This is a genomic window from Undibacterium sp. Ji50W (genome assembly GCF_049340445.1).
Classification (GTDB): domain Bacteria; phylum Pseudomonadota; class Gammaproteobacteria; order Burkholderiales; family Burkholderiaceae_D; genus Undibacterium.
This window is the reverse complement of sequence record NZ_JBMPOX010000001.1, coordinates 519,045-576,715: the sequence shown is the minus strand read 5'-3', so window position 1 is coordinate 576,715 and position 57,671 is coordinate 519,045. Positions and strand designations below refer to the sequence as shown.

Sequence of the window (57,671 nt, the reverse complement as noted above, 5' to 3'; positions counted from 1 at the left end):
TGGAAATGATGGGACGAACGACGATTTTTGACTGTTCGCCATTCTTGTTATAGCCCCCACGCAGCATCAATACCTGATCGCCGATGTCCCACGCCACTTTTTGGGCGGCATAATGGGTCGCAGCGTCATTCTGACTAATCCAGTCGTATGGTATTCCTGCTATGTCTAAAACCAGTATTTGTTGCATACATCACCTGTTTCTTTGGGATGTTTTCAATTCGGGAAGACGAGGCTTGGCTATTACATTGTAGCGACTAATTGCCATCGCCGTATAAAGCTTTTCAGGCCGACATGAACTTCATCGGCCAAAGGATAGATCCAGGCTGCATCCGGGCTCATGCGAATAAACTTCGCCCCCCATAACTGCTTGCAGCGAATGCCCTGCCCTCGCTATCTATCCGTGACAACTGAGCGCAGGGCCAAGTCTTGCAAAAATCTCACTTCACCGGCTCATCAGCGAGTTAGTGGACTACAAAATGGCGCAGCGCTCACCAGCCAAGGTGACAACAAACAAAAATCGTGAGGTATTTTCATTTGCCTTACGCTGCATAAAGGCTTGCCGACGACAGCGTCGAGCTTGTTTTAAATCGCTTCCATCACAGGAATACATGTTGATAAAGAGCCTGGTGCCGGATTCGAACCGGCGAACAACAGTTTTGCAGACTGCGCCTTTTGACCACTCAGGCAACCAGGCAAACACCGATACGCATGCAATGCGTTTGATAACACGGCATCCGTGATAGACAGCATCACTGCCTGCGTTTTTTCCACGCATAGCTGGAATCTGTTTCGGCCACGCCGGCAAGGCCGATAGAATCCGGGTTTTCAGATGACATGGTGATATGGCATATCGCCAGACCATTGCGCTGCTTTGCGCGCAAGGCTTCTGCAAAATGCAGTGCCTTGGTCATTTCATCATGGCCAAATTCTTTGCTGCAGGCCATGCGTTGCCCATCAAAAACGATGGTCCAATAAATCGTAAACATAATTTTTCTTCTTTTATTTTTATTCTATTTTTTTAAATTTAGTAATTCTTCCGGTTCTTTTAGAGCACGCACAAGAAATACTGATGGTGGATCGCCCAGGAATCGAACCTGGCCAGCCGAAGCAACTGTTTTACAGACAGTCCCGCGTCCATAGCGGAATATCAATCCATTTTCTTGCTGGATGACATAGCGTCATTCCTGCATTACGCGGCATGGCGAAATGTCATGCGCGTTGAGATGTCATCTCTGTTCACGATCCAGTTGTACGGATCATGAACAGAGCTCATCATTACATCTTCCCAAATTGTTAAAGAATCCCGTGTTATCCGGTGTTTTCCGGCACGACCGCCTTACAGCGGGTTCTACTGCTGGGTCTGCGATAGCGCAAGCTGATCTGCAGACCGTTAAGACTAAAAACAAAAAAGCCCGGTGCTTTTCAGGCATCCGGGCTTTTCAGCTTTCGTATCATGAAGCAGGCTTTCGCTCGCCTCCATAATGTCAGGGGTTACTCCCCCGGATGTCAATCATGCGTGTCCAGTAATAGCTAAAGTCTTGATAGCCAGGCTCGCAAGTATCTGCACAACATGTGAGTGCGCGGCCAGCACCTTGCGTGGCTGGCACAGTAAATGCATCAGATGCCGCAGGAATCAGCGACGCCGTCTTTACTACATTCACCGCATTCACCGAAATCAAGCCGGCCAGCCAATTCAGCAACAGCCCGGCCCGCGCTGTGAAGCGCAAGTTTGTTAAAGGTGCTGGTTGAGAAGTGGTTTTCACGATCATTTCCGTTCGGTTTAAAAAGTGCTTTTTGTTTCAGTAATTAAATCTTGCCACAAGTCTTTTCAGCAAGCAAGCCTTTTAATGAATATTTTCTTCTTTAAATGACGATTTATATTTCATGAAGGTGAATTTATTGCCTTAGCCTTGCATTTGTACCTACGTACGCCTCATGGCTTTGCCCCTAGATTTTTACCAATTGTTTTGCCAATCGTTTGACCAAGGCCTTCATCTCCACGCGCAACTGCTGTGGTTTATGGATCACAAATTCAAATGGCAGGGCCGCCAATTGTCGCGCCAACCAGTCCAGATCATCCGACTGGTTGTGCAGTAATACGCCTTCACTGCATTGTTCCAATACACCTATCGCATCGGATAAATGAGCGCTGGCTGTGTGCATATCTGTTTTCAGCAATACCTCGGCACTGAATGCACGCGGTATCGTCGCCACGGCCTTGCGTAAATGCAGCACCACGTTGAACCGTGCAGGGCGTTCAAAACCTGCGTCCAGAGCATGCACCCTCAGCACACGATCCAGCCGGAAGCTGCGTGTATCTTTGCGCAGATGACAAAACCCGACTACATACCAATAAGCGGCATGAAACGCCACACCATACGCATCAAAATCCCTGTTACTGACATTGCCGTCGGCTGCGCGATATTCCAGATGTACCCTTGACTGTTGCATGACAGCTTCACTCAAACTGCCAAGCACCTGCTTGTCTGCCGGTGTGGCAGACGGTGCCAGATCCAGTTGCACCACCTCCTCCATCGCCTGCAATTTTCGTTTCAAGTTGTCAGGCAACAGCCGCTGCAACTTGGCCAGACTGCTGGCAATTGCCGGTGCCGCATCCACCAGACTCAATCTGCGTACCGCTATCAAACCCGTGGTCAGCGCCAATGCCTCATCATCACTGAACATCATAGGTGGCAATTTAAAACCGGGCATCAAGGCATAACCACCGTAACGACCGCGTTCCGTCATCACAGGTATACCCATTTCTTCCAGCGTGACGATATAACGTCGCAGGCTGCGTCTGTCGATATTCAGCATGGCTGTCAATTCGGCGCCACCAAGGCGGCCATGTGTCTGCAACAGCTCAAGCACTGCCAGAACACGCGTAGTCGGATGATAAATGGAAGACATGTAGTAAGTATAGGCATTAATTAGGATCAATTTCGTCCTATATTAACAATAAAATGCTCACAGGTGCCAATCCGGCGCCGCACTACCACACACTCAAGGAGCATCATGTCCACATCGACCACCACAACAGGCGCAGCCGATTTCGATTTCTTCATAGGCAATTGGAAGGTAAAGCATCGCCGCCTGAAAGAAAGACTGGCCCATTGCCAGGATTGGCAGGAATTTACCGGCACCACATCCACTATCAAGATTATGGGTGGCGCAGGTAATTTTGATGACAACCAGCTAGACATGCCCGACACACCCTACCGCGCCGCCACCCTGCGCAGTTTTGATGCCTGCAGCGGCACCTGGTCCATCTGGTGGCTGGATGCCCGCTACCCCAGCCACCTCGACACACCGATGCGCGGCCGGTTTCAAAATGGAATCGGTGAATTCTATGCCGACGATACATTTGCTGGCCACCCCATACGCGTACGCTTCTTATGGACTGTGCCCGCACCCGACATGCCACGCTGGGAACAGGCATTTTCAAGCGACGGCGGTGGCACCTGGGAAACCAACTGGGTTATGGATTTTGAGCGTCAACGAGAATGATTGGAATTCACTCATGACAGTCTCTGAGCACGTTTACTCTACGGTGATTGTACCGCCTTGGATACGAACCAATGCGTCTAGTGCAGGCAGCAAGATATATACTTTCCATGTACACGGAATCAGCGGCTCCCACATTTCATGTCTGCACCCGGACAACCACGGCTTGAAAGATTTTGATTACGGATCGTCTTCCTATTTCATCAATTCAATTTCAGAAGCATCATTCACTTTTGTTGTCGCAGATTTCACTACCCAATAACCGGATTCGACTTTAAGTGTAGTGTGTACAATTAATTCTCGCGAATGCCCTTTTGACGCAATGGCAAAGAAAGCCGATCCACTTTTATTACCATTGTCATTGTTCATTTCCAGAGAGACGCCTTCCCACCAAGACAAACGAACTGATTCAACAGGCTCACCAATCAACCCTGACAATTCTTGCGAGGCCAGTAAAAAGGTTTTAGCCGTCTGAAATGCGTCGCTTTGAACCAATAAGAAATTAAGCAAAAGGGGGATTGACGCTCCTACAGCAACAACTAAGACAATGATCAGCTTAATTTCATTTGAAATTTTTATTTTTTGCACTTGCACTCACCTTCCATGAGTTCTGTCACACCACAGAAATACGAATACGATAATTTTATGCTCCTTCAAATATTAGCTCATTTCATGAGTCAAGTACCATTGGCAACAAAAAACCAATCTGCTTGACTAATCACCCTTGCCATCCCAGCCAGGATCGGTTAAAGTTTTCCCATGCACGCAACTCCTCATCCCCTGCTGAACACAAACTCATGCGCTATTGATGCCGCATGTGCTGCTGTGTTTGCAGTTGCGCTGCCGGTTGTTTCCATCTGCGACATTTCCATTATTCGAATTATTCCGGGTCGTTAAGCTACGGCGTATGCCGGTGCCTGGCGGCCCTTCAGCACATCATTGTTCTGATGTCGTGAACCTGCGAGCATTCACAATTTAGTCGCAACTTGTTCACGATTTTTTTTGCTGATTTCCATACTGGAGTTTTTATGTCTCATGTTGCTACAGACAGGCCTTTGCACGCCCCTGCATCCTTGTCATCCACCGTTTTAAATACCCAAAGAAATGACTACCCCTACCCTTCCCTGGCAGATATACGCCAGACGGCCGCCAAATTATCGCAACAGGTTTTGCATACGCCAGTCTGGAAATGGCAGACTGGCACGGCCCTGAACAAACTGGAACCCGATACCGAAGTCTGGCTCAAGCTGGAATTGCTTCAAAAAACCGGCACCTTCAAACTGCGTGGTGCCCTGAATTGTATCTCTGCACTGGATGCTGCCGCACGTCAGCGTGGCGTGGTAGCTGTCAGTGCCGGTAATCATGCGATGGCGGTTGCGTATGCGGCCAGGCTTGCGGGCGTGTCTTGCAAAGTCGTCTTGCCGCGACATGCCAGCCCTACCCGCATCCATGCCTGTCGCCACGACGGCGCGGAAGTGATACTGGAAGCAGATATGCACCAGGCATTTGCGTCGGGACAAAGCATCGTCGAAGAAGAACAGCGCACCATGATCCACCCCTATGACGGACCACTGACTGCCCTGGGCACGGCAACGGTAGGGCTGGAATTGATGCAGCAGGTGGTGCAACTGGATGCGGTCGTCGTCCCTATTGGTGGTGGCGGTTTATGTGCAGGCATTGCTGCTGCCGTCAAACAACTGGCACCGCATTGCGCCGTGTATGGGGTTGAACCTTACGGGGCGGATGCCATGTATCGCAGCTTTCAGTCAGGCCAGGCTGAACAACTGCAAGTGGTCGACAGCATCGCCGACAGCCTGTGTGCACCGTATGCCATGGACTACAGTTTCAGGGTATGCCAACGCTTCGTGGATGAGATTGTCCGGGTCAGTGATGACGAAATCTGCGTTGCCATGTCGGACCTGTATCACGATGTGAAACTGGTCGCTGAACCGGCTGCCGCGGTCGCTACGGCCGGGTTGTTTGGTCCCCTGCGGCAAAGACTGGCTGGTAAGCGGGTAGCGGTCATCGTCTGTGGCTCCAACGTAGACCCGGCAAGGTATGCAGAATTGCTTGCCAGGGCAGGATCAGCAGCGCAGGCGCTAGCAGCATAAGCGTGGCGACAACACTTTATAACAGGCCTTACATGCGAAACCTCACAATGCCCTACAATAGAGTTTCTTTCAGGTAGAGGGATATCCGGGCGATATTCAGCTTGTTTCCAGATACCTGCTCACTGCATCACCAATAACGGAATCGGTATGGACCAAGGCTGGCTGGTAGAATTTTTTCATCAACACAGCAATTTGATGGTGTTTGTTAACGTCTTGCTGCAGCAACTGGGCCTGCCCGTGCCGGCTGTACCAACCATGATGCTGAATGCCAGTCAGGCAACAGGAACGGGACAACTGGCCGTGTTGCTGCTGGCTGCCGTCGCCGCGTCACTGATTGCAGATCTGGTCTGGTATCAGGCTGGTAAAAGCTTTGGTTATAAAGTCTTGAAATTTTTGTGCAAGATGTCGATTAACCCTGGTTCATGCGTGAACCAGACAGAAGCCCGTTTTATGCGCTGGGGGGTGTGGTCGCTGGTGGTTGGCAAGTTTATTCCTGGTTTTTCTACCGTGGCACCGCCGGTAGCCGGGGCGTTGGGCATGCCACGCGCGTCGTTCATGCTGGCATCTGCCATTGGTGCAGCTCTTTGGGCCGGCGTGGCTTTGCTGGCGGGCTTTGCCTTGCAAGCGCAAATCGGTATCGCTCTGGCATTTTTGTCCATGCATGGCATACGCATTATCGCTGTTTTTGTGGGCTTGCTGCTGTGCTGGCTGGCCTGGAAATTCTGGCAGAAAAAACGCTTTGAAAAACTGGCATCGATTCCGCATTTCAGTCCGGCAGAGTTGGCTGACACCATCAAAAGAAACAGCATGCCACGCATTATTGACTTACGCAGCCCTGCCCTGATTGCTGAAACCGGCGTCATCCCGCATGCCACTGTCAGCGAAATGAAACAGGTCGGCCTGGCGGCCAATGGCTGGCCACAACATGAAATGGTCATCACCATTTGCGCTTGCCCCGGGGATGCCGCCGCAGTACATGCCGCACACACCTTGAGGCAACTGGGTTTCCAGGATGTCAGGCCATTTGCCGGTGGTTTTGATGCCTGGCGCGAATTGGCGATTCAACATCCGGATCTGCTAATCAAAGCCTGATCAAAGCAAGGAAAATTCAGGCCTTGCCCAATAAGGCCTGCAAGGCAATGACCAGATGATCAAACGTGGTCTTGTAACGCTGGCTTGAGCGCAAGTCTTCATGCATGACGACCCAGACCGGTATATCAATCTGAAATTCTTTTGCCAATACCCGCTGTAGCTGTGGATCCCGACTTGCCAGCCCAAGCTGGCAAACACCAATGCCATAGCCATTGCGTGTGGCTGCAAATTGCACCAGATCGCTGTCTGCCCTCAGTGAAAAATCAGCGCGCTGTATAAATGGGAAGCGTTTTTGCAAGGCCCTTATATACGGTAATTCGCGGTCGAAGCCAATCACACTATGCCCTTTCAGCGCCTGCATATCAGCCGGCACACCATGACGCGCAAGATAACCGGCATGCGCAAAGAAACCCAGACTGATAGTACCCGCGCGGCGGGCGATCAATGCATCTTGCAAGGGTTCGGTCATACGCACGGCGATATCGGCATCGCGCTTGAGCAAATCCTGGGTCAGGTTGGATGTTTGTAACTCTATGCTCAGTTCCGGGCAAGTTTGCCGCAAGTCCGCCAGGATGGCAGGCAGTATTTCCACCCCCATGACTTCTGATGCGGTGATGCGCACCGTACCACGCACCTCGTTCGCCTCTGCCGACACGCTGCGCAGCAAGGCACTTTCAATCGCCCGCAAGCTTTCTGCATAAGGCTTGAGTGCCAGCGCGGCAATGGTGGGGGACAAGCCGGACTGGTTACGCACGAACAGGCTGGTACCCAAAGCCTGTTCCAGCGCCTCGATATGCCGCCCTACCGTTGGCTGGGTCAAACCCAGGGCACGGGCAGCGCCTGACAATGAACCTTCTTCCAGTACCGCCAGGGCAGTACGGTAATAGTCCCAGTGGATATGTTTTTCATCCATACAAAAATGTATATCACCTATGCAATTTTAAGCAATTGTATATAACCAGGCAAAGATACACAATGACTACATCAACTTACCGACAAGGAGTATCAAAATGAATCTGCAAATATCAAACACGATCGAAAACAACAAACAAGCCCTGGTGTTGGGCGCAACAGGCGGCATAGGCAGCGAAGTGGCACGTCTGTTGATGAAGCGCGGCTGGCAAGTGACGACCCTGCATCGCCATCCCGGGCAAGTGAAGGATAAAACTGCAGCACATATCTGGCTGACTGGCGACGTCATGGTGAAAGACGATGTCATGCGTGCAGCAGCAGGGAAATCTGTCATCGTCCATGCAGTCAACCCACCCGGATATCGTGATTGGGAAAAACTGGTGTTGCCGATGATGGACAATACCATCGCCGCTGCCAAAGCCAGTGGCGCACGCATCCTGTTACCTGGCACCGTGTATAACTTTGGTCCGGATGCCTTCCCGCTGATCGCAGAAGACGCCTCACAGTTCCCGATTAGCAAAAAAGGAAAAATCCGGGTAGAGCTGGAACACCGTCTGCGCCTTGCCGCCAGCAAAGGTGTCAAATCCCTCATCGTCAGATCCGGTGATTTTTTTGGTCCCAAGGCAGCCAACAACTGGTTTTCACAAGGACTGGTAACGCCGGGTAAAGCGGTAAATACGGTCCCTTACCCTGGCAGCGCTGACATCGGCCATCAATGGGCTTACTTGCCGGACGTGGCAGAAACCATGGTGCGCCTGCTGGAACGTGAAAACGAGCTGGACAATTTTGCCCGCTTCCACATGGAAGGCCATTGGGACCATGACGGCCAACAGATGGTCGCTGCCATAGGTCGTGTCACTGGCCAGCCGGCATTAAAGGCAAGCTGGTTCCCATGGCCCTTGTTTTACCTGCTGGCACCATTCCAGCAAACTTTTAAAGAAATGCTGGAGATGCGTTATTTGTGGCGTACACCTGTCAAGTTGTCGAACCAGGCATTGCTGGATTTCCTGGGGGAAGAACCGCACACACCACTGGATATTGCTGTTCGTTCCAGCCTGGTGGGTCTGGCTTGCATGAAGCGTGACGAATCCTACGAATCAGGTGTTCCAGATACGCGGAATTACAGCGTCACGCCCAATCACAACAGGGCGTAAATGCCGCCACACCAGTTGTAACCAGTGCCGGGCAACTTCGCTGGAGTTGCCCAGGTAACGGGCAACAATGACAGATTTCATTTGCGTGACGCCACACAGGGCGTCCGCTTCACGTGCAGACAACAAGGCTGCTGTTTGCTCACGCAAAGCCTGCAATTGCTCGCCAGACAGCATGGCACCGGAAGCCAGCACCATCGCCGATACCGATTTGCCGTTCAAGCCTAAAGGGCTCTGCATGGCAGCACTGCCACCCTGCAGGCTACCCTGTTCATGCCAGATCATTTTATCTTCACGGTAAATACTGCAATGCTGCCTGATCTTGCCGCTGTTATAGGTTTCACCAGATGCCGTACGGCCAAAACAGAAAATATCTGCCGTCATCAGCCTGGCATCTGCGGCCAGATGAATGGTCTGATGCAAATCGACGCAGGCATCGTCAAAAAAGATGGTTTCTTGTGGCAGCCATTCCAGCCGTGCACCGGCATCAAGTTTTAGCTTGATATGCTGCGCTGATAAGTGTCCGTTGCTGCGATACCATTTTGCCGCACCTGGAGTCGTCACCAGCGCATGGGTGTCAGCGCCCAGCTTGACATCTATTGTTAACTGATCGCCGCCGACTACACCACCGGGCGGGTGGATGATGATGGCATGGCAGACCGCATCCCCTTCGGGATACAGTGGCTTTTGCACGCGCAAGGGGCCACTGTGTTTGCGCTCTGTCAGACGGGTAACGTCCGCATCCCTGCTAAAGCCGAGTTGCAGACTGGCTTGCCAGTGTGATTTGGTGGTGCTTGAAGGTAGTGCCGGACTACAGACATCCATGTTTAGCTAGCAATAAGTAAAGACAGCACTATACCGCCAGATGCCGTTTGACGTCATCACTATCCATCAATTCCTGACCACCACTGGCCACCACTTCACCGCGCGACAGTACGACAAAATGATCGGCCAGTTCACGGGCAAAATCAAAATACTGCTCGCACAACAAGATACCGATATCGCCGCGCTCGCGCAGCAGGCGGATCACGCGACCGATATCCTTGATGATGGAAGGCTGTATGCCTTCGGTAGGTTCATCAAGGATAATCAGCTTGGGTTCGGCCAGTAAGGCACGGGCAATGGCAAGCTGTTGTTGTTGACCACCCGATAAATCACCGCCGCGCCTGTGCAGCATTTCTTTCAATACGGGAAAAAGCTGATACACCTCATCCTTGATTTTGCCAGCCTTGCGTGCAGGCAGATTAGCCATGCCCATGAGCAGGTTTTCTTCTACCGTCAGGCGTGCAAAAATCTCACGGCCTTGCGGCACATAGGCAATCCCTGCCCTGGCTCGATCATGCGGCGACAGTTTATTGATATCACGGCCTTCAAACGTGATGCTACCTTCAGTGACAGGCAATACTCCCATCAGGCATTTCAGCAAACTGGTTTTACCGACGCCATTACGCCCCAGCAAAGCCATGCATTCTCCTTTTTTCAGAGATAATGAAATACCGCGCAAGGTGTGGCTGGAACCATAATGCTGATGCAATTGTTTAACTTCAAGCATGTTCACTGTTCCTTAGCGTCCCAAATAGACTTCAATGACGCGTTCATCTGCCTGTACTTGCGACATAGTGCCCTCTGCAAGTACAGCCCCTTCATGCAATACCGTTACCTTGCCCTGCTGGGAGATTTCGGTGACAAAGCCCATATCATGTTCGACTACCATGATGGAATGTTTGCCGCGCAGTTCATTCAGCAATTCGGCGGTGCGAGCCGTTTCTGCATCCGACATACCGGCCACCGGCTCATCCAGCAAGATCAGTTGTGGTTCCTGTATTAGCAGCATACCGATTTCCAACCACTGCTTTTGGCCATGCGACAGCAGGCCAGCCGGTCTTTTCTCTTGCCCATCCAGACGTATCAATTGCAGGATGCTCGCTATCTTGTCTTTCTGTTCGCTGTTCAAGCGTGCAAACAGGGTAGTCTTGACGCGCTTGTCCATTTTCATGGCCAGCTCAAGATTTTCGAACACGCTGTGTTGCTCAAACACGGTCGGGCGCTGGAACTTGCGGCCTATGCCGGCATGAGCGATATCCACCTCGCTCATGCGTGTCAGGTCCATGGTCTGACCAAAGAATGCGGTACCGGATGTGGGCCGGGTTTTACCGGTAATGACATCCATCATCGTGGTCTTACCGGCACCATTCGGGCCTATGATGCAACGCAGTTCACCAACTGAAATATCCAGGGTCAGGTTATTGATGGCCTTAAACCCGTCAAATGAAACCACGATATCTTCCAGGTACAGGATAGCGCCATGGGTGGTATCCAGCCCTTCTGGCTTGATGCGACCATAGGACACGCCCTGATCACCGGTTGCACTATCGTATTGCTGCCCTGGTCGCAAGACGCCACTCATCATGCCGTTCGCCAAATAAGTCATGCAGGCTCCCGCTGTTTTTTAAATTTTCCTGCCAATCCCAGAACACCTTGTTGCATGAATAAGGTCACCAGGATAAACAACAGACCTAAGGCATACAACCACAAATCAGGGAAAGCTGCAGTAAACCAGCTCTTCAAACCATTGACAGTAAATGCACCGATGATGGGCCCCAACAAGGTGCCACGCCCACCCACTGCCGCCCAGATCACCATTTCTATGGAATTGGCTGGCGACATTTCAGATGGGTTGATGATGCCCACCTGCGGCACATACAAGGCACCGGCAATACCGCAAAGTATGGCGGACAGCGTCCACACAAACAGTTTGAACCACAAGGGGTTGTAACCGATGAACATCAGACGTGATTCTGAATCACGCACCGCCTGCAACACGCGCCCGAGTTTGGAAGTCACTATCCAGCGGCACAGGAACAACGCTGACAGCAAAATCAGCAAGGTGATCAGATACAAGGCTGCCTTGGTGCCAGGTGCAGTGATGGTAAAACCCAGAATACGTTTGAAGTCAGTGAAACCGTTATTACCACCAAAGCCGGTGTTATTACGGAAGAACAGCAGCATGAAAGCAAACGTCATCGCCTGAGTGATGATGGAGAAATACACGCCCTTGATGCGGGACCGGAAGGCAAAAAAACCAAAGATAAAAGCCAGCACGCCAGGCACCAGTACCACCAGCGCCATGCAATACCAGAAGCTGTCGGTCATGGACCAATACCAGGGGTAGGTTTTCCAGTCTAGGAAGACCATGAAGTCAGGCAGATTGCTTTGGTAGACGCCTTCACGACCAATCGCCCGCATCAGATACATGCCATGGGCATACGCACCCAGCGCGAAAAATACGCCATGCCCCAACGACAGAATGCCGGTATACCCCCATACCAGGTCCAGCGCCAGTGCCGCCAGGGCGTAACACATGAACTTACCGACCAGGGCAATGGTATAGCTGGAAATATGCAAAGCATGGCCCGCAGGAAAACTCAGATTACAGATCGGTAGCAACACAGCTATCACTGCGCAAATCAGAATGCCAGTCCAGGCAGGTTTGGAAAACAAACTCTTCATTGTAGTCATAGTTGAGCTCATTCCACACTCCTGCCTTTGAGCGCAAACAAGCCTTGCGGTCTGCGTTGTATGAAAATGATGATGAATACCAGAATGACGATCTTGGCCATGACAGCACCGGCCACTGGTTCCAGGAATTTATTTACTTCACCCAGGCCAAAGGCGGCAATCACGGTACCCGCCAACTGCCCTACCCCGCCCAGCACGACTACCATGAAAGAATCAACAATATAATTTTGCCCCAGGTCTGGGCCGACATTGCCTAATTGCGACAGGGCTACGCCACCCAGGCCTGCGATACCTGATCCCAGGCCAAAAGTCAGCATATCAATCTTGCCAGTTGCCACGCCGACGCAATCTGCCATGCGGCGGTTTTGCGTGACGGCACGCACGAACAGGCCGAGCCGGGTTTTATTCAACAATAACCAGACTGCAAATACCACGAACAGGGCAAAGAAAATAATGATGATGCGGTTATACGACAGCACCAGTGAACCCAATACGGTGATACCGCCCGACATCCAGGCTGGATTGGCGACCTCGACATTTTGTGCACCAAAGATGGAACGCACGGCTTGCATCAATATCAGGCTGATGCCCCAGGTACATAACAAGGTTTCCAATGGACGACCATACAACCAGCGTATGACGGTTCTCTCTAGCAAAATACCGACTATGGCAGACACCAGGAAAGCCGCTGGCAAGGCCAGCAATAAATAGGCATCCAGCGCACCGGGCATGAATTTGCGGAACAACATCTGGCAGGCATAGGTGGTGTACGCACCGATCATCAGCAGTTCGCCATGCGCCATGTTGATAATGCCCATCAATCCAAAGGTAATCGCCAGGCCGAGTGCCGCCAGCAGTAGCACACTGCCCAGCGAAACGCCGTAAAACAGGTTGCCGATAAATTCCATGCGTGCCAGACGACCATCGATGGCATTCAAGGTATTGGCCGCCTCTAGTCGTATGCTGGCATCGGCTTCGTTGTAAGTACCATCGGGATTTTGTGCCAGCATTTTTTGCAGCACAGGCTTTAAATTCGGGTTCGGGCTATCCAGCAAGGCCTTGACTGCAGCCTTGCGCACTACCGGGTCACTGGCCTGCAAATTGGCAGTTGCAATCAACATTTGCAGCCGGGATTTTATTTCGCTATCGTTTTCTTTCAGATAGGCTTTGTTCAGCAAGGGCAACTGTTCTGGCGTTGCTTCTTTCTCCAGTGCGGTCGCTGCAACCAGACGGGTATTTTTATCAGGTGAAAACAGCCTCAAACCTGACAGTGCACTGTCAAGTGCGGCACGCAAACGGTTGTTGATGGTGATTGCCTCGGCATCATCCGGCAATTTCTGCATTTTTCCACTGGCAAGGTCTTTGGCCTGTTCACCATCGACCAGATAGACAGCAACATCCTTGACGAATAATTGTTCATTTTTGAGAGCGGTCAGTACTTCTGCTGCTTCTTCATTGCCCATGGCTGCGATGGAATTGACGGCAGCAATACGGGCATCAGGATCATCACCAGACAGTGCCAACAAGAGCTTGCCATCGATAGCTGCGTGCGCACTCAGGCTGAACACGAGCAGGACGATGCTCGCGCAGATTTTACGAAATGTCATAGGCAACCAGGTCAGGGATGGAAAAATTCAGGAACGGCACTCAAGGCAACAGCCATGCTAACCAGCTATTCAGCCAGTCACATTAACCCCGAGTGCCTGCGTCATTCCTTCAATTACAGTTTTTGCTTGCCTTCATTGCCTGGGATATACGGGCTCCATGGTTGGGCACGAATCGGTGCCTTGGTTTTGTAGACCACGCTGAACTGACCATCAGCCTTGATCTCGCCTATCATGACTGGCTTATGCAAGTGGTGATTGGTTTTGTCCATCGTCAATTCAAAACCGGATGGCGCCTTGAAAGTTTGTCCGCCCATGGCGGCGATGACCTTGTCGGTGTCGGTGGACTTGGCTTTTTCAACTGCCTGTTTCCACATATAGATACCAACATAAGTCGCTTCCATAGGATCGTTGGTGACGACGGTAGCTGCATTCGGCAGTTTTTTGGCGGCAGCATAGTCTTTCCATTTCTTGATGAATTCGGTGTTCACCGGGTTCTTCACGGACTGGAAGTAATTCCAGGCGGCCAGATGGCCGACCAGAGGTTTGGCATCCACACCGCGCAATTCTTCTTCACCGACTGAGAATGCGACAACCGGCACGTCGGTTGCCTTCAGACCGGCATTGCCGAGTTCTTTATAGAACGGTACGTTGGAATCACCATTAATGGTGGAAATGACCGCAGTTTTACCGCCTGCAGCAAATTTCTTGATATTCGCAACGATGGTCTGGTAATCAGAATGACCGAATGGCGTATAGACTTCATCGATATCAGTATCCTTGACGCCCTTGCTATGCAAGAAGGCACGCAGGATTTTGTTGGTCGTACGTGGATACACATAATCAGTACCCAGCAAAACAAAACGTTTGGCACCACCACCCTCTTTCGACATCAGGTATTCAGTGGCGGGAATGGCTTGCTGATTCGGTGCTGCACCTGTGTAGAAAACGTTTTTCTCCAGTTCTTCACCTTCGTACTGAACCGGGTAAAACAACAGGCTATTGAGTTCCTTGAAGACTGGCAGTACCGATTTACGCGATACCGATGTCCAGCAACCAAACACGACAGATACTTTGTCTTGCGATACCAGTTGACGGGCTTTTTCGGCAAACAATGGCCAGTTGGATGCCGGATCAACGATCACCGCTTCCAGCTTTTTGCCCATGACACCACCCTTGGCATTGATTTCATCGATCGTCATCAAGGCCACATCTTTCAGCGATGTCTCCGAGATTGCCATAGTGCCAGACAGGGAATGCAGAATGCCGACCTTGATGGTATCGGCGGCCTGTGCCTGCGAGATCCAGCCGGAAGCGGCCAAAGTCATTGCGGCAAGTGCAGTTGCTTTCAAAACAGTACGACGTGACATGTTTTCTCCTGGTAGTGGTGAGGTCATGGAACAAAAAACTGCAAGCTTCCCACTACAGATAGCAGATAACGTGCCAACTGCTGGCTGGAACCAGACCACTCAGTAACATGATTTAACTCAGATGCAAACGCTCAAACGGCTGACGCTTACCTGACGTGAACAAGATGATTTGAGATGCCATGCAAGGAGTCACTGCAGGGTCATGCTGAAGTCATCACGCAAGCAAGCCTGGTGTATGGGCAAGTTGGACAGGTCAGGCAATGACGCACTGCACCACAGCGATTGAGCACCGCAGCGCCGACATAGTCTATGTTGGCGGCATACAAAAACTAACCAAATTGGTGAGAATTGTTTCCCTGAAATTTTTTTTGCCACAAGCTCCACTTTTTAGTGCATTCATGCTCTCAAATTGTGCGGAAAACAACGGCCATATGAAATTGCTCTATTTTTAATCATTGTTATCAAATTTATTTTCACTTGAAATAAGACGAAAATACTCGTCCTGGTTGAAAGCTTGCCAATAAAAGTCGCGCATTTTTTGCCAGATATTTGATTTTATTGACTTATTTCAAATTCATAAGACATCAATGATCCGTTTGAATGCCAGGGTCAAGGCAATCTTGCAAAAAATCTGCGATGGGCTTGATGTGGAATAAATATCATAAAGGAAACAAATATATAGCCATTTGCCTATTTATTGTTCTAATATGTACACGTAAGGGAATTTAAAAAAAAACAATCTTGTTGTCAATTTTCCTGTCCCGGTGATCATGAATCAATTTGATGAGTTCAGCATACTCCCGCCGGCCGCTGCGACTGCCGCCGTAGCTGACACAAGCAAAAGCCTGTCCACTGAGACCAGGCTGCAATACCTGATAGACAATACTCCTGCCATTATTTACAGCAGCGTACCCACTGGCGACTTCAAAATGACTTTCGTCAGTAATAACGCACTCCACGTGCTGGGCTATCAGCCAGAAGAAATGGTCGCCGACCCGAATTTCTGGTTCGACCATATTCATCCTGACGATGTGCCCCAGATTTTCTCCAGTATCGCCAAATTATTCACTGAAGGAGAGCGCACTTACGAATACCGCTTCATGAGCCGTGCCGGTCATTATGTGTGGATGCACGACATGCTGAGGCTGATTCGCGACCAGGACGGCAATCCTGTAGAAGTGATCGGCTCGTTGACGGACATTACCAAACGCAAGGAAATGGAAGAAACCCTGTCCAAAAAGGGGGAAGAGCAACAGCTTTTGATCAAGAAATTGCAAGAAGCCCATGAACAGTTACTGCAATCCGAAAAAATGGCTTCGGTTGGTCAATTGGCCGCCGGTATTGCGCATGAAATCAATAACCCCATAGGCTTTATCAATTCCAATATTGGCAGCCTGCAAAATTACGTAGACAAGTTGTTTGAAGTCATCAATGATTATGAAGGCCTGATCCCGCAAGCACTGGCTGCAAGCCAGGCGAGCAGCAAAATGAATGAGATCAGGGAAAAAGCTGATCTCCAATTTTTAAAGGAAGATATACAGGACCTGGTACGGGAATCCATGGATGGGCTCAAGCGCGTCAAGGACATCGTTCAATCACTTAAAGATTTTTCGCACGTGGGTGAAACGGACTGGCAAGAGGCAGACATTCATCAAGGCATAGACAGTACGTTGAATATCGTCAAAAACGAAATCAAGTACAAGGCCAATGTGGTCAAGGAATATGGCCAGTTGCCACCGGTGAAATGCATCATTTCGCAGGTCAACCAAGTCATCATGAATTTGCTGGTGAATGCCTCACATGCGATCAAGGAAAACGGCGTCATCAAAGTCAGCACGGGCTGTGACAAGGACATGGTCTGGATAAAAGTGCTGGATACCGGTGGCGGCATTCCCCCTGAAAACCTGAATCGCATCTTTGAGCCATTTTTCACCACCAAACCCGTAGGCAGTGGAACCGGCCTCGGTCTTTCCCTTTCTTACGGCATCATCAAAAAACACGGTGGCAGGATTGATGTCAGCAGCGTACTCGGAAAAGGAACTTGCTTCACTGTCTGGCTCCCCTTGCGTCAGGAAGATACAACGACACAGTAATCAGCGTCCATGTCTGTCGCAATAGTACTTTGCATGGTCAGCATAATGTGAGATCAAATCAAATGGATATGGTAACGCACAAGCAAATTGATATGGCGAAAGAACTTCAACTGGCAATCAATGCCAATGAATTGGAGTTGCATTACCAGCCCAAGGCAGATTTACAAACCGGCTTACTAGTCGGGGTGGAAGCCTTATTGCGCTGGAATCATGCCACTAGCGGTGCCATCCCTCCTTCAGCGTTCATACGGGTAGCGGAACAATCTGATCTTATTATCCAATTAGGTGAGTGGGTAATCAGGCAGGTTTGCACGGATATCAGAGGCTGGGTAAATGCGAAATTTGATGTACCGTGTGTGGCGATCAATGTTTCCCCGAAACAATTGCAGGATGCCGGGTTCAGTATGCGCCTGTCCGAAATCCTGAAAAGTATGCAGGTGACGGCGGATCAGATATCTTTGGAAATTACTGAAAATATACTCATGCATCGCAATACCGACATAGATCAGCTCTTCATGGATTTCAAGGAACAAGGCTACAAGCTGTCTCTTGACGACTTTGGTACAGGCTATTCTGCCCTCAGTTATCTGAAACATTTTCCATTCGATTATGTCAAAATCGATCAATCTTTTGTCCATGAACTGCCACACAACTCAGACGATGTCTCGATTTCCAAAGCCATCATTTCCATGGCCCATAGCATGGGAATGAAAGTCATCGCTGAAGGTGTGGAAACAGAAGCGCAATGCAAATTCCTGAGCGAAAATATGTGTGATGAAATACAAGGCTATTTTTTTTCCGTTCCTCTGTCGATCAAACAGATGACGGAATTTTTACAAGAGAGCCTGGTACTGGACAAACATTTATTACGTATGGGGAAACCGGACCGTACCTTACTGCTGGTCGACGACGAGCCCAATATATTAAATGCACTGAAACGCCTGTTACGTCGTGACGGATACCAAATACTTACCGCTGGTGGCGGGCATGAGGGTTTGAGTATTCTTGAAAAAAATAGCGTTGATGTCATCATTTCTGATCAACGCATGCCGTCCATGACTGGGGTGGAATTTTTGCGGAATGCAAAAAAACTCTATCCGGATACCATACGTATTGTTTTGTCCGGCTACACCGAACTGCAATACATCACCGATGCCATTAATGAAGGCGCGATCTACAAGTTCCTGACCAAGCCCTGGGATGATGAACAAATACGCGCCAATATCCGTGAAGCCTTTCATTACAAAGAAATGGAAGATGAAAACCGTAGCCTGAACCTGCAAATACAAACAAAAAATCAGGAACTGGTCACTGCAAACCGTCAACTGGCAGAATTAGTCAAACAAAAACAAAAACAAATCACCCTGGGACAGTTGAGTTTAAGCATAGTGCGCGAAGTGCTGCAATATGTTCCATTACCCATTATCGCTGTCGATGATGAAGACATGGTGGTGTTCATCAATAGTTCTGCGGAACAGGTCATTCCACAATCCAGGATAGAATTGGGATGCCAGATTGAACACCTGATTCCAGATGTAGGTACTGGGATTAAAGAACATTCAGAAGGTATGTGGTTCCCGGTACATGTCTACCAAAAGCCATTTAACGCACAGTGGAAGAATATGGGCGACCAGAATAAGCCCAGCGGAAAAATTGTCATGCTGATAGACGACAGGATGCACCATTGATCAGGGCAAGGAAAGGAAATCAGGTACCCCGCCATCAAAACGTATCCTGCCGGACGAAACAAAGACCAGGTGAAAAAGAATGAGCAAAGAATCTCCCGTGTCAGAAAAAACCAGTTCCTCTTCTGCGTCAACACAAGAAAAAACTGGTCCTGGACAGTTAGCCAATGTTTTGGCGGAGAAGCAAAAGATAGATACATTTGCCCTGAACACCATGGGCATAGAATTGGCGCAATTCCTTGACAGCAGCCCGGTCCCGACTTTTGTGATTGATTCGCATCATGTCATTACCCACTGGAACAAAGCCTGTGAATATGTCCTTGGCTACTCTGCTGCCAGTATGGTATCTACCCGCAATCAATGGAAAGCTTTTTATCGCGACAACCGGCCAGTCCTGGCGGATCTGGTTTTATCTGGTGATGATATTTACATACAAAAATTTTACAAGAATAAATTTTCTTCTTCGCAGCTTATACCCGGTGCCTACGAAGCTATTGATTTTTTTCCCGACTTGCATGAACACGGTTTGTGGCTGCATTTTACCGCTGCGCCGCTCTACAATCAGGAAGGAAAAATTGTAGGTGCCATAGAAACCCTCGAAGATATCACTGAACGTTGCGACGCCGAGAACGCTTTGCGTCAGGCCCACAGCAATCTGGAAAACCTGGTAAAAAAACGCACCTTGCAACTGGCGGATATCAATAACAAACTGGAAGCAGATATCAAGCAAAGAGAAGCTGTAGAAAATGAATTGGTACGCCGCAATACCGAATTGACCGAGCTTAATGCCAGGCTATCCATGGCGCAGGAACAATTGCTGCAATCTGAAAAGTTAGCGTCCATAGGTCAGCTGGCGGCCGGTGTCGCGCATGAAATCAATAACCCCATTGGTTATATTTTTTCAAATTTCACCACATTGGAAAACTATATCAAGGACCTGTTCTGTATCATCCATACCTATGAAACTGCCGAATCACATATTGCCGACGCCAGCATACGACGTGAATTGGCCACTATAAAAGAAGAAAAGGAATTACCCTTCCTGAAGGAAGACATACCCGAGCTGGTGCAACAGTCAAGGGAAGGCATAGAACGTGTACGCAAGATTGTTCAGGATTTAAAGGATTTTTCAAGAGTAGATTCGCAACAAGAATGGCAATGGGCCAATCTTCATCAGGGTATAGATTCCACATTGAACATTGTCAATAACGAGATCAAATACAAGGCAGACGTCATCAAGGAATATGGCGACATTCCCGATATCGAATGCCTGGCTTCGCAAATCAATCAGGTCATCATGAATCTGGTGGTAAATGCATCGCACGCCATAGGAGAAGAAAGAGGGAAAATCACCATTCGCACCAGTCGTGATGACGAACTTGAGCGTGTCACGATAGAAGTGACGGATAATGGCAGTGGTATCCCCAAAGAAAATCTCAATCGCATTTTTGACCCCTTCTTTACCACTAAGCCTATAGGTAAAGGCACAGGATTGGGGCTATCGCTCTCTTATGGCATCATCCAGAAGCATGCGGGCAATATTAGTGTCAGCAGCGAAATCGGCAAAGGCACCAGCTTTCTTATCAGCCTGCCTGTCCGGCATGTAGACGATTCCCCTAACGATGAAGGTGCCCAAACATGAGCGGCGAGATTGCACCCGAGAACCAATCGGTACTGCTTTTCGTAGATGACGAGCCGAATATTCTTTCTGCTCTGCGCAGACTGTTCAGACCCCACTCATACAAAATACTGATTGCCAACGGCGGTCAGGAAGGCCTGGATATACTGGAAAAAGAAGCTGTTGACCTGGTGATATCTGATATGCGTATGCCAGTCATGGACGGAGCCGTATTTTTAACACATGTCAGAGCCCGTTGGCCAAATACCATACGCTTGTTGCTGACCGGTTACGCCGACATGCAATCGACTATCGATGCCATCAACCGGGGGGAAATTTATCGCTACATTACCAAGCCTTGGAACGACAATGACATCGTACTGGTCGTACGGCAGGCATTGGAGCGCAAGGCGCTTGAGCTTGAGAAAAAACGGCTGGAAGAATTAACCGCAAGACAGAATGAAGAATTAAAGTCACTCAATGCCACTCTCGAAATAAAGGTGGATGAACGCACTGCCGATTTAAAAAAGGCGCATGAGTCCTTATTACTGGCAAATGACAAATTAAAAAGTAATTTTCTGACATCCATCAAGGTATTTTCCAGCGTCGTCGAAATGCGGGGCGGCAAACTGGTAGGACATTCCAGAAGAGTTGCCGACCTGTCCAGGAAAATAGCAAAAAAATTCAATATGGACACGCGCGAAATTCAGGAAATTTTTGTCGCGGCATTATTGGCCGACATAGGAAAGATAGGCTTTTCAGACGAGTTGCTGGAAACCCCAGTCAATCAGATGAATGGTGACCAGCTAGGGCAATACCATAAACACACTTTACGGGCCGAGCAGCTATTGATGCCATTGCAAGATTTGCAAGGCACAGCAAAAATCATACGCTCGCAGCATGAACGTTTTGACGGTCGGGGATTTCCAGATGGACTGCAAGGTGAAAATATCCCCTTGGGCGCGCGCATCCTGGCGCTGGCCGGTGATTACGACAATCTTCAGAATGGCAGCCTGGTGCCGCGACGCGTACACATGGATGATGCCCAGGCCCTGATTATCCGCGGCGCTGGTAATCGCTATGATGAAAAAGTTGTTAAGGCATTCAAACAAATCGTCACGAATCAGGGCGACGATATTGATGATAAAGAAGTCAGCGTGCCACAACTGCAGATCGGCATGATTCTTTCCGCGGACGTAGTTTCCAAGGACGGCATGTTACTGTTACCCGCTGAATACGTGCTTGATCAGCATGTCATCGATAAGTTGAGATTGTTCGACCATCCCGGAAGTGCTAAATTAATGATACGGGTTTACAGTAACAGGAGAAAATAATGCCTAGAATCTTATTATTGGATGATGAACAGAATGTGTTACTGGCATTGCAAAGAAGCCTGAAAAGTATCTCCAAAGAGATGGAAATGACCATAGACCTGTTCAATTCCCCTTCTGAAGCACTGGAACACATGCGGCACACGGCCTATGACTTTATTGTCTCGGACTACCATATGCCCGCCATGAATGGCATACAATTTCTGTCGGTAGCCAAAGAAATGCAACCAGATGCCATACGCATGATGCTGAGTGCATCTGCCGAATTCAAAACCATACTGGGTGCTATCAACGACGCCGAGGTTTTTCGTTACATCGCCAAACCCTGGAATCAGGACGAACTCATAGACACCATCAAACTGGCAGCAGCACGCCGCCAGCAAATAGTGGAAGAACACCGCCTGGCCGATGAATTACGTGTACAGCGTGGCCTGATCACGCCGCAGGAAGAAGAAATGAAACGCCTGGAAGAAACTGATCCCGGCATTACCAAAGTCAAATGGGGGCCGGATGGATCTGTGTTACTGGAATAAATGATGTAAGGCAGCAAGGCAGGTAACATGTCAATGCCTGCGATATGCGACGATAAAATCAGCCACCTCTTTTGCTCTGACCTGCAAAAGAAAATGCGGTGCGTCAAACTCGTACAATTCTTTGGACGGCAGGCATTTTTGTATATCTTTATGAGCCGATGCAGGCACCAGGCGATCTTGTGTGGCACGCAAATACAGTACCGGTACTTTGATATCGCTCAGTTCCCCTCTCACATCGGCCAGCAAGACACTGCGCATTCTGGCCTTCAATACATCAGTTGAAACACTCGCGAGAGCGCTGGTCAGCAATTGGCGCCATTCTGCCGTTGAGAATTTGCCTAACAACAAATGACTTACCACGGCCAGAGGAGCCATTCGTACAGGCAAACAGGGAAGCAGATGCCGGAAACCCGCAAGTGAAGGACGGGGATTACGGGCAAAACTTGCACATAGTATTAATGCACGAAGCCCGGGCGGTTGGCTGGCCGCGATAGAGATGCCAATCGGGCCGGAAAACGATTCTCCCAGCAACATATAATCCTCATCCTCCGGCAGATAAGTACGTGCCACAGTTTCCAGCGCCGCATAATCAAGCGCCTGATCAACCGGATAAGTGACGACAATCAATCGACACCTGCCGTCCAGCGCCTGGTGCAGAGGTGCATAAAGTGTGCCGGTGCCATCCAGGCCAGGCAAGAGTACGATCGTTGTCATGCCAATGATGATAACAGGCCAGACATGCACATGCACATGCAGGCATCAATGCATTTTCGGATACCCGGTAATTTGCTGTATCTCTTTATACAGGGGCTGCAGACGGGCGTACATCTTCTGGTAAACGCGATGATAAAGCTCATTGTAGATATGATGGTGATGCGCAATCGGTTCGAAGGTTTTGCCTATGCGTGTCATTTCCTTGATGGCGACATCAAAATTGGGATACAGACCCAGACCGACTGCTGCATCAATTGCCGCCCCCAGACCCGAGGTTTCATAGATATGCGGACGCGAGGTCGGCAAGCCAAAAATATCCGCCGTGAGCTGCATGGCGGCATCACTTTGCGAACCACCGCCAGAAATGCGCAATTCGGTAATGGCGACACCACTACGTTTTTCTATGCTCTCCTTCCCTTCGCGCAAGGCGTAAGCCAGCCCTTCCAGTATGGCGCGATACATATGGGCACGGGTGTGCACATCACCAAAGCCGATGATAGCGCCCTTGGCTTCTGCCCCCGGTATCTTGATGCCGGGCGACCAATAGGGTTGCAGCATCAGGCCCATGGAACCAGGTGGTACGGCATTCACCAGTTCATCGAACAGGGCTTCAGGTGTTACACCCTGCGCTGTCGCCTGCAATTGCTCGTGATGGCCGAATTGTTCCTTGAACCAGTTGACCATCCAGTAGCCACGAAAAATCTGTACTTCAGTGCTGTAAAAGCCAGGAATCGCTGCCGGGTAAGGCGGGATGAAAGGTGTGACTTCCAGGTATTTTTTACTGGTGGTATTGATGGTGGCAGTGGTGCCATAACTAAGGCAACCAATATTCGGCTGCTGGCATCCGGCACCAATGACTTCGCAAGCCTTGTCGGCCGCAGCAGCCAGTAAAGGCGTGTCTGCCAGTATGCCCGTTGCAATGGCGGCGGCTTCGGTGATATGGCCCATGACAGTGCCGGGAGCGACCAGTTCAGGCAAAGTTTCGCGCCTGACGGCCAGAGCCTGCCATTTCCAGTCCCGCTTGCCAGCCCATTTCAGGGCTTTATAGTCAAAGGGAATATAACCGACTTGCGAGCCTGCCGAATCGATAAAATTACCGCACAGGCGATGATTCAAATAACCTGACAGCATCAGGTATTTATCGGTCTTGTCCCAGATGTCTGGCTGATGTGCCTTGATCCAGTTGGCCTCGGCCTCGCCCCGGAAGAAATTGATGGTGCTGGCAACCCCGGCAATTTTGAAGGCGGTCAGCCACAGGGGATTGACAGCCGGCACCACATCGGTACGTCTTTGGTCCAGCCAGGTAATCGCCGGACGCAAGGGCTGGCCCTGCTTGTCCAGATTAATAACCGTGCCGCGCTGTGTGGTTACGGCAACCCCAAGCACACTGCCCGGCGTGACATCCGGCATTTGCCACAGGCGCTGGCAGGCAGTGCAAACTGCCTGCCAATAATCTTCAGGGTGATGTTCGGCCCAGCCTGGGTGTGTCGAAAAATACGCATTCAGCGGCACCTGCGATTTGGCAATAATATTGCCACGCACATCAAACAGGATAGCCCTGACGCTCTGGGTGCCATTGTCTATAGCTAAAATTGTTTGTCCGGACATGGATATCCTGGGTTGATGTCAGCAATATTTTATGTAGGACTTACGCAAAACCACCCCAGCTGCGTTGCAGCTCCTTGCCGTACTAAAGTACTGACTTCGTCGCTGACGGTGTAGTCGGGGTTTTAGACAATATATTGTCTGCCGACGTAGCGAACCTCCCCCCTTTCAGGGAGGTTTCCTAAAAGCGTTAGCCTTGCTGGGACAATTTTGCGTAAGTCCTATTATGTATTGTATATGCCTATGCCATCAGCGAAGCAGGAATCGGAGCACCAGGCAAAGCGTGATGCCTGTTCTACAGTCGCAGGTAATTTTCCTGTCCGGCATTCCATTAGCCATCGCCCCAATGCAATTCAGGTTGACAGATCAGTCTGACATGCGGGCTATCAGAGAAAAAGCACTTTCAGTCATGCTTGCAGGGCATGGACGGGCACCGGCCCTGCACAAATAAAAACGTGGAAGCATTTGGGTCTGTTAATCATAAAATCATTAAACAGGCCCAAATGCTTCCACGTCGCATGTATCCGGACGGTGGCTTGTTCGTTTGAACACGAACAAGGCCCACCTCACTGCCATCATGCATATCGGTTGCATGTACAGCAGCTAGAAGTACTATACACTTTTTTTATGACGGCTTCATGAATTGAATAGGCGATTCAGTGGTGTTCATAATTCATGTCAGGATATAGAATGTACTTGCTGACAAGACAGCCAGAGTAACAGGTATCACCTTCTACCCTTGAAAGGAAATCCCATGCATCTGAAATCACTATTCACTGGCCTGTTGCTGGCGGCACTAAGCTGCTCTGCCGTGGCAAGCGACCTGCTGAGCGTAGCAGATATAGAAAAAACGACAGGCTTAAGCGGCGTGCAATCGGTTCCCAAGGATCCGGTCAAGGGGGCTGGTGGCGAACTGAACTTTGCCAATGCCGAGAAAAAGCTGGTCGCCATAGTGATGATACAAGACGCTTCGATGTTTGATTTCTGGAACAAGCAATATGGCAAGTTGGGCACCAGCGTCAGTGGACTGGGTTCCGATGCATTTCAGACCAAGCCTGGTTCAGCCATTCCCTACGTGGTGTTTAAAAAGAGTGGCAAGGCAGTCTGGATACAATCCATGGGATGGGATAAAGCAGGTAAAGCCAATCTGAACGACGAGCAATTGCTGGGATTAGCCAAACTGGCAGCCTCACGGCTATAAGAACGTGTTTACGATCTTAAGCGCGGGCGCAATCGGAGTCCACGCGGGGCTCATGCGCTGCTCAAAATGCTCATGTACTAGAGTACATTCCGCTTTTTGCGCTGCGTTTTTGTTACCCTTACCTCGCTGACGCACGCTCGCTACAAATCGTAAACACGTTCTAAGCTTTTATCGCCTGCGGGTTCAATCGGTTGATACCTGGCTTGCGCCATCGGCAGGTGGCGCACTCATATTGGGTTCACCTTGTTTTACGAGTTCAAACTTGAACAGTTGCTGCACCGAACAGTTAAACAGTTCGGCAAATGCTTCTATGAATTCGACTTTCCAGTGTTCTGCCTTGTTATCGACGATGCGCAACAACTGTGAATGCGAAACGGTAACCCGTTTGGCTATCAGCAGGCGATGCAGGGCAGACACCGAGCGGATCTTGTTTTCCGCCATCAATTCGCGAATGCGCATTTCAGCCTTGACACGCTGTTGCGGTGCTGATGAATCGGGTGTTTCACTATAAATATTGGGCATGATCGAACCTCACTTCGACGGCTGCGATGATACAGGACTTGCATGCTTTTTGCGGATGCCGCATAAATACAACATTGAAAACCACTATTTCGTCAAGACAAGCTAGATTTTTTTTATTAGCTATGGCAAGATCAAATCATCAAATGTAGTAAGCATAAACGGTTTCGATATACAAGGCATTTTCGGCACTTAGCCGCTAATTTTTTAGGATTAATAGTGAAGACTACTTGGCTGTCACAACTGAAACAAAGCATGCGCCCAACAGCGCAGGGCTCAGTGTCAGTGTGCGCCTTGCCGGTAACACTAACGATCAATGCAGGCGTAGCAGATACTGCCAAGGTGATTATCAATATTTTGAATACGAAGCTGAATACGCTCACTGGTAACAGCATTGATAATATTAACCGCCGCAGCAAACACATTATTAGCGAGCAGTCCCAGTCAGCCAGTTTTAAAGCGTATTCAATACTATATAGCCGCATCCGAAGGGAAAACCTTCAGGTAGCGGGAGCAAGCTAAAACCAGCTCCCTTTTACCCCAAGCTGAAAAGCCCGGATGCCCTTAAAAGCTTCGGGCTTTTTTGTTTTACCGTCTGTCACCTATGTTTTGACAGACTCCGCAGTGAAACCCGCGCAAGCGGTCGTGGTTGGCAGGCAAGTGATCACGGAAACATCTTCATCAACAGTATCATTTATTCCCCGGGATTTAATGCCGGGGCTGGCGGTTAGGCAAGTGTGCCATGACAAGTCAGTATATTCAGGAGTCCAGGGGTATTCCATTCCTGCTTCTATTGCTTTTTATCTTAATGAAGGGAGGTCAACATGTTTGCTGTATTCTGGATAGAAATCCATAACCAAATAAAAATGTCTCAATGCAAGGAATTTCAATCAAGCGACATGGTTGCCGCCCTGAAATTTGCAGATGAGTTACGCCAAAGACAGGCAGCCGGCGAATATTTGCGGCATATCACCATGTCTTCGGAAAACACCAATTCAGTCGGCATACCCAGTGCAGCAATGGCCTATCATTGGGCTGAACATAAAATTGCCGCATAGATGCTCATCCATGGCAGCCCTGCCCTGAATGCCATCCAACTGATGCTTGCCCGACTTGCTGGCGAAGGTTCCGCGAATACCGAGGTCTTCGCTTTTTTATTTATTCAACAACAGCTTTAAGCATGTTGTGGCCACTGCTTATGGATTAAAATCAGTGTCACTTTTCAACTGCTGGTGCTGAGCAATGAAACTTTTGGAAAAAGCAAGCGTACAAGCATTTCACCGACATCGTCTGGGCGGCAGCACCTTACAGGCCCTGGGCTTTCGCGGACCCGAAAGCCAGACCAAACGTTTCGAGACATTATGCACCTGGGGTGATTTTTCAGGCTGTTCCATCTTGGACCTGGGTTGCGGCTATGGTGATTTGAAACCATTTCTGGATGAACGTTTTAATGATGTCATTTATCTAGGCGTGGACTTCCTGAAAGAATTCGTCGACGCAGCCCAGGAACGCCTGGGACATCTTCCCAATACGCAATTTTTCCAATCCGACTTTCTCACCACGGGCCTGCCCGAAGTCGATATCATCATCGCCTCAGGCAGCTTGAATTACCGCTCAGAAAACGTGCTGCATCCCTGGCAGATCATTTCGCAGATGTGGAAAAATGCCAGCAAGGGCGTGGCATTTAATTTACTGGATGCGGAAGTATTTGGGCAAGATGAAATGCTATGCGGCTATCGCAAAGATGAAGTACTGACGTATTGCCACAAACTGGACCCACATGCTGAACTGATCAGCGGTTATCTGCCGGATGACTTCACTATATTGATGCGCAAGTAAACCAGAAGCCACCCCTCGCTTGAGGATTTGCAGATTTCTGAGTAGCCATGCACGCAGGCATTTACTGCCAACTTATTTCCCGCAAGAAATAACACTTTCCTGACTTAAGCAGACCATCAAAACGATCAGGAAAGCTGATCATTTGCCACTCTCCAACCAGTCCATTCCCATGCGGCTGCACCCCAAAAGACCACGAGATGTCATGAGGCAAAATTGCCACATCAGAAATTAAAAAACGAATAATTAACTGTTGTGCGAAAATTAAGTAACATGTTACTCTCGTATGTATTATTTGTAATAGATTTTTACAATAAAAATCTGGTATTTCCGTGGCATCCGTCTCAGGTCGAGCGGCTGAACAAAAAAGTTTGTGACGCAGGATTAAGCAATGATCAATGCAGCAATCAGTCATTTGGCAGCGCAGTTAAATCAGCATTTCAGAAATAATTATCACTCGGTTGAAGACCTTGTAGTGGTATCCAATCTGGTTGAACTTGACGGCAGTGTCGCCCCGCATGCCAGCAACAAGCTGGTGTTGATGCTGGTTAACATTGAAAAAGATACCCTGCCCTACCGCACTGGTTTGCCTCAGCGTAGCAATGATGAACGACTGCTGGTTCACAGCACCCCGCTTTATCTGAATCTGTACTTGATGATGGCGGCCAATTTTGGTGGCGGCAATTACGCGGAAGCACTAAAAACCATTTCCAACGCAGTCAGTTTTTTCCAGCAGCATGCCGTCTTCGACCAGCATAACAGCCCGGGACTGGATACCAGGATAGAAAAACTGATACTGGATATCGAAAACCTGAAGATCCCTGATTTGAATAATCTCTGGAGCCTGCTCGGTGGGCGTTATCTGCCCTCGGTGTTCTATAAAGTACGCATGATCAGCATGGATGCAGCAGCAGTCACAGGACAGGTACCTGTCATTGTCGACACCCGAAATCAGCTTGTGGGCTAGGTGATTTATGGCGCGCTTCCTTCCCCTTTTTTCTGTTGCCATTGAGCATGATTTCTTTACTGGCACACCAGGCGCAAATTGGCGCTTTACACCGACACCGCAATGTGCCGAACTGGAAAAACAATTTCGACTGGTATTGCGTCCGGTTGATAAGGGCATGGAAATGTGGCGCGAATCAGATGACCCTACTTCATCCGCTGGTACGGCAGCGGACACCCGTGCCGACGACACACGCGATGCCGTACTGGCACGCGACGCAGGAAGCCATGTGCTGTGCTTCAGTTATGAAGTCAGTTGTGATGATCCGCAGTTCTCTTTCTACACCGACTGGCCAGTCACTCCGCCGCTTTGTTTCAGCAATGAAGGGCTGGCTCAGCAAGAACCACTTGTGAACCTGCAGGCGAGCGCCATCCCGCCCTCTTCCCGACCGGAAACGGTACGCAGAAACGAGAGTTTTCAATTCAAGGCAACGCAATTCTCTATCAATATCTTTTTATCAGAAGCAGAGGTTTTACATCAGGCAGTACAGCAAGGCCGGGTTTCCAGGTGCTATGCAATTCACCTGAAATCCAAAACGATACGCTGGAAGTATTTTTTTACTGGTTCCTTAGCCAGGAAAAAAATGCTGATAGTGGATCTGGATGCAAATGAAGGACAGACCGGCATCGTTTTTGAAACCTCAACGCAAACTGCTACGGATTCAGGTTTTGCCTTGATCTCACAAACGGCAATCCCCATGCAGTACAGGCCGGTGCAGCAGTTTCAATTGCGGGAAGTTGGTATGGCGGGAAAGGTTTTGATCAAGCGACTGCCAAACGCAAGTGTTAACAAAATTGGCAAAGAAAGAGGTCCGGATGGGCAAAACTTGCTTGTTGCGGAAATTTATATTCATCAATAATTTTCAAAGGAACACATATGGCTGGCGCGTATAAAACACCCGGTGTCTATATCGTTGAGAAAAACGCCTTTCCAAACTCGGTAGTTGAAGTTGCTACTGCAGTTCCTGCCTTCATCGGCTATACCGAGAAAGCAGACAACAAAGGCACTTCGTTGGCAGACAAACCGTGGCGCATTACCTCGATGTCTGAATTCCATGAATATTATGGATACAGACCCAAAGATCTATTCGACATTACCGACTTGCCAGCCAAAGAAGAAGGCAAGCCTACACCAGTCAGCGATTTCAAAATTGGCAAAAACGAATATGTGCTGGCCGAAAAAGATCCGCGTTACTTCCTGTACTTCAGCATGATGCTGTTTTTCAAAAATGGCGGCGGTGCCTGTTATATCGTCTCCGTCGGTACCTATGGCCAAAGCATAGCAAAACCCAAACTGGCTGGCGGTATTGATAAACTGCTCAAAGAGCAAGAGCCAACCATGGTCGTCATTCCAGATGCCATGTCCCTGGCGGAAGAAGACTGTATCGCCTTGCAACAGGCCAGCCTCATGCATTGTGGCAGCCAGATGAAAAACCGTTTTTCCATCCTTGACGTATACAACGGCTACCGCGATCGCAAAGACCCTACAGCCGGTGATTGCATCGCCAAATTCCGTAATGCTCTCGGCACCAACTTCCTCAATTTCGGCGCAGCGTATTATCCGTGGGTTGATACATCGATCATCCAGACATCCGACCTCGATTACAACAACCTGACTGACATCGCCAAGTTCAAGGAAATTCTTACTGCCGAAGTCAATCAAAGCCCGCTGCAGCAAGACAAAAAGGATAGCATCCTCACCGTCATCGCCAAGGTCGGCGTTGAAGGCGACCCCAGCAAGCCTGACTATCTGTCACATGAAGAGCTGCATAAAACGCTGTTCGTGGTCAGCCCTGGCTATGGCAATATCCTGCTGTCAATCAAGAAAAAACTCAACTTGCTGCCACCGTCTGGTGCCATGGCCGGTATCTACACGCTGGTGGATAATTCCCGCGGCGTCTGGAAAGCACCTGCCAATGTCAGCCTGAACGAAGTCGTTGCACCTGCCGTCAATGTGACCCATGACGAACAGGAAGACCTGAACGTCACTACCTCCGGCAAATCCATCAATGCCATCCGCCCTTTCATAGGCGAAGGCACACTGGTGTGGGGCGCTCGTACACTGGACGGCAATAGTCTTGACTGGCGCTATATCAACGTACGCCGCACCATGATCATGCTGGAAGAATCAGTCCGTCTGGCCAGCAAAGCCTTTGTATTTGAACCCAATGTATCTGGCACCTGGGTCACCATGAAGAGCATGATCAGTAATTTCCTGAATGGTATATGGAAACGTGGTGGTCTGGCTGGTGCCAGCCCGGAAGATGCATTCAGCGTCCATGTTGGTCTGGGTGAAACCATGACACCGGAAGATATCCTGGAAGGCATCATGCGCATTACCGTATTGGTTGCAATCAGCCGTCCTGCCGAATTTATTGAAATCACGTTCCAGCAGCAAATGCAGAAATCCTGATCCGGTGTTTTGATATGGCACCACGGTAAGCAATAGCTTGCCCTGGGCACATTTAATTTTATTTATTTTTACAAGATAGAGGCAAATTATGGCAGATGACGGAAAAACGCAATCGGCAACAGTATGGCCCATGCCGAAATTCTATTTCAAAGTCATGTGGGGCAAGAATGAAATGGCGTTTCAGGAAGTATCTGGTCTGGATGTGCAATCCGAAGAGATCAAATATCGTTCCGGAAACAGCCCGATATTTTCAGTAGTCAAAATGCCCGGCATGAAGAAATACAGCAATATCACCATGAAAAAAGGTGTCTTCAAGGGTGATAACAAGTTCTGGGATTGGCTGGACAAGATCAAGCTCAACACCATTGAGCGCATCAGCGTGACAATCAGCCTGCTGGACGAAAAAGGCGGTGACACCATGATCTGGGAACTGAGCAACGCCTGGCCAACCAAGATCACCAGCACAGACCTGAAGTCAGAAGGCAATGAAGTGGCCATAGAAACCATAGAAATCGTGCATGAAGGCCTGACCATCAAGAATAAATGATCAATGACTTTTTTGATAATGGATATCCACCGCCAGCGTTCTATTTTTCAGTAACGATTGGTGATGGTATTCAGGTTCCCGATACTTCGTTCAGCGAAGTGTCGGGAATTGGCACAGAAATTGAAACCGAATCAGTGGTCGAAGGTGGTGAAAACCGTTTTGTGCATCAACTGCCCTTGAAGATGAAGCACGGCAATCTGGAGCTCAAGCGCGGTATTGCCACCCTTCAGTCGCCGCTGGTAGTCTGGTGCAAGGCGGTACTGGAGGGTGAGTTCATGAAATTGATCGTTCCTCAGACGATCATTGTCAATCTTAAAAGTAACAAGATGGTACCCGGCGCTCCGCCGGTAGCAACTGAAGTACTCAGAACCTGGGAGTTCTTTGGCGCCTATCCAATCAAATGGGATGTGGAAAGCTTTAGCTCTACCAAAAATGATGTCGCAATCGAGAAGATCACATTTAGTTATACCTATTCACAACGTACCAAATAGATCAGGAGCATGATATGTCAATCGAAATCAAACAACTGCTGATCAAGTCCACCATCGTGCAACGTGAAACCCGGGAAACAGAAATCAATCTTCAGGAAAAACAGGTACTGAAAGACGAGATCCTCGTGGAATGCAAACAATTGCTTGCATCCCTGCTGCGTGAACGTGGGGAGCGCTGAATATGCCAGCAGCAGCCGCGACCGCATCAGGACAAAAAACCCCGCTGAGCATTTCCCCCTGTACGGTATCCAAAGAAGGAACCATCAGCGTTGATAGCAGCCGCACTGCGTTTACCGCCTTGATGAATCCCTCTGGTTATGGTCACGATTATTTGATCAAATATTCCAAAAATCATGCATTGGGTCAGCCGGGCAATGAAACGAAATTCTCTGCCAGTCTGCCGGAAAAACTGACACTGAAAGAAATGATACTGGACGGGACAGGTGCCGTGCCTGGCACTACCCAGACCGTCATCCAGCAAATCGATGCCTTGCGCAACACCGTGTACACCTATGTCGGCTCCAAACATGAGGCACCGATTGTGCAGGTGGTATGGGGAACGATGATTTTTTATGGCCGTGTAGAAGGCCTGAAATTCGACTATACCCTGTTCAAACCAAGCGGCGAACCGCTAAGGGCAAAAGTCACATTAACCTTCGTCGGATATATCAGTGCCGCCGAAATCGTCAAAGAAACCAAGCTCAATTCTCCCGACCTGACGCATCTGGTGGAAGTCAAGGCAGGCGATACCCTGCCCCTTTTATGCTACAAAATTTATCGCGATTGTTCGTATTACCTGGAAGTGGCCCGTATCAATCGCCTGACCTGTTTCAGAACCTTGCAGCCTGGAATGAAATTACGTTTTCCTCCGCTTTCATAGCGTAAGCCTGTCTAAGCAGATGCGCTGAAATGATTTTTTCAAGAAAAGAAAGCAGATGGCAAATTCCCCATTTACAAATAGCACTGGCGTACTGACATTGGCCATCACCTGTGATGGCAAGCCGGCTCCTGACGCGGCACAGGTCGTGTCAGTAGAAACGAATCATAGTACCAACCGCATTCCTACTGCCATCATCACAGTGCTGGATGGCGACATGCCAAATGGCCTGTTTCCCCTTGCTGACGCCGGGAATTTCAAACCAGGCACAAAGATCGTGATCAGTGCTGGTTATGACCTCACAACTGAAGTCATTTTCACCGGCGTGGTGATTAAACATTCCGTAAAAATTACCGGCGACAATTTTGCGCGGCTGGTTATAGAATGCCGCGACCAGGCGCTGGCCATGACAGTTGGTCGCAAAAATGCCAATTTCGTCAATCAGACTGACAGTGACATCATGACAGCGCTGATCGGTAACTATAGCGGCCTGACTGCTGATGTGGCGGCAACCACGGTCAGCTATAAAGAACTGGTGCAATACTATGTGACGGACTGGGACTATATGATGGCGCGGGCCGAAGTCAATGGTTTCCTGGTGATCGTAGATGCCGGCACTGTCAGTATCAAGGCCCCTTTGACCACAGCAGCACCTGTCCTGACATTGACTTATGGCATCGATCTGATGGAGTTTCATGCCGAACTTGACGCCCGCTGGCAACTAAGCAATGTCACCAGCACCAGTTGGGATATGGCAACCCAGGCCATCGTCCAGGGAACTGCAACGCCAACAAGCTTAACCACTCAGGGGGATATCGCTGCCGCTGAGCTGGCGAAAGTCCTGGGTGTTACCGACTTTGGTTTGCAATCAGCAGCCAACCTGGAATCTGCAACACTGACCAACTGGGCCAAGGCACAGCAATTAAAATCCGGCTTGTCGAGAATACGCGGCAGAATGCGTTATCAGGGAAATGCCAGCACCAAACCTGGCGTGGTGCTGGAACTGAAAAGTGTAGGCAAACATTTTAATGGCAACGTGCTGGCTACTAACGTCTTTCATCACCTAATCGACGGCAACTGGGTAACAGAAGTTGAATTTGGCATGCCACCCTATTGGTTCACCGAAGATTACCAGACTCACGCGCCCGAAGCAGCAGGTTGGACATCCGGTGTGTGCGGCTTGCATATAGGTGTCGTATTGAAGCTGGAAGGCGATCCGGAAAATCAATACAAGATTCAGGTTTCGGTTCCTTTGATGAATGCACAGACAGTCGGCGTATGGGCGCGGTTTGCCAGTTTCTATGGCTCGGCCGGGTTTGGGGCTTTCATCATTCCTGAAATCGGTGACGAAGTGATATTGGGATTTTTCAATAATGATCCGTCTTGCCCGGTGATACTGGGTAGCCTGTACAGCAGCAAGCATACGCCCGCCTATACCCTGGCAGACGCAAATAATTACAAGGCGCTGGTGACACGCAGCAAACTGAAGATGGAATTCGATGAAGAGAAAAAAGTCATCACCCTGATCACCCCCGCCAGTAACAAAATCGTTATCAGTGACGACACCAAGTCCATTCTCTTGCAAGACCAGAACATGAACAAGGTGGAATTGAGTCCAAGCGGTATTTTGCTGGATAGCCCGAAAGATATCACCATCAAGGCAGCAGGGAAAATCACCATCTCAGCCGTGCAGAATGTGGATACAACGGCCCAGATGGATGTCACCACAAAGGGGCTGAATATCACCAATACTGCGAATATAGGCTTCACTGCCAAAGGAAACGCTACGGCAGAACTGTCTGCCAGTGGCCAGACCACCGTACGCGGTGCCATCGTGATGATTAACTGAAACGGAGAAAAGCGATGCCCCCAGCCGCACGTATCACAGATATGCATGTATGTCCGATGGTAACGCCTGGCGTGCCACCGATTCCGCATGTCGGTGGACCTGTCAGTGGTCCCTGTGTTCCTACCGTTTTGATTGGTGGCTTGCCAGCCGCCGTGGTGGGTGACATGTGTGTCTGTGTCGGGCCTCCTGACACCATAGTCAAGGGATCGGCCACGGTATTCATAGGCAAAATGCCATCCGCCAGGATAGGTGACAATACGGCACATGGTGGCAATATCGTCTTTGGTTTTCCCACTGTCATTATCGGTGGCTAGGTGTAAATCGGGATCATGACCATGGAAAACAATGCTTCATTTTTAGGCACAGGCTGGAGCTTCCCTCCCGAGTTCAGCAAGCGCGGCAACACCAGGATGGTTAGTGCCGAGGAAGATATTCGTCAAAGCCTGTTGATACTGATATCCACCACCCCGGGGGAAAGAGTCATGCAGCCGAATTTTGGCTGCGGCTTGAAAGCGCAAATTTACGAAAACCTGAACGAAAGCACTATTACTGTACTGAAGGATTTGATACGACGCGCCGTCATTTTCTACGAACCCCGGGTCGTACTGGAAGCAATAGAAACAGATCACAGTTACATCTATGAAGGGCGGCTGAATATTGAACTGATTTACCGCATCGTCACGACCAACACCCGTCATAACCTGGTGTATCCGTTCTATTTCCGGGAAGGCACCGATGTTCAGGAATAAGCATGAGGTGCTGACGTGACGCAACCCAGACTATTGATCAGTGATGGCCGTAGCCAGGCACAACGCCGTTTGCCAGCCTTGAGTGGTGACTACTTCAAACTCAATGAAATGCGTTTTGAAGAATTATTGACCATGGCAGTCGACTACGCCAGCATGGTCAAGTTTTATCAGCTTGACCTCAGTGAAGAAGGTCACTGGCAGCAATACTTCCATGCGGATGAAGTGGTCTTGCTGGCAAATATCCTGTCCCTGGACTTGAAGCAACTGGCGATGCGCTTTGAACAAAGATTGCAAAGCTATAGCCCGGGCAAAGCCTGGTATCAACATGACTTGACCATAGAGTTCCCGCAGATCTGTTCTATCCCGCTGGATTCACCATTGCTGCTGGCGCGGTTGCTGGAATACTGGCTGTCTTGCGCCAAACGGACAGATGGCCGCACCGGCTATGAGATCACCAAATTACTGGAAAGCATACTGCGTGGCCTGAATAAGGAAATGCTGGCCATGCTTGACCTGACCGCTGACCTCAACTCCGGGGATGCCGCTGCCGCACACAGCCGCCCTGCCTTACCCCTGTTGAATGCGCTGGCAGTCAGACCTGCCAAGGTGCCAGATAAAAAAAACAGCAGTGCGCATACAGTGACTGAGACACGCAGCTATTTTCATGCTTTTTCGCAAGCAATTCAAATCGTACAAAATGGCGTGCGACATCTGTTGCCGCAATCGATGAGCAGTCAGGAACATGATCCTGGCAGCAGTTTGCTGATTACCTTCATACAATTATTCCAAAAGCTGCAGATACGGCTGAATCAATTTGGCCAGGCACATCTGGATTTTTATTATCACCAGATGCTGAAAATGGAGCAGCGCCCGCATCGCTCCGACCATACCTTTGTGGTCATACAGCCCAAGCCGGGTGTGCGCCAGATTTTTGTTGAAAAGGCCACTGAGTTCGTCGCCGGCATAGACAAGAACCAGCATGAAATCACCTATGCCAACGAAGAAGCAGTCACCCTGAATGATGCAAAAATCACTGCGCTGCACACCCTGTTTTTTGACCGGCGCACGATAGATCATCATCTGGAATCGGTTTCCTGCCATACCCAGCCTATCAATGCACTGGCAGATGGTAGCGATGAAAAAGACCATGAGAAATTGCCTCCTCTGCCGCTGTTGGGTGCGCCCAAGCCTGGCGAACGCAATTTCAGCGCCACAGCAGCCAGATTCGGTTTTGCAATCGCCAGCAAGACGCTTTTGTTACGCGAAGGCCAGCGCCGCGTCCGCGTGCAATTGCAATATCAAAACGCTGCTGGCGACACGATCAAAGACTGCTTGCGACGTTTTGCACATGAAAATGCGCACGAATACGATGCGTCCCAGAGTGAACTGGTGCGCATGAACGATATTTTCGTCAAGCTGCTGCGTGGCATGTTCCGTATTTCACTGACCACTGCCACTGGCTGGTATCGCGTAACCGAATATCGTCCGGAATATACTGGCCTCAATAGCGACATTGATGCAGATTGCCTGTCCATAGAATTTTCGCTGCTGCCTGATGTTGCCGCCATTTGCAACTACAAGGCCAGCCTGCATGGTGATAATTATGGGACAGATTTGCCGGTAGCACGGTTTGAAATGACCGAAAACGAATATCGCTACCCCTATGATTTTCTGAAAAACTTGGTCTTGCGCCACATTCGCCTGGAAGTCGAGGTACAGGGTTGCAGGCAGCTATTGCTGCACAATCAGATCGGCCAGTTGAGTGCCTTATCACCTTTCATGCCGTTTGGTCCTTTGCCCAATGTCGGTTCTTATCTGATTGTCGGTTGCGAAGAAACGCTCAGCAAACAACTTGACGATGCAGAAATCCAGGTGGAATGGAATGGCCTGCCTACCAATCTGGGAGGGATATCGGCTTATTACCGTGGTTATACCCATCCCATGAAAAGTGGTGAAGTGCTGGCCAGTGTCTCTGTCCTGTCTGGTGGCAAATGGGTCAAGGGAATGGAGGACATCACCCTGTTTGACGAAATGGCGCGCGACGATGGCAGCCAGAGTAACCAGTTGGCGACTGACAGCGTGTTGTCGTATCAATCAGCGCTGCAATTCTATAAACCGCTACCATACAACACCAGTGATTCGGCACTGCAAAATTTCGCTTACACACCGGCGACCATGGCAGGTTTATTCAAACTGACACTGGAAGCACCGGAGGGCGCATTCGGCCATCAGGAATACCCCATGTTGCTGGCACAGATACTGACTGACAACGCCCGGCAAAAGAAAGCTGGCCAGGCGCAAGCCTTACCCAATCCACCCTATACACCGCAAATCAGCAGCATAGTATTGAATTACAAGGCGCATTCCACCATTCGTTTTGAGCAAAGCCGCCTGCAGGAACAAAGGCCGACGCAAGACAAGATGGTGCATCTGCATCCGCTGGGTACAGAAACCATGGTCGCCATCAACTCGCGTGCCATCTATCAGATACCCCAATATGATTATCCGGCCAATCTTTTTATAGGATTACAGGGAAGCGATCTGAGCGGTGCCCTGACCTTGTATTTTTACCTGCGCGAAGATTCACTGCCCATGACCCGCATCAAAGACAGTGGGTTGTCATGGTGGTACCTGTCGGGCAACAACTGGCAGAAATTGGATAGGGCAAACATCATTGACGATTCTACCGATGGCTTCATGACCAGCGGCATCGTCAGTTTGAATTTACCCGACGATATAAACACCAACAATACCATCATGCCCCCCGGTGTGTATTGGCTGCGTGTTTCGGCTAACGTGGGTATGGAACGCTTTTGCAGTGTGTATTCCGTCTATGCCCAGGCTATCCAGCTCTCCTGGTGCGCCAACCAGGCGAGCAAAGCCAGCGCGGTACTGCCCGCCATGAGTATTACACGCAGCAAGCAAACTATCCCTGGCATTGACCGTGTCATGCAGATACGTCATTCGGTGGGTGGTAAAAGCGCGGAAACAGTCAGGCGCTTCCGCACCCGCGTCAGCGAAAGATTGCGACACAAGAACCGTGCACTGACCGCCAGTGATTATGAATTACTGATACTGGAACAATTCCCTGAAATTCACAAGGTGAAGTGTTTTGCCAATCTGTCCAGCGATATCGATCCGGCCAAGCGCCTGCGTGGCGGCCAGATATTGATCATCCCGCTACCGTATCTGAACAAGGGAGGGCATCTTAATCAGCGCCCATTGCTGAGTGGTCACCTGATACATGAAGTACAGCAATTCATAGAAACCTGCGCCCCGCCCTTCACGGTAATCAGTGTAGAAAACCCTGTCTATGAAGAAATCCAGGTGCGTTGCCAGATCAAACTCAAGTCAGGCTTGCGTGGTGGCTGGTACAGCAGCCAGATTAATCAGTACCTATGCGATTTTCTGTCGCCCTGGCATCCGGTCGGGTATCAACAGCATTTTGGCTGGTGCATACGTGAACATGATCTGATCTCTTTTTTGCTGGACCTTGATTATGTCGAGGCAGTGACCGGTTTTTCCATGTTGCATATCACCCCGACCGGGCAAGGCACTGATTTGCGTTTCCGCATGGATGACAATGCGAGGGATGTGCATGGCACGAAAAACCTGTATCCCATTTATCCGTGGAGTATTGCCGTACCCATGAATCAGCACTGGATCGTATTGCTGGATGAATTTGCATCAGCCGACCCAAAACCTGTGGGTATCAATGAATTGAGAATTGGCTCCACCTTTATTATTCCGCCAAGGAAATAGTTATGAAAAAACGCACCCGAGCCATGCTGAGACAGCAGTTTGAGCACGGCAAAATGCCTACCGAGGATGATTTCGGAGATTTGATCGAATCCATGCTGAACATGCTTGATGAAGGCTTTGAAAAGTCCGCGAGTGAAGGTTTCAAAGTTGCACAGTTGGGTGATGGGAAATTGCTCAGCTTCTATCAAAACACGGTAGAAGGAACACCCTTATGGTCCATGGGTCTGGACGTAGGCACAAATAACCTGAGTTTTCAGGCAAAAAAAAGCCGCCCTTTATTGACACTGTCCAGCCAGATCGACGATGACGGTGTGACTCACAGCCGGGTAGGCATACGGCAAAGTACACCGCGCCATGAACTGGACGTCGGTGGATTTATTGCTTCGCGCGGGCGGGTGGGACGTGAAGGAAAAATGTCAGTTCCGGCAGACGGCAATTGGTATGACATCAGCGTGGCAATGACTGGTTGCCAGGCCTGGGAAGTTGTTGCCGGTGTGGGCGGCAAGGATGCCGAAGGCCGCTATGCCCTGATGCATGCCTTTGCCATGAATGCCTTCAATTCCAATCCTCATATTACCTATCATCAGACCCATTTTGGTAATAAATGCAGTCGCATAGAATTGCGATGGATAGGTACTGACAGCAATTCCCCCTTTGAATTCAAATTGCAGATGCGGGTCGGCTGCACCTTTGGTAATGAAGTCTGGATCAAATACCACATGACCCAACTCTGGCTGGATACCCAGATGCTGGAGAGTGACCAGAAACCCAAACTGGCACCTCGACCCCTGACGCAGCCGGCAAAGGCAAAGAAGTGAACATAGCATGAACCCTATTCATATCACCATCTCGCTGGCGCAAGGCAACCTGATACTGGAAGGTTTGGTAGAACGCCCCTTCAAGCAAGTCTTTGCGCTGATCGGAAACCTGAATCAGCAGGCCGGTCAGTTGCTGCCCGCTGGCAGCCCTGCAGATGCAAAGGCCGAATTGACGTTTTCAGCAGCCGAACTGCGTCTCATCATTGAAGTGCTGGGAGAAATGCCCTATAACCGCGTACATCAGTTAGTCCAGCAATTGCATTCGCAACTGAAATTGAGCGAGGTGCGACGACATGCTGGCTGATGACCACATAAAGCGCCTGCAGGCAGATCCTGATGGAATTGATTTTGATGGCTTTCGCCGTCAGGGTGTAGAACTGCTGCAAGCTTTATCTGGTCAAACGTGGACTGACTACAATATCCATGACCCCGGCGTGACTTTGCTGGAAATGCTGTGCTATGGCTTGACTGATCTGGTGTACCGGTCAGGATTTTCAGTGGCAGATTTCTTGACACCGGAATCAGGCGGCATCAACTTTGAACACCAGGCATTGTACCGCCCCCAGGACATCCTGCCGATTCGCCCAGTCACCGCCATTGACTATTGCAAGTTAATTTACGACCATGTGCCAGAAATTGACGACATCTGGATACAGACCGATAACCAGGGTGAAAAACTGGAAGGCCTGTTTTCCATTTATGTCAAATTGCATCAGCCTTTATCAGAAATAGAGCAGCGCAGTCCCGAAGATGTCAGACAAGATATCATTGCCCTGTATGCCAGCAATCGCAATCTTTGCCAGGATCTGGGCCAGGTTTATATCGTCCAGACCGATGCCTATTTCCTGACAGGCGAAATTGAAATTGACGACAGCCGCCCCGCCGCAGAAATATATGCCGACATCTATTTCCAGTGCGCGACTCTGATTTCTTCCGGCGCACGTATTACCCGCTTTGAAGAAGCCATCGCAGAAGGAAAAAGCTGGGAAGAGTTGCTGGATGGGCCCTTGACCAAACGTGGCTACATTGATGACAGGTATTTCTCACGTGCGTCGAATAGTATCGATGTCGTCAGCCTGATCGCCCTGATACGTCGCATGCCGGGAGTAAAGCAGGTTCACCATCTGCAACTGGTCGATTCACAGGGTAAAAAATTCGACCGTCTGAATTTCAACCTGAAGACCAGGCGTTGCTCGGTATTGGCTTTTCCACGCGATGTAGAACAGATGAATTTGATGCGGCTGGTTCATACGCAGACTGGTAACCAGCAATTGTCCACGCATCATCCTATCCGGCAGAAATTCATGCTGCCGCAGGAAGTCAGCCTACTGGAACAAGTGCGTATCATCCTGAGGAAACATGAGTTCAATCACCATGCATTTCGCAGACATGACATCAACCTGGAAGAATTAATCGAATTGCCACAGGGAGAACATCGGCCCCTGCGTGAATACTCTTCGATAGCAGAACACTCACCTGCCATTTACGGCATTAATCGTTATGGTGTGCCCAGCTCGGAACCGCCAGAAGTGCATGCCCGCGCCAGACAATTGAAAGGCTTTCTGTTCGGATTTGAACAACTGATGGCCAATTACCTGCAATCACTGCAGGCCATCCCTGATCTGTACTCGCTGGATACCAATCTGAAACAAAGCTATTTTTCACAACTGCTAGGCAATCAGCAAATACCACTGCTGGAAACCTTATACCGCAATACCTTAAGCCCCAGTCTGCCAGCTGAAATCTTGTCCAAATTCGACCAGTTCATCGACCGCCGTAACCGCGTGCTGGACAGCATGTTGGCCATGTATGGCGAATCATTCCCGGCAGACGCCTTGCGCCGTTTTAACGTGTATCACCATGAACATGACGACCAGACCGTCATCGACAGTAAAATCAACTTCCTGGCACATATACGTGAATTGAGTGCGCAACGCGGTGCGGCCATGAATGTGCATGCCCCTTACTGGACGGGTGGCAACAGGGCTTGCTTGCAGCATAAATTGTTATTACTGATGGGATGTGGAGAAGCCAGTCTGGGCCGTTCCTTGACGGCGCATTTTTCATCTGCTTCCCCTGCTTTTGTCAGTGCCAAGACATATGAGAAAAAACTGGGTGAACATCCCAAGTACAAGGCCAACGATAGCCATGTCCTGCCCCTGCCCTTGCAAAAAACCGGGGAAACAACCACAGTCAAACGATTGCCACACGATATGATCTGTGTGGAATTGTTGCGCGCAGGTATAGACTTGCATCGTTACCGGCTGGTTGAACGTGCCGATAAAAAAGTCTGGTTATGCCTGGAAGTGGAGCCGGGAAAACCAATCTGGCATCTTATTCCCCTGCCCAAAGAGCAAGCCGTCAACTACGCACATGGCTTGCGTCAGCGTTTGATAGAACTCAGTCAGCAAAGCGAAGGCATGCATGTGCTTGAACATCTGCTCTTGCGCCCCGGTAATCAGCAAGTCAATAGAAACGTCGATGAAAATTTTTATGAACATCGCGTCAGTATCGTTCTGCCCAGCTATACAACACGTTTTGCCGATCCGGCCTGTCGGGCCTGGGTGGAAGAACTCATTGCACAAAATCTGCCTGCCCATATCCTGCCCGAAATACACTGGCTTGATTATGTTTACATGCATCAGTTTGAGCAGCGCTACAAACAATGGCTGGAACTGCTGAATCAAACCCGTCGTTCCGGTCTTCCAGCAGAAGGCCTGGATCAGTCGGCAGATGACATCATTACCCTGTTGCGTATCGTCAGACAGAATTATTCACCACAGCATTGGTTATGAGATCATGAAACCAATCCATGCTATCGATGATCTGATATTTGATTTTTCATTTGCACAAGGGCAAATGGAAGAAACTGCCCTGTCCGACTGGATCAGCACCAGCATACCTGCATTGATAGATGAGGTGATGACACAGTCCGATACGGGAACAGGTATCTATCGCATAGAAAAGCTGGAAATTGATCTTGGCGAAATGACCGAACAAGAATTGCCTATAGAATTGCCGCGACGATTGTATGCCCAATTGAGTTCTGCGTTAAACATGCCACGCGAACACGCGACCGAACCCGTCATTGTCGAAGAAGTGGCTGCCGACGACAAACAATACCTGGAAGATTTTTTACGCACAGGGCGGTTGGCATGGGTGGTATCCAGCCATCCTCGCGAAGCACACACACAGCTATTGGAACGGGTACTCAAAAGTAGCAATGCCGCCATCGCTATGCGGCAGATCGTCACCAATCAGCAAATGCGCCTGCGTTTGTCGCTGCAATTTGATGAAAAACAGTTATTCAAGGTACTTGATAAACTGCTCAGCCACTGGCCAGCCTATCTGTCGCATCAAGTGCAACAATGGGCACACTTGGAATTGGCATCGCACAGTACGTCTGCGACAGCCGCCCAGATTTATTGGCAATGGTTATTGTCGGTAGCCACAGGGCAGACACAAGAAATGCCTGCTGTGTTGCATGCATGGTCTTTGCACAGCCACAAGACAAGCGATGCGCTGCTGCTTAAGTATCAGCAGTATGTTGAGAAAAATATTCCTCAGCCGGGACCTGATCCCATATCGCTGCCCGAATTATTTGGCAAGGACCTTATTGCACAAATCCGGGTCGGGCATAGCTCACCTGACAAGCAAGCAGAAATGCAGGGGCTTCAAAAAGAAGTGGTAAAAACAGCCCCTGACGCAGTTGAAGACGTAGTTGATAACGCAGTTGATGACATGCATGCGCTGGCCCAATTTAGCAACACATCTGCCATACCACCGGAGTCTGGTAAAACACAGACACGCCAGGAAAATAAAAAGACAGTAAATCAGTCTGACGACCATTTCACGCAAAAGAAACTGGAGAAACCAACTACTTCGCCTGGTGCACCACTTGCTGCCGTCGACATCGATGGTCTTTATCAAGCCCTGTGTGCAGGCGACTGGCCAATAATCAAACCTCGCTGGCAGCAATTGATCAGGAAGCACACTGACTTGCTGCGTCGCGCCCATGAACAGGGGTGGGCATATTGGCTGAAAAATTTCCCGGCAGCGCAATTACGTATCGTCAACCAAATTCTTCAGCCACGGGCAAGCTGGCTATTGGAAAGAATACTCAATCATTCCCAAGCTATACGTAGCGGTCAGGTAAAGCTGTGGCTTGAACAAAGCCAGCCTATCCTGCTGGCGGCTACACCGTCCACCCTGCAACCAGAGGAGTTATTAAGACTGTTGCCGCAATTGCGTGATATTGCAGCCAGCATAGACGAATTACACATCTACCTGCCGCAAGACATGGATGAAAAAAATACGTCGACCACTAAAGATAGCCATGACTTGCTCGCACAGGAAGATGCAGATACCTACATTGACGTGCCGCAAACGACTGACGAAATGCTCACCAGCAGCAACAAAAAAACACATGCCAGGAAAGTCGTAAAAAACCCAGTACCTGCGCCTGCAGCAACAGGAAAGCCAACAAAAGTCATATCGGCATCAACGAAGTCAAAAACGCAGACATCCAAGCTGCCCACGTCAAGCACTGAAACAACGGCAAACAATGCCTCCGTTACCCTGACGCAGTTGTATAAAGCACTGGAAAATGCCAATCTACGAGAACTAGCCCCCCATTGGGAAAAGCTTTTGCATCAGCACAGTGACCTCATCCGCCAGGCCCAGACAGGATCATGGCCGGTATGGCTATCAACGCTGCCACCGCAGAAACTGCATGATCTTAGTCTCGTGCTACAGGCGAGCGCCACCTGTGATCTTGAAGAATTGATAGGCAATCTGCCTTTAGCTATTCGCCAATCCATATTGGCATCGGCTCTGCCATTATTACTACAGGCTACACCTGACTCACTCAACATTGCAGACTTGCTCAGACAAGTTCCACCACTGCGGGATATTGAACAAGGCCGCAAAGCCAAGCATGCAGAAACCGGGACCGACTATCATGTTTCAATGGCGGCAGTAACAAGCAATACCGAAACAAGTGCTGATGCAAACACTGACATAAGCACTAGTGCACCCATGAAAATGCACGCCAATGTCAACCCCGCTGTAAATGTCAATGCCAATATAAATACCAATGTCGACATAAACACCGCAATAGATATGGCGACACTTGATATCACCGCCACCGGTGACAATCAGGATTCGCCGATCATTGGATTGTCCGCACCGAGCAAACAACTGCTAGAGGCACTGTCGACAACTGACATCACTGCGATCATGCACACCTGGACATCTTCCGGTATAGAAAAGGCAGACAGTTTGCTACAGGTATGGCCGATGATTCGTCAGCAGCAACGACACGAAATACTGCAATCGCTTGAATTTTCTGTATTGATGGAATGGGTGCAGATTCTCCAACCACAAACCAGCCAACTGACTGCCGAGCTACAGCAACAGGCCACGCGCCTGGCACAAGTCGCGCAAGTATTGCATGCACATAAAAATAGCTTGTTGCGAGATGTAACGGCGAATACTGCGGCGAATACTGCGGCGAATACTGCGGCGAATACTGCGATGGATAGAAAAACTGGCCACACTGCCCTGCCTGAAACCGAATCCGCAAAACAATATGCAGAACAACTCCAGCGCAAAGCATTGGCATACCTGCTGCAAACGAATGCCGAATCGCTTGTCCCCGAAGATATTATCCAGGCAATGCTGGCTGACCAGGACCATGCTGGTGACCTGGTACATATCTGGAAAAAACTACCGGATATGGAATTACATGCAAAGCAGCTATACCAGGCTTTGCAAAACTGGCACGCGTCGCACCCATCCCTTGCAACACAAGCACCAGATACACGCTCGACCACCGCACCTGACTTGCAGGCACCAGATACAAGTTCGACTACGGCACCTGACTTGCCGGCGTATAGCAACAAACCTGCGCCCGCAGATATCAGGGCACTAGGCACCAACCTGGACTTTTCCAATTTCCGCCTGTGGGCCAAAGGTCAATTGTCCCTATGGGAACTTGAGCTCACCAACCAGCAATTGCAGCAATGGCTGAGATGGTGGTTCACCAGCAATGAACAGCAAGGCCAGGACCATCACCTGCTTTTCCGGCAATCGATTATTTCTTATTGCGAACAGGCAGAATACCCTGCTCTGTTCCTGAAACTGGTGTTAACACAGTTGCAGCAAGACAAAGAAATTGATCTCGATCATTTGCTGCAAGAATCGGTACAACTGGCTTCGCAAGAAGCAATCGCCGTCCAGGGTGATTTGACACAAGTGGAGGTCAATCCAGTTCAAGCCGAAACTCAACTGGCGATCTCTGCACAAACACGGGATGTGATAGCCAATGCTGTTGCTGACCTTGATTTTGAAACTGAACCAGAAGTTGAATTTGAAACCAATGCCAAAACCGAACATGCATCCACCCGTTTGCATCCCGCGACCAATCCACTGCTTTCGTCCGACTTGGGTAAAAAACTATTTCTATGGCTTACCAGGGATCGTCATGACCTTGATGCAGGAAAAGATACACTTGCTCAACACTCGGAATTTACTATCCTGCTGGGCCAATTAAAGCAAGACAACAGCATACTAATGCTATGCAATAGCACGCAAATACATCAGTTGCTGCTGGATTATTTGAATCTGGAATATGGTCATCAAACCAGGCAGCACTTCTTGCAATCCATAGAACGCTATGCATTACAGTCAGCAGACTTGCATGCCTATTTAAGAATGGTATTGCAAGACTTGCTTGAGCAAAAAACCGTGGACCTGGAGCAGATACTGGCTGCCAGCCAGGACACTGTCATTCAATTGAAAGCGCAAGCCATCGACGCGTATTTCGTGAGTGATTCTGCAAACGATTTTTCAAATGATTTTTCAAATGATTTTGAAAATAAAAATAGCCATACGTATCCGACGCCGGTTGCGCACGTAGCAGGCAGGCAAGAACTCCTGTCTGACCTGCCAGGTACTGAGGACATTCAAAACAGCCAGCGTAGTTCTGACGCACCGACGGTTCCATCTATGCAGGACATCTTTGCCCAGGCACAGGCATGGCATACACCTGCGTTGCATTTCTGGCTTTCGCAATTGTTGACCAGCACCCCTTCACTGCGAGCTGCACAGGCCTGGCTGGCGGCACTGGGAATGCATGTCAAACAAATGGCACAGTCAGCGAGCGCAGCCTTATTGCCATATCTGCTTTTGCAGACACTGATGCACAGGCAAGCTGGCGAACAACAGCAACAGGCCTTCAGGCAGGCTATTTTGCAGTATTTTCCTTATGACGAAGACAGTCAGCAACACATTGCTGCATGGTTGGCCAATGATGCAGAAGCATTGCTATTACAGCAGAAGATTGACTTTTGTTTGGCCCAAGCAGATGCCGAAGTCATTGGCCTTTCTGGCCAGGATGATGAAACAGGTACATCTGCATCAGCAGATCAATTCAGAAACCAAACAGACCGAATAGACCAAACAGATCGAATAAACCAAACAGACCAAACAAGCAGAACAAGGCAGCCCGGCACAGACACCCGCAAAGGGACTGAAAGCCGCGTCGGCGACGTGAACAATACCGTCGGCGAGCATAATGACGAAGCGCATGTCTTGTACGAAGCCTTTATACCCGGCGTGACTGCACGACGCCCATCGCAACAAGCAGACGTGCCGCCAGACAGATCCGTGCAGCAGCTCATGCCTAATCTGCCGCACCGCATTGCCCAAGCCATGCTGCAAGCCAATATGGATAGCCTGGCACCTGTGTGGGAACACCTGATGACGGCAGATAGAGATTTGCTCGCACAGGGCCTGCGTCGCTATATGGTACGTCCGGAAGAACAACGACGTCTGCTGGCACAGACCAGTCATGACAAGCTCAGAGACTTGATACGAGTACTTCAACCCCAGGCTGGCAACATGCTCGACACCATCTGGGCAAACTGGGATATTTGTCAGCAAGCCGGCAAGCTATCAGTCAGCGCGTCAGCATTGAAAGAGAAAGTACTGGCAAGCAGCCTGTCCTTCCTGCTGACATCGGTATCGGATGTATTTAATGCAGAAAGTTTGTTGAAAAGGATACTTCCTGTCTTCGTACAGGATACCAATACTAATGCAGCCATGCTGCAACTTGCGCAAGCCTGGTTTGCACACTTTAGTTCAAACCGGCCAGAGCCGCTATTCGCTGCACTTAATACCATGGTGTATGGACGCAGTTATTTGCAGGTATTGCAACAACGCATATTGCCCGTTATAGATTTCCAGCAAACCGGACTGCCGGATCATGAAGAAGAACATCGTCAGGATATGGCAGCATCTCCTGAAATGGAAACCCATGATACCGGCACTGGCGCAGACCGTGAATTGATTATCACGACACTGGCGAATGAATTCCCGCAACTGCTGCAGGAATTTTTGCAAGAACTTGAACATGCCAATCTTGAAGACGCACAATTTGTGCCGGAAGAATGGCAGCAGATGATATATGCACTGTTGAATCAGTTCCCGCACAAGATACAGGCCAGTTTCTGGAAACAATGGGAAGAGAAATTTTTACCGACTGAAATACGAAGCGCCGTATCTGGTACGGCAACACCAGGCCTTGGATTGCTGCACCCTGATCAGAGCTCTGTTTGGAAAGCCATACCAGAAACAGCCTACAAAACAAGCCTGCAAGATTTATTATTTAAGTCAAAACAAGTTGCTGATTATGTCAGAGCCAATCCGGCATCACTGGCAGGCCAGGAAGAAAATTCTTACACTATAAGTGAGCCGGGCCAGCCATACATAGAGGCAGAGGCAGAGGCAGCGGCAGAGAAAAAATCTGCTTCAAATACTGCATCTGTCACTGCATCTGTCACTGCATCTGCCGCCATGCAGAATGCAGGCCAGTTTATAAAGAACCAGCAACTATCGGACGTGGAAAGGCTGGCCTTTATCCTGCAACGCAATGCCGAACCAGATGCGGAACAAAGAACGATTTTTGTCTTGCTGATGCAAAGACTATTGGCAGGCAAGGCTGGTACGAGCAAAGCGATAGCCAGTGATGTCATGCTCAGCGCGCTAAACAGGCCGCAAGGCCTGCGCCGCCTGTTGGACATATTGCCACCGCCTGCCTTGAAAAACCTGCTGGAAAAGCTGTTGCCGGCGTTCTCGCCGACTTTGCCAACACTATTCACTCAACTGGAACAAGCCCTGGAGATAGCAGTCCCACCAACGGAAAGTTTTGTCTGGCGCATAGTCTATGAAAATATCTTTGTCAGTCATATCACCCAACCTGGTACTGCATTTACCCAGGCCATGGTGCGTGGACTAGCTTCCCACTATCAGGCAGCAGATATTGCCGACTGGTTGCGTAAAACCGAAGATGCAGCGCTGCTGACACATGCTGACGTGACGGGCCCATCTGCAAGAACAGAAGATGTAGTTAGACAGAATACCGCCCCTGTCAACACACCTGCAGCCAATGCCAGTAAAACCAGACACCAACCCGACGACATACCAGATCGTGCGGATATCCACGTAGACAATATCCAGATCCACAATGGTGGATTGATCTTGCTGGCACCGTATATACCACGCCTGTTCGATATTCTGGAATTGACCAAAGATGGCAATTTTATAGATGAACAAAGTGCACAACGGTCCGTGCATCTGCTTCAGTTCATCGTCACAGGTGAGCTGGAGACACCAGAATATCAACTGGTACTGAATAAATTATTGTGTGGCATTAAGGGTGGTATACCAATATGCAGAGGCATCACCCTGCTTGATCGTGAGCAGGAAGTGATAGAGCAAATGCTGGGAGGCGTGATTGCCAACTGGGGAGCACTGGGTGGCTCTTCCATCACAGCCTTGCGGGAAACTTTTTTACAAAGACAGGCGCATTTGTACCGGCAAGACGACGCCTGGCACATGACGGTGCTACCAGGTACGTTTGACATGTTACTGGATAAATTGCCCTGGAGCTTTGCCTTGACCAGGTTCCCCTGGATGGAAGCACCGATACATACAACCTGGCGCTGATAGCCCAATTTGCGGAAATGACAGACAGACATATGAACAACAATGCAGCATGCCTGGAGCGAGAGATAGCCTGGTTTACCCAGGTTTGCGATATGCGCTTCCGTAGCTATTTCAGCGACGGCGATGAAACACGTGCTTTGCAAGAATTATGTCCCACACCAGATTTGCAAGCGGATGATGGTCCTTATGCAGAACTGGTCTTGCAATATCAAATGGGCTTTGAGGAAAGACTTATTTTTCTTTTGGCTTTCTTGCCTCATTGCCGCCCTCAGGCCCTGGATATTTTCATGCTGCAAAACGCGCAAACCGGGCGTGCCTACAGTGAAATTGGTGGCTGGCGTGGAAAAATTCACGGCGGTTTTTTACCGACCTGTGAAACCGCAGCCTTTATTCTGGCCGGCAATGATCTGGAGCAGCGCTTTATCGTCGCACGCCTGTTCCAGGAAGACCATTTCTTCCTGCAGCAGGGTATCTTGCGGCTGGAACACGGTGCCAACGGTGAACCGTTTTTTGGTTCTTCCTTCATGTTGGGAAATGAATATCTGCAAAGACTGAGCAGCGGTGAAGTTCACAAACCAGATTTCAGCGCCAATTTCCCGGCCAAGCTGATGCACACCAAGTTGTCCTGGAGTGACCTGGTGTTAAACCCCGAAGTGATGGAAGAAGTAGAAAACATCGTGACCTGGTTAAGGCATCCACAGTTGATCCTGCAACGCTGGGGCTTGGAAAAAACCGTCAAACCAGGTTACCGCAGTCTGTTTTATGGCCCACCCGGTACCGGCAAGACCCTGACAGCCTGCCTGATCGGTGCGGCGGTGGGGGCAGACGTGTATCGCATAGACCTGTCCATGATCGTTTCAAAGTATATAGGTGAAACCGAAAAAAACCTGGCCAGTGTATTTGACCAGGCGCAAAACAAGAAATGGATATTGTTTTTTGATGAAGCAGATGCGCTTTTTGGCAAACGTACACAAACCAGCAGCTCCAACGACCGTCACGCCAATCAAGAGATTTCCTATCTATTGCAAAGGGTGGAAGATTTTCCAGGCGTGGTACTGCTGGCGACCAATTTGAAAGCGAATATAGACCAGGCTTTTGCACGCCGTTTTCAAAGTGAAGTCTACTTCGCCATGCCTGACCCCACCCAGCGCGAACGTCTCTGGCGGGGATTGTTTTCACAGGCTGATAGCCTGGGCCCGGATGTTGATTTCAAACGGCTGGCCGAAAAATATGAATTGTCTGGCGGTGCCCTGCTCAACGTGGCGCGTTACGCGGCCATACGTGCGGTGAGAATGGAACGCGAAACCATCGTACAAGACGATCTGATTGCCGGTATTGGAAAAGAATTAATGAAGGATGGAAAAACATTATGATTACCATCATGAAGCGAAACTCGCATCGCGCCAGTTTATTGCCGTTAAGTTGCCTGCTGATTGCTTGCGGCATTATTTTCGATAGCCAGGCCTGGGCTGCTGACCCAGCGCCATCGAGTGCAGCCGCAATTACCGTCAATGCCAGCGCAGCCAGTACCAGCAATAGCTTGGGTATGACCCCGGCTCCCGCCCCGCGCCCGGCACCTGCCACTGCGGCAACTCCTGCTGTGGCTCCCCTGGCTTCTGCAACTTCTGCAGCTTCTCCGGCTCCCATCCCTGCTTATGCACCGGCTAGCGTCAGCATGCCAGGCTATGCAGAAAAGACCCGGATGATTGCCGCTAAAAAGTCAGCGAAACCCATATACACACCGGCTGTCATTCCACCGGTGGTCGCTGCCGCATCTGCATCCGCATCTACTTCAGCTACTGCTGCTGCATCAGCGCCCGCCAGCACCTCATCCGTCATTGTGGCGGCACCGGCATCGATGACCGCCCCACCGCCAGTGCCACTGGCTACTTCATCATCAAAGCCGGCAAAGACACCGGTACTGACATCGATTACCTCGCCGGTTTTTGGGGATTATGACCGTATCTGGCGCATCTCCAATTTCAGGAACCTGAGCCATGACGTAGTGCTGCAAATGCAGCAACAAATGGGATTGGTGTATTACCCGCTGGCGGACTGGAAGCATGACTACGCCTTACCCAAGCAGCCACTCAACGACGGCATACTGGGGCCGATTACAGCGGCCTGGCTACAACGCATGTGCTTCAATTTTAAAATCCCCCTGGATGAAAGCCTGGGAACCCGTCTGCCGCCAGCAGTCACGCGGCTCGCTGAATTTGCCAAGAAATATCCGACTGAAACAGGCATCCTGATCAGTCCGGATTTTGAAAGCTGGGATAATCTCGAACCCGAACCACAACGCGGGCAAGATTTTCAGGTCAGGCGACAAGGCAGTGATGCCGAGTTGCTGGCATTGGTAAAGCGCTATCTATCCAGGAAGAAAACAAAAACTAAAACAAGCAGCAGCACCTACGACGTGCGCGAACCTCTGACTGTATACATCTATTCCCTGACTGCAGATGATCTCGGCATACTGGGGGGCAAGGATCAGGTCATTCTTGCGTTAACAGCGTTGAAAGACAAAGAGTTTGATTCAGTAGAAGCCCTGAAAGCTGCCGTCAACCAGGCACTGGGCAACCGTGCACAGTTATATCAGCATCTGTGGCCGTTGATAGAAAAACAGATAGTCGATGTCACTGGTTACCAGGTCAATGCCAGCAAACTCGCTGCGTTGAAAACCCAGAATGTCGATGACGCTATCCTGAAGGCCTTGGCCAAGCTCAATGACAATTACTTCCTGGACAAATCAGAGTTAGAATTGAATGTAAATGACGTCCTGAAAGATTTTCCACCAGAAGATATAGCAGCGGCATTTTCCAAACTGAGCAAACAAGCCGAAGTGCTCGATGGTGTGCAATTGAATGCACAATCTTTGGTCAATTTGACAAATGATCTAAAAGGCGACATTTACAATGCCAGCGTACCCACTGGTATCGTGAAAATGCTGAAGGAAATTCAAGACGTCCAGTATCCTGATGTCAATCTGTTTAATAGCGCAGCACGCGCAAAAATCCTGTACTCCATCGGAGCCTGCAAAAAGAATCTACCGCAAGACAATCAATATGTCGTCAGCATCCGCATCAGTGATGATGAACTGGCCTTGCTCAAAGACAATTTGAGCAAACTTGAAATCAGTCTCATTAAAGGTAGTGCACAACTGGATCTGACGACCACATTTGACATGCTGACCAAACTCCGTGCGCGTCAGAACACTTGCACAATGGAAGAGTACAAAAGCACCATCGATGCCGTCGCAAAAATCTTTGACAGCTATCTGGCAAACGTCGTTGACTCAACAGCCAGGAAAAACTATCCCAATTCCGGCTTGCCGATTAAATGGAATGGCGGCAAATGCGGTTGCGCACTGGATCACGTAACAGGCGTGGTCTATGGCTTTTACCCCTTCTGGATAAATCAGGGTAAAGAACAGACAATGAATTTCAGCATGCTGAGCCGCATTGCTTACCATGCTCTCAGCATGGATAATCTGGGTGAACTCAAACAAAGTAATGATATTGCCAAAAGTGGGCAATTCACCATTGACGATGGTTCAGCCGCACCGAATGAATTCATTCAAACCGCCCGCAATTACAATTCCAAGGTTGACTGGGTTGTACAAAAAAGTGACTGGGATGAATGGAGCAAATATCCGGCCGAAAGCAAACAAGCGATTTTCCGCAGGCTGGCAAACAATATTATCAACCTCTTGCATACGCCTTTAACGGATAAATTTTCCAAGGCTATGCCATACCTGAGCCTGGGTTTCAGCAGAACGCCGAAACGCGGCGATGGCGTCACCATCTATTTCCAGGATTATCCAAGAGATGCTGAATCCGCCCGGTTATTCAACGAATTTTATGGGTATCTCAGACATAGCATGTCGGGTGACAGGGTTGCTATCAATATTCTCTTGTCCAGACCAGAACTTGCTAATCCGGACAGTGCTTTTAGCATGGCAAATTTAATCAGATTGCGCAAAGTGGAAAGAGAAATACATGGCAACAAGGAAGAATACAATCTGGACCTGAAAACCTACTTCCTGATTTTGCTGGATGAACCCAGTACCGATGCCAAGAAACTGCTGCGGCATGATATCGATGTGGAAAGCAGCATCAGCGGTGCAGAACGGGTAGAATTTTTGCAAGGCGTCGTACCTGTCGTGCAATTCGACAACCGCAACTGGCAGCAGTTGGAGGCTGATATCGCCTATATGAATTACAATTTTGGCGGTATGGGTTTCTGGCCACTGCCGGTCGCCAATCTGGCCAAGCCAGCTCCGACCAAACCGCAATCCTGTATGGATTCGCAGCAAGTCTTGATCTGCCTGCTGGACAATTTTAAAATGCCGGGTACAGAAAGCCATCTGCCCTCACTGATTGCTCGTGAAGTCTGCGAATACCGCTGGACACTCATCATCTTGATGAACTGCTGGCTGATTGCAATTGCGGTACTGGCTTTCCTGTATTTTAAATACTGCAATATACAAAACTTCATCCGCCGGTATTTCTTGTGGATGATGATTTTCGTGCTGCTACCTCCATTGATCATCTTCACTCTGTTGCTATTCTACGATCCGGCCTGGACCGGCTTATCACAAGGTAATCTGCCGTTCATCATTGCTCTGGCGGTGATTGTCCTCGGCACTATTGGCGGTTACCTGTATATCCAGTCTCAACGTGAATTGCCGCAGCGAGAGAGAATCAATCAGCAAAAGAAAAAGCCGCGAGAAACCTCATAGAACCCAGACGCGGTAAAGGGTAGATTGCAATCTACCCTTTACCGGTCGAAAAAATGGATGAGACTATCATTCCCACAAGACATCCGCAAGCTTCAGGGATATAGTTACGCGGCCAGCTATGATTACGACGACAACTGATCGACTTGCTGGCATCAGCGACAGCAGTCAGGCAAAGCGATAGCCAGATTATTTTATGTAAGGCCGTGGGCATAGGCATGGAAGATGTTGCCCTGGCAGAATTTGTATACAGACAGATCAGAAAGAAAGTGAGAGCTCGTGCCTAAGAACAGGCCAAATTGGTGCAAATTTCCGTTTCTCACAGATTACTATCAAATCTGACATGTTCAGTAACACCTATTGAAAAAATTTTTACCTATCCTAACTTGCCACAACGGACAGATCAAACTAAGATTGGGAGTTGGCGGTTTCGCCTGCTTTATATTGCATTAATCGAATTCTCTCAATGAAAAAAAATCCTGCTCCTCAAGAAGCGACTATTACCGAACCACGTCTATACAGGGTCGTATCAAGCCGGATTCAAGAACTTATCCGTGAAGAAAACATAGGCGCAGGAGAACGGCTGCCACCAGAACGTGAGCTGGCCAACAAACTGAGCGTCAGCCGCACCTCCCTGAGAGAAGCCCTGATCGCACTGGAGTTGGGTGGCATCGTCGAAGTCAGGGGCGGTTCCGGCGTTTACGTCTGTGAACAGACCAGTCAGGAAGTCCCCGCAGAGCCGGTCGGGCCAGGTCCATTTGAAGTCTTGTCTGCACGCCGTCTGATCGAATCAGAAATTGCAGCGATCGCCGCCAAAATGGCTACGGATTCGGCAATCGACGCCATCTTGCGGACCGTCATCGAGATGGAAAACAACCACGACAATCGCAATAGCAATGAAATGGCTGATCGCAATTTCCACCTGGCTATTGCGCGTGCTACCGGCAATAGCGCCTTGGTAGGCGTGGTGGAATACCTGTGGAATCAGCGTGGTACCTTGTGGCACAAGCTCAAAGAGCATTTCCAGACCGAAGAATTGCGCCAGCAAACCTTGATAGACCACCGCAATATCCTGGAAGCCATCGCCTCGCACAATGCAGTTGCAGCACGACAAGCCATGCGCGCCCATCTTGACCGGGTCACGCGTACCTTCTCACGCGGTTAAGCTTAAGTAAAACTCCAACACCGCCACCCTGACTACATTGCCAGGGTGCTTCCCCTGCTTATCTCTTCTTGCCTCGCCCACACACGCGGTTTATGCAAGGTGACATTCTCGTTTCTTACCAGCTTCTACAAAAAATGCTGGCGCGCGGCTATTTAACCTTTGCTTTTTTAGCAAGCGCAGCTATTATTATCAATAAGATAATTTAAGCGCAATGAGCGCTTCAGCATCAATCCATCATTTGCCCTCCCCTTCAAAGACAAATGCTCTTGGAATCAATAGCGCAATCCTGTAACCAGCGAAAGGTCATCATGAGCACAGACACACCACCAAGCAGACCGAATATCCTCTTCATCATGGTCGATCAGATGCGTTATCCGCCGCACTACCCGGCAGATCCGCTAGACCCGCTATACCAGATTTTGCGCTTTGAAGAAGGTGACCTGGAAGGCAATCCTTATGCCGAACTGTTTCCTGGCTTCGTCAAGTTGCGTGAAAACGGCGTGTCACTGCAAAACCATAGCTGTTCCAGCGTTGCTTGCGTACCTAGTCGTGCAACTATCATGACCGGGCAATACAGTGCGCATAGTGGCGTGACCCAGACCGAAGGCATGTTCAAGGTTGATACCGATCCGGCCTTCCCCTGGTTGCCGCAAGACGGTGTACCGACCATGGGAGACTGGTTCCGCGTAGCGGGTTATGAGACACACTATTTTGGCCGCTGGGATTTATCCAACCCGCCTACCGGCAGTCTTGAAAACTGGGGATTTAGCGACTGGGAATATTCGATCCCGTCTGACCAGCGTTTTGGCACACCCAATCTGGGTGTATATCGCGACACGAGTTACACCGACCTG

Annotated in this window: 48 protein-coding genes and 2 tRNA genes (2 of these 50 cut by a window edge); 33 read left to right on the top strand and 17 right to left on the bottom strand. The window is 49.6% G+C overall.

The genetic code is table 11. The annotated features are described in order from the left end of the window. From ACO0K9_RS02710 to ACO0K9_RS02685, 6 genes are all read right to left on the bottom strand, one after another. A protein-coding gene (locus ACO0K9_RS02710; protein WP_422981496.1) for an HNH endonuclease crosses the window boundary here: on the bottom strand, window positions 1-187 show its beginning. It extends 374 nt beyond the left edge of the window; the window shows 187 of its 561 coding nt (coding positions 1-187); its start codon is at window positions 185-187; its stop codon lies beyond the left edge, outside the window. Window positions 188-620: 433 nt separating this feature from the next. Then, window positions 621-694 (bottom strand) — tRNA-Cys (locus tag ACO0K9_RS02705). Window positions 695-749: 55 nt separating this feature from the next. Next, the gene (locus tag ACO0K9_RS02700; RefSeq protein WP_422981494.1) at window positions 750-986 is read right to left on the bottom strand and encodes a hypothetical protein; all 237 of its coding nucleotides are present in this window, start codon (window positions 984-986) and stop codon (window positions 750-752) included. Window positions 987-1,070: 84 nt separating this feature from the next. Next, a tRNA-Tyr gene (locus tag ACO0K9_RS02695) sits at window positions 1,071-1,154 on the bottom strand. Between the two features lie 330 nt (window positions 1,155-1,484). After that, the gene (locus ACO0K9_RS02690; protein WP_422981492.1) at window positions 1,485-1,763 is read right to left on the bottom strand and encodes a hypothetical protein; all 279 of its coding nucleotides are present in this window, start codon (window positions 1,761-1,763) and stop codon (window positions 1,485-1,487) included. Window positions 1,764-1,947: 184 nt separating this feature from the next. Next, a complete protein-coding gene (locus tag ACO0K9_RS02685; protein ID WP_422981490.1) occupies window positions 1,948-2,940 on the bottom strand; it encodes a helix-turn-helix transcriptional regulator in 993 nt (330 codons plus the stop codon). A 75-nt stretch (window positions 2,941-3,015) separates the two neighbouring features. Between ACO0K9_RS02685 and ACO0K9_RS02680 the strand changes: the two genes are divergently transcribed. After that, entirely contained in the window at window positions 3,016-3,507 is a 492-nt protein-coding gene (locus ACO0K9_RS02680) for a DUF1579 domain-containing protein (RefSeq protein ID WP_422981488.1), read from the top strand. 192 nt (window positions 3,508-3,699) lie between these two features. Here the strand turns inward: ACO0K9_RS02680 and ACO0K9_RS02675 are convergent, their stop codons facing one another. Further along, entirely contained in the window at window positions 3,700-4,092 is a 393-nt protein-coding gene (locus ACO0K9_RS02675) for a hypothetical protein (RefSeq protein WP_422981486.1), read from the bottom strand. Between the two features lie 440 nt (window positions 4,093-4,532). On the opposite strand from ACO0K9_RS02675, the gene ACO0K9_RS02670 reads away from it, so the two are divergent. Next, a complete protein-coding gene (locus ACO0K9_RS02670; RefSeq protein WP_422981484.1) occupies window positions 4,533-5,615 on the top strand; it encodes a threonine ammonia-lyase in 1,083 nt (360 codons plus the stop codon). Between the two features lie 147 nt (window positions 5,616-5,762). Beyond that, window positions 5,763-6,707, top strand: a complete 945-nt coding sequence (locus tag ACO0K9_RS02665; protein ID WP_422981482.1) for a VTT domain-containing protein — start codon at window positions 5,763-5,765, stop codon at window positions 6,705-6,707. Between the two features lie 16 nt (window positions 6,708-6,723). Here ACO0K9_RS02665 and ACO0K9_RS02660 read toward each other — a convergent pair whose 3' ends face one another. Then, the gene (locus ACO0K9_RS02660) at window positions 6,724-7,620 is read right to left on the bottom strand and encodes a LysR family transcriptional regulator (protein ID WP_422981480.1); all 897 of its coding nucleotides are present in this window, start codon (window positions 7,618-7,620) and stop codon (window positions 6,724-6,726) included. A gap of 97 nt (window positions 7,621-7,717) precedes the next feature. On the opposite strand from ACO0K9_RS02660, the gene ACO0K9_RS02655 reads away from it, so the two are divergent. Then, on the top strand, window positions 7,718-8,773 hold the full coding sequence (locus ACO0K9_RS02655; protein WP_422981478.1) for an NAD-dependent epimerase/dehydratase family protein: 1,056 nt from the start codon (window positions 7,718-7,720) through the stop codon (window positions 8,771-8,773). Here the strand turns inward: ACO0K9_RS02655 and ACO0K9_RS02650 are convergent. The 6 genes from ACO0K9_RS02650 to urtA all read right to left on the bottom strand — a co-directional run bounded on the left by ACO0K9_RS02650 (window position 8,717) and on the right by urtA (window position 15,263). Beyond that, complete coding sequence (locus ACO0K9_RS02650; RefSeq protein WP_422981476.1) at window positions 8,717-9,595, bottom strand: urease accessory protein UreD; 879 nt, start codon at window positions 9,593-9,595, stop codon at window positions 8,717-8,719. The two genes, ACO0K9_RS02655 and ACO0K9_RS02650, sit on opposite strands and share 57 nt — an antisense overlap. A gap of 28 nt (window positions 9,596-9,623) precedes the next feature. Continuing rightward, a complete protein-coding gene (urtE, locus tag ACO0K9_RS02645) occupies window positions 9,624-10,322 on the bottom strand; it encodes an urea ABC transporter ATP-binding subunit UrtE (RefSeq protein WP_422981474.1) in 699 nt (232 codons plus the stop codon). 12 nt (window positions 10,323-10,334) lie between these two features. Beyond that, the gene (gene urtD, locus ACO0K9_RS02640; protein ID WP_422982508.1) at window positions 10,335-11,177 is read right to left on the bottom strand and encodes an urea ABC transporter ATP-binding protein UrtD; all 843 of its coding nucleotides are present in this window, start codon (window positions 11,175-11,177) and stop codon (window positions 10,335-10,337) included. Between the two features lie 20 nt (window positions 11,178-11,197). Beyond that, on the bottom strand, window positions 11,198-12,289 hold the full coding sequence (gene urtC, locus ACO0K9_RS02635; protein ID WP_422981472.1) for an urea ABC transporter permease subunit UrtC: 1,092 nt from the start codon (window positions 12,287-12,289) through the stop codon (window positions 11,198-11,200). A gap of 8 nt (window positions 12,290-12,297) precedes the next feature. Then, entirely contained in the window at window positions 12,298-13,896 is a 1,599-nt protein-coding gene (gene urtB, locus ACO0K9_RS02630; protein ID WP_422981470.1) for an urea ABC transporter permease subunit UrtB, read from the bottom strand. Window positions 13,897-14,009: 113 nt separating this feature from the next. Further along, window positions 14,010-15,263 carry an urea ABC transporter substrate-binding protein gene (urtA, locus tag ACO0K9_RS02625; protein ID WP_422974372.1) on the bottom strand — a complete coding sequence of 418 codons (1,254 nt, stop codon included), beginning with the start codon at window positions 15,261-15,263 and terminating at the stop codon, window positions 14,010-14,012. A gap of 770 nt (window positions 15,264-16,033) precedes the next feature. Here urtA and ACO0K9_RS02620 point away from each other — a divergent pair. From ACO0K9_RS02620 to ACO0K9_RS02600, 5 genes are all read left to right on the top strand, one after another. Beyond that, window positions 16,034-17,356, top strand: a complete 1,323-nt coding sequence (locus ACO0K9_RS02620; protein ID WP_422981468.1) for an ATP-binding protein — start codon at window positions 16,034-16,036, stop codon at window positions 17,354-17,356. A 92-nt stretch (window positions 17,357-17,448) separates the two neighbouring features. Beyond that, window positions 17,449-19,044 carry an EAL domain-containing protein gene (locus ACO0K9_RS02615; RefSeq protein ID WP_422981466.1) on the top strand — a complete coding sequence of 532 codons (1,596 nt, stop codon included), beginning with the start codon at window positions 17,449-17,451 and terminating at the stop codon, window positions 19,042-19,044. 79 nt (window positions 19,045-19,123) lie between these two features. Next, on the top strand, window positions 19,124-20,683 hold the full coding sequence (locus tag ACO0K9_RS02610) for an ATP-binding protein (RefSeq protein WP_422981464.1): 1,560 nt from the start codon (window positions 19,124-19,126) through the stop codon (window positions 20,681-20,683). Further along, on the top strand, window positions 20,680-21,993 hold the full coding sequence (locus ACO0K9_RS02605; protein ID WP_422981462.1) for an HD domain-containing phosphohydrolase: 1,314 nt from the start codon (window positions 20,680-20,682) through the stop codon (window positions 21,991-21,993). The genes ACO0K9_RS02610 and ACO0K9_RS02605 overlap by 4 nt, the downstream gene beginning before the upstream one ends. Beyond that, window positions 21,993-22,523 (top strand): response regulator, encoded by a 531-nt coding sequence (locus ACO0K9_RS02600; protein ID WP_422981460.1) that lies wholly within the window; start codon window positions 21,993-21,995, stop codon window positions 22,521-22,523. Before ACO0K9_RS02605 ends, ACO0K9_RS02600 begins: the two co-directional genes overlap by 1 nt. 30 nt (window positions 22,524-22,553) lie before the next feature. Here ACO0K9_RS02600 and ACO0K9_RS02595 read toward each other — a convergent pair whose 3' ends face one another. Both ACO0K9_RS02595 and ACO0K9_RS02590 read right to left on the bottom strand, forming a co-directional pair. Then, the gene (locus ACO0K9_RS02595; RefSeq protein ID WP_422981458.1) at window positions 22,554-23,219 is read right to left on the bottom strand and encodes an alpha/beta fold hydrolase; all 666 of its coding nucleotides are present in this window, start codon (window positions 23,217-23,219) and stop codon (window positions 22,554-22,556) included. Window positions 23,220-23,282: 63 nt separating this feature from the next. Continuing rightward, window positions 23,283-24,845, bottom strand: a complete 1,563-nt coding sequence (locus tag ACO0K9_RS02590) for an FGGY-family carbohydrate kinase (protein ID WP_422981456.1) — start codon at window positions 24,843-24,845, stop codon at window positions 23,283-23,285. Between the two features lie 751 nt (window positions 24,846-25,596). On the opposite strand from ACO0K9_RS02590, the gene ACO0K9_RS02585 reads away from it, so the two are divergent. Further along, window positions 25,597-26,043 carry a hypothetical protein gene (locus ACO0K9_RS02585; protein ID WP_422981454.1) on the top strand — a complete coding sequence of 149 codons (447 nt, stop codon included), beginning with the start codon at window positions 25,597-25,599 and terminating at the stop codon, window positions 26,041-26,043. 183 nt (window positions 26,044-26,226) lie between these two features. Here ACO0K9_RS02585 and ACO0K9_RS02580 read toward each other — a convergent pair whose 3' ends face one another. After that, complete coding sequence (locus ACO0K9_RS02580) at window positions 26,227-26,565, bottom strand: helix-turn-helix domain-containing protein (RefSeq protein ID WP_422981452.1); 339 nt, start codon at window positions 26,563-26,565, stop codon at window positions 26,227-26,229. Window positions 26,566-26,781: 216 nt separating this feature from the next. Between ACO0K9_RS02580 and ACO0K9_RS02575 the strand changes: the two genes are divergently transcribed. The 23 genes from ACO0K9_RS02575 to ACO0K9_RS02465 form a co-directional block, all read left to right on the top strand. Then, a complete protein-coding gene (locus ACO0K9_RS02575; RefSeq protein ID WP_422981450.1) occupies window positions 26,782-27,084 on the top strand; it encodes a hypothetical protein in 303 nt (100 codons plus the stop codon). A 302-nt stretch (window positions 27,085-27,386) separates the two neighbouring features. After that, the gene (locus tag ACO0K9_RS02570; protein WP_422981448.1) at window positions 27,387-27,620 is read left to right on the top strand and encodes a hypothetical protein; all 234 of its coding nucleotides are present in this window, start codon (window positions 27,387-27,389) and stop codon (window positions 27,618-27,620) included. A 184-nt stretch (window positions 27,621-27,804) separates the two neighbouring features. Then, window positions 27,805-28,401: a class I SAM-dependent methyltransferase gene (locus ACO0K9_RS02565; RefSeq protein WP_422981446.1), complete on the top strand. Its 597-nt coding sequence runs from the start codon at window positions 27,805-27,807 to the stop codon at window positions 28,399-28,401. A gap of 388 nt (window positions 28,402-28,789) precedes the next feature. Further along, the gene (locus ACO0K9_RS02560) at window positions 28,790-29,365 is read left to right on the top strand and encodes a DUF4255 domain-containing protein (protein WP_422981444.1); all 576 of its coding nucleotides are present in this window, start codon (window positions 28,790-28,792) and stop codon (window positions 29,363-29,365) included. Window positions 29,366-29,372: 7 nt separating this feature from the next. Further along, entirely contained in the window at window positions 29,373-30,263 is an 891-nt protein-coding gene (locus tag ACO0K9_RS02555) for a hypothetical protein (RefSeq protein ID WP_422981442.1), read from the top strand. 17 nt (window positions 30,264-30,280) lie between these two features. Next, entirely contained in the window at window positions 30,281-31,816 is a 1,536-nt protein-coding gene (locus ACO0K9_RS02550) for a phage tail sheath family protein (RefSeq protein ID WP_422981440.1), read from the top strand. Window positions 31,817-31,904: 88 nt separating this feature from the next. After that, window positions 31,905-32,363 carry a phage tail protein gene (locus ACO0K9_RS02545; RefSeq protein ID WP_422981438.1) on the top strand — a complete coding sequence of 153 codons (459 nt, stop codon included), beginning with the start codon at window positions 31,905-31,907 and terminating at the stop codon, window positions 32,361-32,363. Beyond that, window positions 32,360-32,854: a phage tail protein gene (locus tag ACO0K9_RS02540; protein ID WP_422981436.1), complete on the top strand. Its 495-nt coding sequence runs from the start codon at window positions 32,360-32,362 to the stop codon at window positions 32,852-32,854. Before ACO0K9_RS02545 ends, ACO0K9_RS02540 begins: the two co-directional genes overlap by 4 nt. 14 nt (window positions 32,855-32,868) lie before the next feature. Beyond that, the gene (locus ACO0K9_RS02535) at window positions 32,869-33,033 is read left to right on the top strand and encodes a DUF5908 family protein (RefSeq protein ID WP_422981434.1); all 165 of its coding nucleotides are present in this window, start codon (window positions 32,869-32,871) and stop codon (window positions 33,031-33,033) included. Window positions 33,034-33,035: 2 nt separating this feature from the next. After that, a complete protein-coding gene (locus ACO0K9_RS02530; RefSeq protein WP_422981432.1) occupies window positions 33,036-33,734 on the top strand; it encodes a peptidoglycan-binding protein in 699 nt (232 codons plus the stop codon). A gap of 55 nt (window positions 33,735-33,789) precedes the next feature. Beyond that, window positions 33,790-35,580 carry a type VI secretion system tip protein VgrG gene (vgrG, locus tag ACO0K9_RS02525; protein WP_422981430.1) on the top strand — a complete coding sequence of 597 codons (1,791 nt, stop codon included), beginning with the start codon at window positions 33,790-33,792 and terminating at the stop codon, window positions 35,578-35,580. Between the two features lie 14 nt (window positions 35,581-35,594). Beyond that, window positions 35,595-35,894, top strand: coding sequence for a PAAR domain-containing protein (locus ACO0K9_RS02520; RefSeq protein ID WP_422981428.1), 300 nt, complete (start codon window positions 35,595-35,597; stop codon window positions 35,892-35,894). Window positions 35,895-35,915: 21 nt separating this feature from the next. After that, window positions 35,916-36,329, top strand: coding sequence for a GPW/gp25 family protein (locus ACO0K9_RS02515; protein ID WP_422981426.1), 414 nt, complete (start codon window positions 35,916-35,918; stop codon window positions 36,327-36,329). Between the two features lie 15 nt (window positions 36,330-36,344). After that, window positions 36,345-40,091 carry a baseplate J/gp47 family protein gene (locus tag ACO0K9_RS02510; RefSeq protein WP_422981424.1) on the top strand — a complete coding sequence of 1,249 codons (3,747 nt, stop codon included), beginning with the start codon at window positions 36,345-36,347 and terminating at the stop codon, window positions 40,089-40,091. 2 nt (window positions 40,092-40,093) lie between these two features. Beyond that, window positions 40,094-40,909, top strand: coding sequence for a hypothetical protein (locus tag ACO0K9_RS02505; protein ID WP_422981422.1), 816 nt, complete (start codon window positions 40,094-40,096; stop codon window positions 40,907-40,909). A gap of 7 nt (window positions 40,910-40,916) precedes the next feature. After that, window positions 40,917-41,213 carry a hypothetical protein gene (locus ACO0K9_RS02500; protein ID WP_422981420.1) on the top strand — a complete coding sequence of 99 codons (297 nt, stop codon included), beginning with the start codon at window positions 40,917-40,919 and terminating at the stop codon, window positions 41,211-41,213. After that, window positions 41,203-43,704 (top strand): hypothetical protein, encoded by a 2,502-nt coding sequence (locus tag ACO0K9_RS02495; protein WP_422981418.1) that lies wholly within the window; start codon window positions 41,203-41,205, stop codon window positions 43,702-43,704. Before ACO0K9_RS02500 ends, ACO0K9_RS02495 begins: the two co-directional genes overlap by 11 nt. Before the next feature lie 4 nt (window positions 43,705-43,708). Continuing rightward, window positions 43,709-50,917 carry a contractile injection system tape measure protein gene (locus tag ACO0K9_RS02490; RefSeq protein WP_422981416.1) on the top strand — a complete coding sequence of 2,403 codons (7,209 nt, stop codon included), beginning with the start codon at window positions 43,709-43,711 and terminating at the stop codon, window positions 50,915-50,917. Beyond that, window positions 50,901-51,023 (top strand): hypothetical protein, encoded by a 123-nt coding sequence (locus ACO0K9_RS02485; RefSeq protein WP_422982506.1) that lies wholly within the window; start codon window positions 50,901-50,903, stop codon window positions 51,021-51,023. Before ACO0K9_RS02490 ends, ACO0K9_RS02485 begins: the two co-directional genes overlap by 17 nt. Next, a complete protein-coding gene (locus ACO0K9_RS02480; protein WP_422982504.1) occupies window positions 51,010-52,290 on the top strand; it encodes an ATP-binding protein in 1,281 nt (426 codons plus the stop codon). The genes ACO0K9_RS02485 and ACO0K9_RS02480 overlap by 14 nt, the downstream gene beginning before the upstream one ends. Further along, complete coding sequence (locus ACO0K9_RS02475) at window positions 52,287-55,655, top strand: hypothetical protein (RefSeq protein WP_422981414.1); 3,369 nt, start codon at window positions 52,287-52,289, stop codon at window positions 55,653-55,655. Before ACO0K9_RS02480 ends, ACO0K9_RS02475 begins: the two co-directional genes overlap by 4 nt. Before the next feature lie 463 nt (window positions 55,656-56,118). Then, window positions 56,119-56,817: a FadR/GntR family transcriptional regulator gene (locus ACO0K9_RS02470; RefSeq protein WP_422981412.1), complete on the top strand. Its 699-nt coding sequence runs from the start codon at window positions 56,119-56,121 to the stop codon at window positions 56,815-56,817. 308 nt (window positions 56,818-57,125) lie between these two features. Continuing rightward, a protein-coding gene (locus ACO0K9_RS02465; RefSeq protein ID WP_422981410.1) for a sulfatase-like hydrolase/transferase crosses the window boundary here: on the top strand, window positions 57,126-57,671 show its 5' portion. It continues 1,410 nt past the right edge of the window; only the first 546 of its 1,956 coding nucleotides appear in the window; its start codon is at window positions 57,126-57,128; the stop codon falls past the right edge of the window.

Bases quoted from the DNA above. Each gene is read 5' to 3' on its own strand.
- ACO0K9_RS02555 (WP_422981442.1), top strand. From the start codon at position 29,373: ATGGCGCGCTTCCTTCCCCTTTTTTCTGTTGCCATTGAGCATGATTTC.
- ACO0K9_RS02570 (WP_422981448.1), top strand. From the start codon at position 27,387: ATGTTTGCTGTATTCTGGATAGAAATCCATAACCAAATAAAAATGTCT.
- ACO0K9_RS02535 (WP_422981434.1), top strand. From the start codon at position 32,869: ATGTCAATCGAAATCAAACAACTGCTGATCAAGTCCACCATCGTGCAA.
- ACO0K9_RS02475 (WP_422981414.1), top strand. From the start codon at position 52,287: ATGATTACCATCATGAAGCGAAACTCGCATCGCGCCAGTTTATTGCCG.
- urtA (WP_422974372.1), bottom strand. From the start codon at position 15,263: ATGTCACGTCGTACTGTTTTGAAAGCAACTGCACTTGCCGCAATGACT.
- urtD (WP_422982508.1), bottom strand. From the start codon at position 11,177: ATGAGTGGCGTCTTGCGACCAGGGCAGCAATACGATAGTGCAACCGGT.
- ACO0K9_RS02600 (WP_422981460.1), top strand. From the start codon at position 21,993: ATGCCTAGAATCTTATTATTGGATGATGAACAGAATGTGTTACTGGCA.
- ACO0K9_RS02520 (WP_422981428.1), top strand. From the start codon at position 35,595: ATGCCCCCAGCCGCACGTATCACAGATATGCATGTATGTCCGATGGTA.
- ACO0K9_RS02565 (WP_422981446.1), top strand. From the start codon at position 27,805: ATGAAACTTTTGGAAAAAGCAAGCGTACAAGCATTTCACCGACATCGT.
- vgrG (WP_422981430.1), top strand. From the start codon at position 33,790: ATGGCAAATTCCCCATTTACAAATAGCACTGGCGTACTGACATTGGCC.
- ACO0K9_RS02615 (WP_422981466.1), top strand. From the start codon at position 17,449: ATGGCGAAAGAACTTCAACTGGCAATCAATGCCAATGAATTGGAGTTG.
- ACO0K9_RS02655 (WP_422981478.1), top strand. From the start codon at position 7,718: ATGAATCTGCAAATATCAAACACGATCGAAAACAACAAACAAGCCCTG.
- ACO0K9_RS02550 (WP_422981440.1), top strand. From the start codon at position 30,281: ATGGCTGGCGCGTATAAAACACCCGGTGTCTATATCGTTGAGAAAAAC.
- urtC (WP_422981472.1), bottom strand. From the start codon at position 12,289: ATGACTACAATGAAGAGTTTGTTTTCCAAACCTGCCTGGACTGGCATT.
- ACO0K9_RS02530 (WP_422981432.1), top strand. From the start codon at position 33,036: ATGCCAGCAGCAGCCGCGACCGCATCAGGACAAAAAACCCCGCTGAGC.
- ACO0K9_RS02665 (WP_422981482.1), top strand. From the start codon at position 5,763: ATGGACCAAGGCTGGCTGGTAGAATTTTTTCATCAACACAGCAATTTG.
- ACO0K9_RS02490 (WP_422981416.1), top strand. From the start codon at position 43,709: ATGAAACCAATCCATGCTATCGATGATCTGATATTTGATTTTTCATTT.
- ACO0K9_RS02605 (WP_422981462.1), top strand. From the start codon at position 20,680: ATGAGCGGCGAGATTGCACCCGAGAACCAATCGGTACTGCTTTTCGTA.
- ACO0K9_RS02495 (WP_422981418.1), top strand. From the start codon at position 41,203: ATGCTGGCTGATGACCACATAAAGCGCCTGCAGGCAGATCCTGATGGA.
- ACO0K9_RS02590 (WP_422981456.1), bottom strand. From the start codon at position 24,845: ATGTCCGGACAAACAATTTTAGCTATAGACAATGGCACCCAGAGCGTC.
- ACO0K9_RS02610 (WP_422981464.1), top strand. From the start codon at position 19,124: ATGAGCAAAGAATCTCCCGTGTCAGAAAAAACCAGTTCCTCTTCTGCG.
- ACO0K9_RS02680 (WP_422981488.1), top strand. From the start codon at position 3,016: ATGTCCACATCGACCACCACAACAGGCGCAGCCGATTTCGATTTCTTC.
- ACO0K9_RS02505 (WP_422981422.1), top strand. From the start codon at position 40,094: ATGAAAAAACGCACCCGAGCCATGCTGAGACAGCAGTTTGAGCACGGC.
- ACO0K9_RS02470 (WP_422981412.1), top strand. From the start codon at position 56,119: ATGAAAAAAAATCCTGCTCCTCAAGAAGCGACTATTACCGAACCACGT.
- ACO0K9_RS02560 (WP_422981444.1), top strand. From the start codon at position 28,790: ATGATCAATGCAGCAATCAGTCATTTGGCAGCGCAGTTAAATCAGCAT.
- ACO0K9_RS02540 (WP_422981436.1), top strand. From the start codon at position 32,360: ATGATCAATGACTTTTTTGATAATGGATATCCACCGCCAGCGTTCTAT.
- urtB (WP_422981470.1), bottom strand. From the start codon at position 13,896: ATGACATTTCGTAAAATCTGCGCGAGCATCGTCCTGCTCGTGTTCAGC.
- ACO0K9_RS02660 (WP_422981480.1), bottom strand. From the start codon at position 7,620: ATGGATGAAAAACATATCCACTGGGACTATTACCGTACTGCCCTGGCG.
- ACO0K9_RS02580 (WP_422981452.1), bottom strand. From the start codon at position 26,565: ATGCCCAATATTTATAGTGAAACACCCGATTCATCAGCACCGCAACAG.
- ACO0K9_RS02500 (WP_422981420.1), top strand. From the start codon at position 40,917: ATGAACCCTATTCATATCACCATCTCGCTGGCGCAAGGCAACCTGATA.
- urtE (WP_422981474.1), bottom strand. From the start codon at position 10,322: ATGCTTGAAGTTAAACAATTGCATCAGCATTATGGTTCCAGCCACACC.
- ACO0K9_RS02620 (WP_422981468.1), top strand. From the start codon at position 16,034: ATGAATCAATTTGATGAGTTCAGCATACTCCCGCCGGCCGCTGCGACT.
- ACO0K9_RS02650 (WP_422981476.1), bottom strand. From the start codon at position 9,595: ATGGATGTCTGTAGTCCGGCACTACCTTCAAGCACCACCAAATCACAC.
- ACO0K9_RS02670 (WP_422981484.1), top strand. From the start codon at position 4,533: ATGTCTCATGTTGCTACAGACAGGCCTTTGCACGCCCCTGCATCCTTG.
- ACO0K9_RS02545 (WP_422981438.1), top strand. From the start codon at position 31,905: ATGGCAGATGACGGAAAAACGCAATCGGCAACAGTATGGCCCATGCCG.
- ACO0K9_RS02480 (WP_422982504.1), top strand. From the start codon at position 51,010: ATGCGCTTCCGTAGCTATTTCAGCGACGGCGATGAAACACGTGCTTTG.
- ACO0K9_RS02515 (WP_422981426.1), top strand. From the start codon at position 35,916: ATGGAAAACAATGCTTCATTTTTAGGCACAGGCTGGAGCTTCCCTCCC.
- ACO0K9_RS02700 (WP_422981494.1), bottom strand. From the start codon at position 986: ATGTTTACGATTTATTGGACCATCGTTTTTGATGGGCAACGCATGGCC.
- ACO0K9_RS02585 (WP_422981454.1), top strand. From the start codon at position 25,597: ATGCATCTGAAATCACTATTCACTGGCCTGTTGCTGGCGGCACTAAGC.